The sequence below is a fragment of the Alterinioella sp. genome (genome assembly GCF_058343375.1).
This window is the reverse complement of sequence record NZ_JBTUJH010000092.1, coordinates 1-55,659: the sequence shown is the minus strand read 5'-3', so window position 1 is coordinate 55,659 and position 55,659 is coordinate 1. Positions and strand designations below refer to the sequence as shown.

Annotated in this window: 54 protein-coding genes and 3 pseudogenes; 41 read left to right on the top strand and 16 right to left on the bottom strand. The window is 62.0% G+C overall.

What is annotated here, in order from left to right; all coding sequences use genetic code 11:
* Positions 1 to 377 precede the first annotated feature (377 nt).
* From ACW8PS_RS13390 to ACW8PS_RS13350, 9 genes are all read left to right on the top strand, one after another.
* Positions 378 to 1,703 carry a short-chain fatty acyl-CoA regulator family protein gene (locus ACW8PS_RS13390; protein ID WP_491527981.1) on the top strand — a complete coding sequence of 442 codons (1,326 nt, stop codon included), beginning with the start codon at positions 378 to 380 and terminating at the stop codon, positions 1,701 to 1,703.
* A gap of 115 nt (positions 1,704 to 1,818) precedes the next feature.
* Positions 1,819 to 2,205, top strand: a complete 387-nt coding sequence (locus ACW8PS_RS13385; RefSeq protein ID WP_491527980.1) for a response regulator transcription factor — start codon at positions 1,819 to 1,821, stop codon at positions 2,203 to 2,205.
* Complete coding sequence (locus ACW8PS_RS13380; protein WP_491527979.1) at positions 2,202 to 2,474, top strand: hypothetical protein; 273 nt, start codon at positions 2,202 to 2,204, stop codon at positions 2,472 to 2,474. Before ACW8PS_RS13385 ends, ACW8PS_RS13380 begins: the two co-directional genes overlap by 4 nt.
* On the top strand, positions 2,474 to 5,152 hold the full coding sequence (locus ACW8PS_RS13375) for an ATP-binding protein (protein ID WP_491527978.1): 2,679 nt from the start codon (positions 2,474 to 2,476) through the stop codon (positions 5,150 to 5,152). Before ACW8PS_RS13380 ends, ACW8PS_RS13375 begins: the two co-directional genes overlap by 1 nt.
* Before the next feature lie 74 nt (positions 5,153 to 5,226).
* Positions 5,227 to 6,216 carry a FliM/FliN family flagellar motor switch protein gene (locus ACW8PS_RS13370; RefSeq protein WP_491527977.1) on the top strand — a complete coding sequence of 330 codons (990 nt, stop codon included), beginning with the start codon at positions 5,227 to 5,229 and terminating at the stop codon, positions 6,214 to 6,216.
* 59 nt (positions 6,217 to 6,275) lie between these two features.
* Entirely contained in the window at positions 6,276 to 7,100 is an 825-nt protein-coding gene (locus tag ACW8PS_RS13365; RefSeq protein WP_491527976.1) for a fumarylacetoacetate hydrolase family protein, read from the top strand.
* A 236-nt stretch (positions 7,101 to 7,336) separates the two neighbouring features.
* Positions 7,337 to 7,969 (top strand): DUF6778 family protein, encoded by a 633-nt coding sequence (locus ACW8PS_RS13360; RefSeq protein WP_491527975.1) that lies wholly within the window; start codon positions 7,337 to 7,339, stop codon positions 7,967 to 7,969.
* A gap of 40 nt (positions 7,970 to 8,009) precedes the next feature.
* Entirely contained in the window at positions 8,010 to 9,212 is a 1,203-nt protein-coding gene (locus ACW8PS_RS13355) for an RSP_2647 family RNA methyltransferase (protein ID WP_491527974.1), read from the top strand.
* On the top strand, positions 9,209 to 9,745 hold the full coding sequence (locus tag ACW8PS_RS13350) for an RSP_2648 family PIN domain-containing protein (protein ID WP_491527973.1): 537 nt from the start codon (positions 9,209 to 9,211) through the stop codon (positions 9,743 to 9,745). The genes ACW8PS_RS13355 and ACW8PS_RS13350 overlap by 4 nt, the downstream gene beginning before the upstream one ends.
* Before the next feature lie 140 nt (positions 9,746 to 9,885).
* Here the strand turns inward: ACW8PS_RS13350 and ACW8PS_RS13345 are convergent, their stop codons facing one another.
* The 8 genes from ACW8PS_RS13345 to ACW8PS_RS13310 all read right to left on the bottom strand — a co-directional run bounded on the left by ACW8PS_RS13345 (position 9,886) and on the right by ACW8PS_RS13310 (position 15,719).
* The gene (locus ACW8PS_RS13345) at positions 9,886 to 10,572 is read right to left on the bottom strand and encodes a M48 family metalloprotease (protein WP_491527985.1); all 687 of its coding nucleotides are present in this window, start codon (positions 10,570 to 10,572) and stop codon (positions 9,886 to 9,888) included.
* Between the two features lie 34 nt (positions 10,573 to 10,606).
* Entirely contained in the window at positions 10,607 to 11,200 is a 594-nt protein-coding gene (locus tag ACW8PS_RS13340; protein ID WP_491527972.1) for a DedA family protein, read from the bottom strand.
* On the bottom strand, positions 11,197 to 11,544 hold the full coding sequence (locus ACW8PS_RS13335) for a hypothetical protein (protein ID WP_491527971.1): 348 nt from the start codon (positions 11,542 to 11,544) through the stop codon (positions 11,197 to 11,199). Before ACW8PS_RS13335 ends, ACW8PS_RS13340 begins: the two co-directional genes overlap by 4 nt.
* Positions 11,541 to 12,725, bottom strand: coding sequence for a vWA domain-containing protein (locus tag ACW8PS_RS13330; RefSeq protein WP_491527970.1), 1,185 nt, complete (start codon positions 12,723 to 12,725; stop codon positions 11,541 to 11,543). The genes ACW8PS_RS13335 and ACW8PS_RS13330 overlap by 4 nt, the downstream gene beginning before the upstream one ends.
* Positions 12,726 to 12,730: 5 nt before the next feature.
* The gene (locus ACW8PS_RS13325) at positions 12,731 to 12,892 is read right to left on the bottom strand and encodes a hypothetical protein (protein ID WP_491527969.1); all 162 of its coding nucleotides are present in this window, start codon (positions 12,890 to 12,892) and stop codon (positions 12,731 to 12,733) included.
* Between the two features lie 22 nt (positions 12,893 to 12,914).
* On the bottom strand, positions 12,915 to 14,285 hold the full coding sequence (locus tag ACW8PS_RS13320; protein ID WP_491527968.1) for a DUF2927 domain-containing protein: 1,371 nt from the start codon (positions 14,283 to 14,285) through the stop codon (positions 12,915 to 12,917).
* A 4-nt stretch (positions 14,286 to 14,289) separates the two neighbouring features.
* The gene (locus ACW8PS_RS13315; RefSeq protein WP_491527967.1) at positions 14,290 to 14,745 is read right to left on the bottom strand and encodes a GNAT family N-acetyltransferase; all 456 of its coding nucleotides are present in this window, start codon (positions 14,743 to 14,745) and stop codon (positions 14,290 to 14,292) included.
* A gap of 134 nt (positions 14,746 to 14,879) precedes the next feature.
* The gene (locus ACW8PS_RS13310; protein ID WP_491527966.1) at positions 14,880 to 15,719 is read right to left on the bottom strand and encodes an AAA family ATPase; all 840 of its coding nucleotides are present in this window, start codon (positions 15,717 to 15,719) and stop codon (positions 14,880 to 14,882) included.
* Between the two features lie 184 nt (positions 15,720 to 15,903).
* On the opposite strand from ACW8PS_RS13310, the gene dksA reads away from it, so the two are divergent.
* On the top strand, positions 15,904 to 16,326 hold the full coding sequence (gene dksA, locus ACW8PS_RS13305) for an RNA polymerase-binding protein DksA (RefSeq protein ID WP_491527964.1): 423 nt from the start codon (positions 15,904 to 15,906) through the stop codon (positions 16,324 to 16,326).
* A gap of 113 nt (positions 16,327 to 16,439) precedes the next feature.
* The gene (locus ACW8PS_RS13300; RefSeq protein WP_491527963.1) at positions 16,440 to 17,609 is read left to right on the top strand and encodes an FAD-dependent monooxygenase; all 1,170 of its coding nucleotides are present in this window, start codon (positions 16,440 to 16,442) and stop codon (positions 17,607 to 17,609) included.
* Between the two features lie 122 nt (positions 17,610 to 17,731).
* Here ACW8PS_RS13300 and xth read toward each other — a convergent pair whose 3' ends face one another.
* Positions 17,732 to 18,514: an exodeoxyribonuclease III gene (xth, locus tag ACW8PS_RS13295; RefSeq protein WP_491527961.1), complete on the bottom strand. Its 783-nt coding sequence runs from the start codon at positions 18,512 to 18,514 to the stop codon at positions 17,732 to 17,734.
* Positions 18,515 to 18,659: 145 nt separating this feature from the next.
* Here xth and ACW8PS_RS13290 point away from each other — a divergent pair, with 145 nt between their 5' ends.
* A complete protein-coding gene (locus ACW8PS_RS13290; protein ID WP_491527960.1) occupies positions 18,660 to 18,788 on the top strand; it encodes a hypothetical protein in 129 nt (42 codons plus the stop codon).
* 20 nt (positions 18,789 to 18,808) lie between these two features.
* Entirely contained in the window at positions 18,809 to 19,837 is a 1,029-nt protein-coding gene (locus ACW8PS_RS13285) for a hypothetical protein (protein ID WP_491527959.1), read from the top strand.
* A 221-nt stretch (positions 19,838 to 20,058) separates the two neighbouring features.
* Here ACW8PS_RS13285 and ACW8PS_RS13280 read toward each other — a convergent pair whose 3' ends face one another.
* Positions 20,059 to 20,784, bottom strand: coding sequence for a FadR/GntR family transcriptional regulator (locus tag ACW8PS_RS13280; protein ID WP_491527958.1), 726 nt, complete (start codon positions 20,782 to 20,784; stop codon positions 20,059 to 20,061).
* Between the two features lie 91 nt (positions 20,785 to 20,875).
* Here ACW8PS_RS13280 and ACW8PS_RS13275 point away from each other — a divergent pair, with 91 nt between their 5' ends.
* The 9 genes from ACW8PS_RS13275 to ACW8PS_RS13235 all read left to right on the top strand — a co-directional run bounded on the left by ACW8PS_RS13275 (position 20,876) and on the right by ACW8PS_RS13235 (position 30,664).
* Positions 20,876 to 21,613, top strand: a complete 738-nt coding sequence (locus ACW8PS_RS13275) for a DUF2182 domain-containing protein (protein WP_491527984.1) — start codon at positions 20,876 to 20,878, stop codon at positions 21,611 to 21,613.
* An 18-nt stretch (positions 21,614 to 21,631) separates the two neighbouring features.
* The gene (locus ACW8PS_RS13270; RefSeq protein ID WP_491527957.1) at positions 21,632 to 22,318 is read left to right on the top strand and encodes a DUF1326 domain-containing protein; all 687 of its coding nucleotides are present in this window, start codon (positions 21,632 to 21,634) and stop codon (positions 22,316 to 22,318) included.
* Between the two features lie 62 nt (positions 22,319 to 22,380).
* The gene (gene acuI / locus ACW8PS_RS13265; RefSeq protein WP_491527956.1) at positions 22,381 to 23,370 is read left to right on the top strand and encodes an acryloyl-CoA reductase; all 990 of its coding nucleotides are present in this window, start codon (positions 22,381 to 22,383) and stop codon (positions 23,368 to 23,370) included.
* A 174-nt stretch (positions 23,371 to 23,544) separates the two neighbouring features.
* Complete coding sequence (locus ACW8PS_RS13260; RefSeq protein WP_491527955.1) at positions 23,545 to 24,768, top strand: aminotransferase class V-fold PLP-dependent enzyme; 1,224 nt, start codon at positions 23,545 to 23,547, stop codon at positions 24,766 to 24,768.
* A gap of 140 nt (positions 24,769 to 24,908) precedes the next feature.
* Positions 24,909 to 25,352, top strand: a complete 444-nt coding sequence (locus ACW8PS_RS13255; RefSeq protein ID WP_491527954.1) for a TrgA family protein — start codon at positions 24,909 to 24,911, stop codon at positions 25,350 to 25,352.
* 10 nt (positions 25,353 to 25,362) lie between these two features.
* Entirely contained in the window at positions 25,363 to 26,487 is a 1,125-nt protein-coding gene (locus tag ACW8PS_RS13250) for an NUDIX domain-containing protein (protein WP_491527953.1), read from the top strand.
* A gap of 61 nt (positions 26,488 to 26,548) precedes the next feature.
* Positions 26,549 to 27,571: a cysteine synthase A gene (locus ACW8PS_RS13245; protein ID WP_491527952.1), complete on the top strand. Its 1,023-nt coding sequence runs from the start codon at positions 26,549 to 26,551 to the stop codon at positions 27,569 to 27,571.
* Positions 27,572 to 27,635: 64 nt separating this feature from the next.
* Complete coding sequence (locus ACW8PS_RS13240) at positions 27,636 to 29,948, top strand: DUF3772 domain-containing protein (protein WP_491527951.1); 2,313 nt, start codon at positions 27,636 to 27,638, stop codon at positions 29,946 to 29,948.
* The gene (locus ACW8PS_RS13235; RefSeq protein WP_491527950.1) at positions 29,945 to 30,664 is read left to right on the top strand and encodes an alanyl-tRNA editing protein; all 720 of its coding nucleotides are present in this window, start codon (positions 29,945 to 29,947) and stop codon (positions 30,662 to 30,664) included. The genes ACW8PS_RS13240 and ACW8PS_RS13235 overlap by 4 nt, the downstream gene beginning before the upstream one ends.
* Positions 30,665 to 30,766: 102 nt before the next feature.
* Here the strand turns inward: ACW8PS_RS13235 and ACW8PS_RS13230 are convergent, their stop codons facing one another.
* On the bottom strand, positions 30,767 to 31,855 hold the full coding sequence (locus ACW8PS_RS13230; RefSeq protein ID WP_491527948.1) for a hypothetical protein: 1,089 nt from the start codon (positions 31,853 to 31,855) through the stop codon (positions 30,767 to 30,769).
* A 165-nt stretch (positions 31,856 to 32,020) separates the two neighbouring features.
* Positions 32,021 to 32,293 carry an ArsR/SmtB family transcription factor gene (locus tag ACW8PS_RS13225; RefSeq protein WP_491527983.1) on the bottom strand — a complete coding sequence of 91 codons (273 nt, stop codon included), beginning with the start codon at positions 32,291 to 32,293 and terminating at the stop codon, positions 32,021 to 32,023.
* Positions 32,294 to 32,528: 235 nt separating this feature from the next.
* Between ACW8PS_RS13225 and ACW8PS_RS13220 the strand changes: the two genes are divergently transcribed.
* From ACW8PS_RS13220 to ACW8PS_RS13175, 10 genes and pseudogenes are all read left to right on the top strand, one after another.
* A complete protein-coding gene (locus tag ACW8PS_RS13220) occupies positions 32,529 to 33,482 on the top strand; it encodes an efflux RND transporter periplasmic adaptor subunit (RefSeq protein WP_491527947.1) in 954 nt (317 codons plus the stop codon).
* Positions 33,479 to 36,727: an efflux RND transporter permease subunit gene (locus ACW8PS_RS13215; protein WP_491527946.1), complete on the top strand. Its 3,249-nt coding sequence runs from the start codon at positions 33,479 to 33,481 to the stop codon at positions 36,725 to 36,727. Before ACW8PS_RS13220 ends, ACW8PS_RS13215 begins: the two co-directional genes overlap by 4 nt.
* 223 nt (positions 36,728 to 36,950) lie before the next feature.
* Positions 36,951 to 37,103, top strand: a pseudogene (locus tag ACW8PS_RS13210) (IS3 family transposase); the annotation flags it as partial.
* A gap of 266 nt (positions 37,104 to 37,369) precedes the next feature.
* A complete protein-coding gene (locus ACW8PS_RS13205; protein ID WP_491527945.1) occupies positions 37,370 to 38,716 on the top strand; it encodes an ABC transporter substrate-binding protein in 1,347 nt (448 codons plus the stop codon).
* Between the two features lie 62 nt (positions 38,717 to 38,778).
* The gene (locus ACW8PS_RS13200) at positions 38,779 to 40,077 is read left to right on the top strand and encodes a carbohydrate ABC transporter permease (protein WP_491527944.1); all 1,299 of its coding nucleotides are present in this window, start codon (positions 38,779 to 38,781) and stop codon (positions 40,075 to 40,077) included.
* Positions 40,074 to 40,901, top strand: a complete 828-nt coding sequence (locus tag ACW8PS_RS13195) for a carbohydrate ABC transporter permease (protein ID WP_491527943.1) — start codon at positions 40,074 to 40,076, stop codon at positions 40,899 to 40,901. The genes ACW8PS_RS13200 and ACW8PS_RS13195 overlap by 4 nt, the downstream gene beginning before the upstream one ends.
* Positions 40,901 to 41,944, top strand: a complete 1,044-nt coding sequence (locus tag ACW8PS_RS13190) for an ABC transporter ATP-binding protein (RefSeq protein WP_491527942.1) — start codon at positions 40,901 to 40,903, stop codon at positions 41,942 to 41,944. The genes ACW8PS_RS13195 and ACW8PS_RS13190 overlap by 1 nt, the downstream gene beginning before the upstream one ends.
* Positions 41,944 to 43,356, top strand: a complete 1,413-nt coding sequence (locus tag ACW8PS_RS13185; RefSeq protein ID WP_491527941.1) for a glycerophosphodiester phosphodiesterase — start codon at positions 41,944 to 41,946, stop codon at positions 43,354 to 43,356. Before ACW8PS_RS13190 ends, ACW8PS_RS13185 begins: the two co-directional genes overlap by 1 nt.
* On the top strand, positions 43,353 to 44,369 hold the full coding sequence (locus tag ACW8PS_RS13180; protein WP_491527939.1) for a LacI family DNA-binding transcriptional regulator: 1,017 nt from the start codon (positions 43,353 to 43,355) through the stop codon (positions 44,367 to 44,369). The genes ACW8PS_RS13185 and ACW8PS_RS13180 overlap by 4 nt, the downstream gene beginning before the upstream one ends.
* A complete protein-coding gene (locus tag ACW8PS_RS13175; RefSeq protein ID WP_491527937.1) occupies positions 44,359 to 45,123 on the top strand; it encodes an inositol monophosphatase family protein in 765 nt (254 codons plus the stop codon). The genes ACW8PS_RS13180 and ACW8PS_RS13175 overlap by 11 nt, the downstream gene beginning before the upstream one ends.
* Before the next feature lie 15 nt (positions 45,124 to 45,138).
* Here the strand turns inward: ACW8PS_RS13175 and ACW8PS_RS13170 are convergent, their stop codons facing one another.
* Positions 45,139 to 45,462 (bottom strand): hypothetical protein, encoded by a 324-nt coding sequence (locus tag ACW8PS_RS13170; RefSeq protein ID WP_491527935.1) that lies wholly within the window; start codon positions 45,460 to 45,462, stop codon positions 45,139 to 45,141.
* Positions 45,463 to 45,670: 208 nt separating this feature from the next.
* Between ACW8PS_RS13170 and ACW8PS_RS13165 the strand changes: the two genes are divergently transcribed.
* Both ACW8PS_RS13165 and ACW8PS_RS13160 read left to right on the top strand, forming a co-directional pair.
* Positions 45,671 to 46,183, top strand: coding sequence for an RNA polymerase sigma factor (locus ACW8PS_RS13165; RefSeq protein WP_491527934.1), 513 nt, complete (start codon positions 45,671 to 45,673; stop codon positions 46,181 to 46,183).
* A 116-nt stretch (positions 46,184 to 46,299) separates the two neighbouring features.
* On the top strand, positions 46,300 to 46,908 hold the full coding sequence (locus ACW8PS_RS13160) for a hypothetical protein (protein ID WP_491527932.1): 609 nt from the start codon (positions 46,300 to 46,302) through the stop codon (positions 46,906 to 46,908).
* On the opposite strand, the gene ACW8PS_RS13155 is transcribed toward ACW8PS_RS13160, so the two are convergent.
* The 3 genes and pseudogenes from ACW8PS_RS13155 to ACW8PS_RS13145 form a co-directional block, all read right to left on the bottom strand.
* Positions 46,905 to 47,609 carry a c-type cytochrome gene (locus tag ACW8PS_RS13155; RefSeq protein ID WP_491527931.1) on the bottom strand — a complete coding sequence of 235 codons (705 nt, stop codon included), beginning with the start codon at positions 47,607 to 47,609 and terminating at the stop codon, positions 46,905 to 46,907. The genes ACW8PS_RS13160 and ACW8PS_RS13155 overlap by 4 nt on opposite strands.
* An 82-nt stretch (positions 47,610 to 47,691) precedes the next feature.
* Positions 47,692 to 48,975, bottom strand: a complete 1,284-nt coding sequence (locus ACW8PS_RS13150; protein ID WP_491527929.1) for a sulfite oxidase — start codon at positions 48,973 to 48,975, stop codon at positions 47,692 to 47,694.
* A gap of 131 nt (positions 48,976 to 49,106) precedes the next feature.
* Positions 49,107 to 49,304, bottom strand: a pseudogene (locus ACW8PS_RS13145) (ATPase); the annotation flags it as partial.
* A 254-nt stretch (positions 49,305 to 49,558) separates the two neighbouring features.
* Between ACW8PS_RS13145 and ACW8PS_RS13140 the strand changes: the two are divergent.
* The 7 genes and pseudogenes from ACW8PS_RS13140 to ACW8PS_RS13110 form a co-directional block, all read left to right on the top strand.
* The gene (locus ACW8PS_RS13140) at positions 49,559 to 50,437 is read left to right on the top strand and encodes a LysR family transcriptional regulator (RefSeq protein ID WP_491527927.1); all 879 of its coding nucleotides are present in this window, start codon (positions 49,559 to 49,561) and stop codon (positions 50,435 to 50,437) included.
* Positions 50,438 to 50,551: 114 nt separating this feature from the next.
* Positions 50,552 to 51,379, top strand: coding sequence for a putative hydro-lyase (locus tag ACW8PS_RS13135; protein WP_491527982.1), 828 nt, complete (start codon positions 50,552 to 50,554; stop codon positions 51,377 to 51,379).
* Between the two features lie 2 nt (positions 51,380 to 51,381).
* On the top strand, positions 51,382 to 52,413 hold the full coding sequence (locus ACW8PS_RS13130; RefSeq protein WP_491527925.1) for a TRAP transporter substrate-binding protein: 1,032 nt from the start codon (positions 51,382 to 51,384) through the stop codon (positions 52,411 to 52,413).
* 26 nt (positions 52,414 to 52,439) lie between these two features.
* Positions 52,440 to 52,988: a TRAP transporter small permease subunit gene (locus tag ACW8PS_RS13125; protein ID WP_491527924.1), complete on the top strand. Its 549-nt coding sequence runs from the start codon at positions 52,440 to 52,442 to the stop codon at positions 52,986 to 52,988.
* A complete protein-coding gene (locus tag ACW8PS_RS13120) occupies positions 52,985 to 54,268 on the top strand; it encodes a TRAP transporter large permease (RefSeq protein ID WP_491527923.1) in 1,284 nt (427 codons plus the stop codon). The genes ACW8PS_RS13125 and ACW8PS_RS13120 overlap by 4 nt, the downstream gene beginning before the upstream one ends.
* A 233-nt stretch (positions 54,269 to 54,501) precedes the next feature.
* A complete protein-coding gene (locus tag ACW8PS_RS13115; RefSeq protein ID WP_491527922.1) occupies positions 54,502 to 55,155 on the top strand; it encodes a DUF2848 domain-containing protein in 654 nt (217 codons plus the stop codon).
* A gap of 273 nt (positions 55,156 to 55,428) precedes the next feature.
* Positions 55,429 to 55,659, top strand: a pseudogene (locus ACW8PS_RS13110) (IS481 family transposase); the annotation flags it as partial.

Below are 55,659 nucleotides of genomic sequence, written 5' to 3'. Positions count from 1 at the left end.
GGTGTTGTGCTGTGCGGGCCCCCCCCCCCCCCCCCCCCCCCCCCCCGCCGCTTTTTTGCTGATTGGCACCCGGTGGCCGGGGGCGGGCCAGATGTTCCCAGGGGCGGCGGGCGTTACATCTGTCGGAGCCTCCGGCGGGGATATTTACCAGCGCAAAGAAGCGGGCAGGGGGGAAGTGGTTTGCCGGTTTTTCATGTCGCAGGAGGCAGGGTTGTGGCGCTGGTCCATCTTGCAATGGTCGTGGTGGCGGGCGTGATTTTGGCAGGGCCTGATTTTCTGACTTTGGTTGGCTTGTAAAGATCGGCCCAAGGTTTTGACTGGGTTGGGATTTGTTGTTAATCTGGGGCGGTTGAACTGACGTCTGGAAGGCTGCTTTCATGCCACCAAAGACATCTGCACCGCGTCGTCATGCGCTGACCGGGAGCCGGATCCGGGAGCGGCGCAGTGCGCTTGGGCTGCGCCAAAGCGATCTGGCCAAGGCGGCGGGAATCTCGGCGAGTTATCTCAACCTTATCGAGCATAACAAGCGCCGCATTGGCGGCAAGCTGCTGCTGGATCTGGCGGGGGCGCTGGAGGTCGAGCCCGCGCGGCTTTCCGAAGGCATGGATGCCAGCCTGAGCGATATGGTGCGCGCTGCGGCCAAGGCTCCGCTGGCGCAGCTTGGACCGCCGGCCGAGCTGGACCGGATGGATGAGTTTGCCGGCCGTTTTCCGGGTTGGACCGGGGTGGTGGCGGCGCAGCAGAAGCGGATCGCTGATCTGGAGGCCGCGGTCGAGGGGCTGCGGGACCGGCTGGCGCATGACCCGGTTCTGGCCGGCTCGATGCATGAGGTTTTGTCGACCGTGGCGGCGGTGCGCGCAACTTCGGATATTCTGGTGCGTGAACCCGATCTGGATGCAAGCTGGCGGGCCCGGTTCCATCGCAATCTGCATGAGGAGGCAGAGCGGCTATCGGCCAGTGCCACCGCGCTGTTGCGCCATTTCGAGCGCACGGAAGCGCAGACCGGGCTGGTGGCGACTCCGCAGGAGATGGTGGAGGCGGCATTTGACGCGGCGGGGCATCATTTTGCGGCGCTGGAGACCGGCGGGGTCGCGGCCATCGGCGATGTGGTGGCGGCAATGGAGGGGTTGGGAGAGAAGGCGCGGGCCCTGGCCGAGCGGCGCCTGCGGCGCTATGCCGAGGATGCGGCCCGGCTGCCGCTGGCCCCTTTTCTGGAGGCCGCGTCGGCGGCGGATTTCGACCCCGGCGCGCTGCTTGATCTTGCCGGCGGCGATGTGGCTTTGGTGCTGCGGCGTCTGGCGAGCCTGCCCGAGGGCGGACCGGCGGCGGTGCCCGGGTTCGGCCTGGCGATCTGCGACGGGGCCGGGGCGCTGGTGTTTCGCCGCCGTATCCCGGCCTTTTCGATCCCGCGCTACGGGGCGGGCTGTGCGCTGTGGCCGCTCTATTCGGCACTGGCGCGCCCGATGGTGCCGGAGGTTGCGCTGCTGGAGCAGCCCGACGGGTCGCGGTTTCGGGCCTGGGCGGTGGCCTATCCGGTCGGGGTGGCGGCATTTGGCGTCCAACCGGTGATGCAGGCGACGATGTTGCTCTGCGCGATTTCGGACACCGAGGAGGAACAGGCGGCGCGCGCTGTCGGGCCGGGTTGCGAGCTGTGCCCGCGCGACAATTGCGCGGCGCGGCGGGTCGATGCCAGCCCGCACTGAACCGCGCGGTGACCAGCGCGCCCATTCCCGTCGACATTTCAAACAACCATTTGACAACGGCCGGGGCATCGGCAAGCTGGCCGGACACCAATATCAACTTCGGGGAGGGGCTTGATTGGGCGGCCGGGTTTTGCTTATCGAGGATGAGGTCAACATCTTCGAAGCCATCAGTTTCATCCTGTCGCGCGACGGTTGGGAGGTGCGCGGCCATGGCAATGGCGCGACCGCCCTGGATGAGATTGCCCGCACCAAACCCGATGTGCTGGTGCTGGATGTGATGCTGCCGGGGCGGTCTGGCCTGGATATTCTGCGCGATCTGCGCGGCGCGCCCGAGACCGCCGATTTGCCGGTGCTGATGCTGACCGCCAAGGGCCAGACCAAGGATCGCGACCTGGCGCTGGCGCTTGGGGCCGATGCCTATCTGACGAAGCCATTCTCGAACGCCGAAATGGTGGCGACGCTGCGTGATGTGGCCAAGGGTGGCCGCAGGCCCGCATCATGAACCGGCGGCTGTTTCTGGAGCGCCGCACCTATCGGCGGAACCGGTTGCAGGATGCGGCGCGTCTGGCCCCGGTTCTGGGGGCGTTCCTGTTCTTTGGTCCGGTGTTCATCCTGACATCCAATACCGGCGTCGGCGGTGGCACCGGCGGTTGGCTGGTCTATTTTCTTCTGGTCTGGGCCGGGCTGGTGGTTCTGTCGGCGGTGTTGTCGGCAGCGCTTGGGCAGGCCTCCCCTCAGGATCAGCCGTCGGATGAGGCGGAGGATAACTGATGCTCTCGCTGGACGGGTTGGTCGCCATCAGCGTGCTCTATGTTGTGGGTTTGTTCGCGGTGGCGTTTCTGGCCGAAAAACGCGCCGCAGACGGGCGCGCGCGCTGGCTGAACTCGCCCTTTGTCTACACCCTGTCCCTGTCGATCTACACCACCGCCTGGACATTTTATGGCGCGGTCGGGTCGGCGGCGCGGTCGGGGCTGGAGTTCATGACCATCTATCTAGGGCCGACGCTGGTTTTTGTCGGCTGGTTCTGGTTGCTGAGAAAACTGGTGCGGATCGGTCGGGCGCAAAGGATCACGTCGATTGCTGACATGATTTCAAGCCGCTACGGAAAATCTGGCGGGTTGGCGGCACTGGTCACGGTGCTGGCGGTGGTTGGCACCACGCCCTATCTGGCGTTGCAATTGCAATCGGTGACGCTGTCATTTTCGGTCTTTGCGCAACCGGGTGCCTTTGGCGAATTGGGCAGCGATGCAACCGCGGTCTGGGTGGCCGCGGGGCTGGCGCTCTTTACCATCATTTTCGGCACCCGGTCGCTGGATGTGAATGAACGCCACCCCGGTCTGGTCTCGGCCATCGCGCTGGAGGCGATCGTGAAACTGGCCGCCCTGGTCGCGGTGGGGCTGTTCGTGGTCTGGGGGGTGGCTGACGGGCCATCCGACATCCTGGCGCGGATCGAGGCCAGCCCGATATCGGAATGGACATCGAACGGGGCGCGTTGGGTCGGGCTGACCATGCTGTCGGCGGCCGCCATCTTGTGTCTGCCGCGCATGTTTCAGGTCATGGTGGTGGAAAATTCCGATGAACGCCACCTGGCGACGGCGGCCTGGGCCTTTCCGCTTTATCTGCTGTTGATGAGCCTCTTTGTTCTGCCCATTGCCGTGGTCGGGCTGGAGGTGTTGCCCGATGCCAACCCCGATCTTTATGTGCTGACGCTGCCGCTGGCCTTCAACCAGGATTGGCTGGCGCTGTTGGTGTTTCTGGGCGGGTTTTCCTCGGCCACATCCATGGTGATCATCGCGGCGCTGGCACTCAGCACGATGCTGTCGAACCATATCATCGTGCCGATCTGGCTGCGCGTTGCGGCCCGCGATGACCCGATGTCGGGCGATATGCGGCGCGTGGTTCTGATGGCGCGCCGCCTCAGCATTGCCGGCGTGCTGACATTGGGGCTGATCTATTACCGCGCCTCTGGCGGCACCGAGGCGCTGGCCTCGATCGGGTTGATTGCCTTTCTGGGGGTGGCGCAGGTGCTGCCGGCGCTTTTGGGGGGCATTTTCTGGCGCGGCGCGACCCGGGTGGGGGCGGGGGCGGGGATTTCCACCGGCTTTGCCATCTGGGCCTGGGTGCTGCTCTTGCCCAATGCCGCCACATCGGGGCTGATGCAGGGATTGTTGAGCGAGGGGCCATTCGGTATCGACTGGCTCAGGCCCGAGACGCCGCTGGGAATTACCGGGGCCGATCCGCTGTTGACGGCGATGGTGCTGTCGCTTGGGGCCAATCTGTTTATCTTCACGCTGGTCTCACTGGTGACGTTTCCGTCTCCGATGGAACGGTTGCAGGGCGCGCAATTTGTCAATGTGTTTGACCATTCGACACCCGCGCTTGGCTGGCAGGCCGGGGCGGCGGCGGCAGATGATCTTTTGATCATGGCGCAGCGGATCCTTGGCTCGGGCCGGGCCGGGCGGCTGTTTCAGGAGGCCGCGCGCGCGCAGGGCAGGGCCGCCAGCCTGCCCGAACCCAACCCCGATTTTCTGAAGATGCTGGAACGCGAGCTGACCGGGTCTGTGGGGGCTGCCACGGCACATGCGATGGTGTATCAGATCACCGGCGGGGCCAGCGTATCGGTAAGCGACCTGCTGGCCGTGGCCGATGAAACCGCGCAGATGATGGAATATTCCAGTCGGTTGGAACTGCAATCGAAGGAATTGACCCGGTCTGCCCGGCGCCTGCGCGAGGCCAATGAAAAGCTGACCGAACTGGGCGAACAAAAAGACGCTTTCCTGAGTCAGATCAGCCATGAATTGCGCACGCCGATGACCTCGATCCGGGCCTTTTCCGAGCTATTGATGCGCGATGAGGCCCTCGATGCCAAGACCCGGGCCCGGTTTTCCACCATCATCAATGCCGAGAGCATGCGCCTGACCCGGCTGTTGGATGATCTGCTGGATCTCAGCGTGCTGGAACATGGCCGGGTCACCCTGAATGAAAGCAGCGCCAGCCTGGCCGATGTGCTGGACCGGGCCGAACATGCCACCGGTGTGATGGAGGCGGGCGGGCGCATTGCAATCATCCGCGACAGAGCCGCCGAGGAGATCGCGCTGTGGACCGATCCCGACCGGCTGGCGCAGGTCTTTATCAATCTGATCTCCAATGCGCAGAAATACTGCGATGCGCAGGCCCCTGAACTGCGCATCTCGGTGCTGCGAAGCGGCCCCCATGTCGATGTGGAGTTTGCCGATAACGGGTCGGGCATTCCACAGCATCAGCGCCGCCTGATCTTCGAGAAATTCACCCGGCTGGAGACAACCCGCGACGCGCAGGGGGCCGGGCTTGGCCTGGCCATCAGCCGCGAGGTCATGGCCCGTCTGGGTGGTGGTTTGACCTATGTGCCGGGCCGGGGTGGCGCTGCGTTTCGGGTCCGGCTGCCGGCGCGTGCCCTGAGCGCCGCTTGACGAATTCTTAACCTTGCCCTTGGCATAACCATATGAAAGCGGCCCAAAGCGCGGCCCTTTGGGAAAGGTGAACCATGGCGCAAAGCGGCTTTAATGCAGCGCTGGTCCGAAAATTGCAGATATCGGGCGCAGGGCCTGCGCGCAATCTGCTGCGGCCCGCCGATCTGGGCGGTGCGCTGCTGCGCGCGTTGCGCCAGGCGGGGGCCCCTTATGACGGCCTGAATGCAGAGGTGGACCCGCAAGACCCGCATTGGGATATCGGCCTGGCCGAGGTCAAGGCAGCCCTGCCGGAGCGCCGGTTGATGGCCGTGCTGGAAGGCCCCGGAGATATCCGCGCGCTATGCGTGCTGGAAAGCGGTGTTGTCGATGCGCTGGTCGAGGTGCAAACCACCGGCAAGGTAGATACCAGCCCGGCATTGCTGCGTGAAACCACCCGGATCGACGCCGCCCTGACGCGTGATTTCATCGGTCTCTTTCTCAGCGCGTTTGCCGCTGAAATGACCGGCCAGCCCGGCGTCAACTGGCCGCTTGGCCTGACCTATGGCACCTGCCTGAGTGATGAGCGCCAGCTTGACCTGTTGTTTCCTGATCGGCCCTATCACCTGATCGGTGCCGGCCTGACGCTTGGCGGCGGGGCCAAGACGGGCCAGGTGATGCTATGTGTCCCGGTCACGCAGGATGGCGTCCTGCAGGTCGATGACGGGTCCGGCGACCGGCTGGCCTGGGCCCGGATCTGGCCCGCGATTGCGGCAGAAGCCCCGGTGGCGCTGGAGGCTGTCTTGATGCGCCAGACCATGCCACTGGCGCGGCTTCAGGCCCTTGAGGTCGGCGATATTTTGGAATTTGATCGCGCCGATCTGACGGATATGCGCGTTTCGGATGTGACGGGAAAACCCATCTTGCACGCCCGGTTGGGGTGCAAATCGGGCAAGCGCGCGATCTGCCTGATGCCGGGTGCGGGCCTGCCGCCGGCACGAAAACCGCCGCCCGCGCCGGTTGCTGACGCGGCTGAAAAAACCCCGGCTGAGGCGTTGATTGACGCAGCCATGCCCGGACCGGCTTGACCCTCCTGGTGGCTTGGGTCTTTCTGGTCTGACTATCAGCCATAATGGGGAAATGTGTCATGAAGTTTCTGCGATACGGGGAAATCGGTCAGGAAAAACCGGGCGTTCTGGACGATGATGGCGTGTTGCACGACCTTTCGGATCAGGTTGACGATCTGTCGGGCGCGGTCCTCGGACGGCTTTCGGAGCTGACCGCCGACGGCCCCGTTGTGACCGGCAATCCCCGGTTTGGCACGCCGGTGGCGGGGACTGCCAAGATGATCTGTATCGGGCTCAACTATTCCGATCACGCGGCTGAAACCGGATCGACCCTGCCAAAGGAACCGATGATTTTCATGAAGGCCACATCGGCGATTTGCGGGCCGAATGACACCATCGAATTGCCACGCGGATCGACCCATACCGATTGGGAGGTGGAGCTTGGCATCGTCATTGGAAAGCCCGCGAAATACATCACCGAAGATCAGGTAATGGATCATATCGCAGGCTTTGTGGCGGTCAATGACGTCTCTGAGCGCGACTATCAGAAACGGCGTGCGGGTCAGTTCACCAAGGGCAAAAGCTGTGACACCTTTGGCCCGGTCGGCCCCTGGCTGGTCACCCCCGATGAGATCGCCGACCCCCAGAACATGAGCCTGCGCCTGAGTGTGAATGGCCAGATCATGCAAGACGGAAACACGCGCGACATGATCTTTGGCGTGGCCCATTCGGTCGCCTATCTGAGCCAGTTTTTCACCCTTCACCCCGGCGATATCATCGCCACCGGCACGCCAGCCGGCGTTGGTGCGGGCATGAACCCGCCCAGGTTTCTGGCTGCCGGTGACGAGGTGATGCTGGAGATCGAGGGGCTTGGCCAGCAGCGCATGAATGTGGCGCAAGGTTGACGCATTTGCGCCAGGCCATTGTTGCGGAAAGATGCTTAATTCGGTGAAAACAAGCGTATTGCGCGGCGATGATCTTGCCATAATTTGCGCAGCCCTTGCCTCGAATTTGCACAAAATGGCCCCGGCAATGCACCGGGGGTTTCGTTATTCCGCCCGATTTCAGAGCCATTCTAGGGGTATCGAAAAACCAGATAGCTCGTGAAACCAATAACAATCTGCGGGCAGGAGAGATGAGCATGAAACGTTTTACAATCGCATTTCTGGGCCTCGCCGCATTGGGCGTTTCGGCCTGTGCCAGCCTTCCCCAGATCGACGTGACCCAGGATCTTCCCGCCATGGGCGCGCTGCCGACCAGTGTTGTCAGCGCCAATTGGCAGATCCAGGAGATCGTGATCGACGTCCCCGAAACCCTGACCGTGTCCGAGTCGAACCGCATCAAGCCGCGGTCCGATATCGTATGGCGCGAAGACCCGATCGGCGACCGCTACGCACAGGTTCAGGCGCTTATGGCTGAGGCCATGGAATTTGCCCTGCGCCCGATGGACGGCACCACGCCGGTGATTGTCGAGCTTGAAGTGACCCGCTTTCACGCGCTGACCGAACGCGCCCGATATACCATTGGCGGCGAACATGAGATCGAGTTCCTGTTCACCGTGCGCGATGCCGTAACCGGCCAGGCCCTGACCGGGCCGCGCAATATCGACCTGACCTTCCGCGCCTTGGGTGGCCAGCGCGCAATCGAATCGGAACGCAACGGCGTCTATCAGCGTGACCGGATCCAAAGCCAGATCATCGGATGGGCGCGCCAGGAATTCGGGCTTACCCCTCCGGCCGCACCGGCCGCACCGGGTGGACAATTCCTGTCCTGACCCGTTTGCAAGGTCACTGAAACCCGGTAAGGGGGGTGCCATGACAGCACCCCCCTTACCCGTTTTGCGGCTGAAACCCAAAGCCGATGCCCGCCGAATCCGCCATGGCCACCCCTGGGCCTGGGGCGATGAACTTGTCCTCGACCGCCGCTCCAAGGCGGTGCCGCCGGGGGCTCTGGCCGTTCTGGAAGATGGCGAACGGGTGCCGATTGCGATCGGCGTGGCAACCGTGGCTGGCAAGATCGCGTTCCGGGTGCTCGACCGCACCCCCGATGCCGTGATCGATGCCACCTGGCTGCGCGCCCGCCTGGGCGCCGCCCTGGCCCTGCGCGACCGGCTTTTTGATGCGCCGTTTTACCGGCTTGTCCATGCCGAAGGCGACGCGCTGCCGGGGCTTGTCATCGACCGGTTTGACGCCACGTTGGTGATTCAGCCCAATGCAATCTGGCTGGAGGACCGGCTGGACCAGATCGCCGATATCCTGACCGATCTGACCGGGGCCAGCTGCCTGATCAAGAACGGGCAAAGCCGGGCCCGCGCGCTGGAAGGCCTGCCTGAGGATATGGCCATCCTGCGCGGCACCGCGCCCGCAGCCCCGATCCCGGTTGTGATGAACGGGGCCACTTATCTGGCCGATGTCACGGGCGGGCAGAAAACCGGCATTTTCTACGATCAACGACCCAATCAGGCCTTTGTGGCCCAGATGGCGCGCGGGGCATCCGTGCTTGATATCTTCGCCCATGTCGGCGGCTTTGGTCTGGCGGCCCTTGCGGGCGGGGCGGTAGAGGTGCTGGCGGTCGATGCCTCGGATGCGGCCTTGGAGCTTGCCACCAGGGGCGCGGCCGGCATGGGCGTGTCGGATCGGTTTTCCACCCGCGCCGGTGATGCGTTCAAGGTGATGGAAGGGTTGGTGACTGACAAGCGCCGCTTTGACATCGTCATCGCCGATCCGCCCGCTTTTGCGCCGGCAAAGCCTGCGCTGACGGCGGGGTTGCGCGCCTATGAACGGGTCGCCCGGCTGGCGGCGCAACTTGTCGAACCGGGCGGCACGCTGATGCTGTGTTCATGCTCGCACGCTGCCGATCTGGGCAAGTTTCGCGCCGCCTGCCTGCGCGGCATCGGGCGGGCGGGGCGTGATCCGCGCCTGATCCATACCGGCTTTGCCGGGCCCGATCATCCGCAGCACCCGGGCCTGACGGAAACCGGATATCTCAAGGTGCTGGGTTTCCGTCTCTTGCCATGATCGCGGTTCTGGATACTTGCGTGCTCTACCCGACGGTGTTGCGCCAGATCCTGTTGGGCGCGGCGCGGGCCGGGTTGATCCAGCCCTTATGGTCGGCGCGCATTTTTGAAGAATGGCGGCGCACCGCCGAACGTCTGGTGCCCGGTGACGGCATCTTTGCCAGTGGTGAAATGGCGCGGATGCGGGCCACCTGGCCAGAGGCGGAAATCGCCGCCGACCCAGAAACGGAGGCCGCGCTCTGGTTGCCTGATCCCGGTGATATCCATGTGCTGGCAACCGCGATCAAGGGCGGTGCCGCGACCATCATCACCCTGAATCTCAGAGATTTCCCGCCGCGCGAACTGGTCGGCCATGGCATCACGGCGCGCCATCCAGATGCCATTCTCTACGCGCTGTGGCAAAGCCATCCCGCCGCAATCACCGAAATCGTCGACAAAGCCTATGAGGCAGCCCGCCCGCATACCGATCTTTCGTTGCGCGCCCTTCTCAAACGCGCCCGCCTGCCGCGCCTCGGCAAGGCCCTGACGCGCTGATCCCGGCTTCTTTGCGCTTCAAATATCCATTCCGAAACTGGACTTCACAGAACTGCCGTGGCCTTTGGAACTGCCGCCGCGCGCCCGCAGGGCGCGCGGCCCGGATCGCCCGCACCAGCGGGCGACACCGGCTTTCACGCTCATGCCTCGGCCCATCTGGCTTCCAGCGCCTCGATCGCCGCGATCCGGTCAGCGGTTTTCGGGTGGCTCATCAACCAGGCCGGGGCACCGCGCCCGCCCATGCCGGTCAGCCGCTCCAGCTTGGTAAAGAGCGACTTTTGCGGCCCCGTCCCGATCCCGGATTTCATCAACAGCGCGGCGGCATAGGCATCGGCCTCATATTCATCCTTCCGGCTCAGCCGGGCGGCCAGAATGGAGGTCAGAACCCCGGCAATCCACGGCCCGATCCAGGGAATGAACCGGCCCAGGATGGTGGCCAACACGGTGCGAATGGCATTCTGCCCTGAAAAATCAATCATCCGGCGGCGCGAATGGCCCAGGGCTACATGACCCAATTCATGCGCAATGACGCTGGCCATTTCTTCGCCCGTCACGTCGCCTTTGCGGTATTTCTCATAAAAGCCGCGGGTCAGAAAGATCCGGCCATCGGGGGCGGCCAGACCATTGACCGGATCGACCTCGTAAAGATAGACCCGGATACGGCTGACTTCCAACGCCGCCGCCATGCGCGCACAAAGCGCGCGCAGGGCGGGGTCGGCCAGTTCGCTCGACTTTTCATCCAATTCGCGCCGGGTGCGCCAGGCTGAGAAGTGATACATGCCAAGCCCGTAGAGGATGGCCAGCAGAATTGGGGTCAGACGCAGGATCATAGTTCAGATATGGGGCGCGGGCCGTGGGTTCTCAAGCGTTTTTACGGCCGCGCCGCGCCAAAGCGGATTTCAGGTAGACCGCCATCGCCACCAGCACCGCCAGCGCCGCCAGAAAGCCCGAGGCATTGCCCAGAATATCGGCCAGCGCCACCAGATCATCGGCGAAACGCATGCCCAGACCAACATATAAGACCACCCACACGACTTCTCCGGCGGCCCCCGCAATCACGAACATCCGCCAGTTCTGCGCGGTCAGGCCGGCGGCGAAGTTCATGTAGGGCCCAAGCGGAGCAAACAGCCAGCGGCTGAGAAAGACGGCAACAAATCCGCGTCTGGCAAGAAACGCGCTGGCCCGTGCCATGGCGGGGTTGGCGGCAATCCGGGTCGGCAAGCCGCGTCGCCCGGCGCGTGCCAGGGCGTATCCGGCCTGATCGCCCAGAACCGCCCCGCCAAAGGCCCCTGCCATCACCTGCCAGGCGACCAGATCGCCCACAGCCACGAACCCGCCCGCGGTCAGCATGAAAATCGAGGCCGGAACCGGCAGCGCCAGACAGGACAGAAAGGTTGTGAGCGCCAGCAGCCAGACGCCATATTGCGGCACCAGTGCCAGCGCGGCCTCCATCATTGGCCCCCGGCCCTTGCGGCTGCTATTGCAGCCTCGATTGCGGCGACCAGATCGGCGCGGTCTTGCCCCGACGCCCGTGCAATCTCATCAAGTGGCATCCAGTGCGGGCTGGAATCGTCCAGACCCAGTGCCGCCCGGATGACATCCATATCCACCCCGTAGGATTGCGCGATATAGCCCGGCGTCATCCAGCCCGCGATGGGTTGATCCTGATGCGCGGGGTCGCTCCAGTAGACCCACCGCATCGTCATTCTGGTGCCAAAAAACGCAACCGCGACCAGGGCCAGCATGAACACCAAAAGGGCGGCGCGGTGCTGGCGCCAGAGAAACCGCAGGGCTTTCATCGGCTCAGCACCCGCATGCCCGCATCAATGCCCGCCAGCGTCATAGGCACCATTGCGCCCTGAAAGATCTCGGCGATCATGGTGATGGACTGGGTATGGCACCAATGGTCGCGCGGGGTCGGGTTGATCCACAGGTGGTCGGGCCATTGCGCGCGGGCGCGTTCCAGCCAGACCTGGCCCGGCTCGGCGTTCCAATGTTCATTGGCACCGCCGGGAAAGGCGACCTCATAGGGTGACATCGACGCGTCTCCGACGAATATGCATTTGTAATCAGGCCCATAGGTATTGAACACATCAAGGGTCGGGATCTGTTCACTCCAGCGCCGCCGGTTGTCGCGCCAGACCCCTTCATACAGGCAATTGTGGAAATAGTAATGTTCCAGATGCTTGAATTCGGACCGCGCGGCGCTGAACAGCTCCTCGACCACCTGGACATGGGCATCCATCGAGCCGCCAACATCGAGAAACAGCACCAGTTTCACCGCATTATGCCGCTCGGGCCGGGTTTTCACGTCGAGATAGCCCTGTTCGGCGGTGGCCCGGATGGTGCCGTCAAGGTCCAGTTCCTCATGCGCGCCGGAGCGGGCCCATTGGCGCAGGCGTTTCAGCGCCACCTTGATATTGCGGGTGCCCAGTTCGACGCTGTCATCGAGATTTCTGAATTCGCGCTTGTCCCAGACCTTGACCGCGCGCTGATGGCGGCTTGTCTGCTGGCCGATACGCACGCCTTCGGGATTGTAGCCATAGGCCCCAAAGGGCGAGCTGCCCGCGGTGCCGATCCATTTTCCGCCGCCCTGATGGCGCCCCTGCTGATCCTTGAGCCGCTCGCGCAATGTCTCCATCAGCTTGTCGAAGCCGCCAAGCGCCTCGATCTCGGCGCGTTCTTCCGCGCTCAGGTGTTTTTCGGCCAGTTTCTTCAGCCATTCGGCGGGGATGTCGGCGGCCTCCAGCACCTGATCGGGGGTGATCGCCTCCAAGCCCTCGAAAGCATGGGCAAAGGCCCGGTCGAAGCGGTCAAGGTGGCGTTCATCCTTTACCATCGCGGCGCGCGCGAGGTAGTAGAACCCGTCAATGTCATAGGTCACCAACCCGGCGCTGACGCCCTCCAGAAAAACCAGATATTCGCGCAGGCTGACCGGGATGCGGGCTGCGCGAAGGGTTTGGTAGAAGGGCAGGAACATCAGGCTCAGCCGCGCAGAATAAAGATGCCGATAAAGGTGCCGATGATCAGGCCGATCAGCCCGAAAACGCCGGCAAAATGCAGCAGATCCATGCGATTTCCGCCGCGACGGCGCGCAATCACGGCCCCAAGGCCCGCGCCGATCAATAGCCCAAGAATATTTACCATATCGTCCTTTTCCGGTCGGTTGTCAGCTTTGCGGGGGCAGGGCGGCCACTTCTGTCAACCGGTCGCGCACCGCCTGATCCGCGCCAAAGCCATAGCGCGCCCAACCCAGACTGTCGAGCCGGACGACAGCAGCCTCTGACACGCGGCCCTGCATCTCCAGCGCCTCGGCGCGCATCATCAAAAGTGTGGCTAGAAGCGAGGCGTTTTCTGCCCGCGTGGCCGCAGGCAGAGCGTCGCCCACCAGCGCCAGAACCTGATTTGAATCGCCTGCTGACAGGGCAAAAGCCGCCAGTTGCATATTGACATGGGCAACCTGAATGCTGTTCGGGTCGATGCGGCGAAAATAGGTGCCAGCGGTGACAAAGGCGCGCACCGACCGGTTTGGATCGCGCGCCAGCGTCAGGCGGCCAAGCGCGAAATGACTGAACCCGATGCGCACATCGCTCCAGCCCTGGCTGACAGCGATCTGGACCGCGCGTTCGGCGGCCGCAATGCGCCCCTGAGGCGACAGGCGCGAGCCGAGCGCATCCTCGATGGCCGCAATCCATTGCCGGTTCGGCATGTCCGGCCCGCCCGAGGGCGCGCGGTTGCCGGCCGGGTTGAGCCGTGAAAGGATTGTCGGCAGGCGGGCCGAAACCTCGTTCCGCGTCATCCCCGAGGCCAGCGCATCATCATTATAGGCGCGCAGGATCAGCATATCGAACCCGGTCAGCACGGCATGGAAATTATCGTCGTTGAAGACCGAATCCGACAACCGATACAGGTCATTGAGCGGCCCCAGGGCCTGGCCGATTTCCTCGTGCAGACAATCGCGCACCTCCTGCGGGCTGACATCGGAGGGGATGAAAACGGCCACCTCGTCGCGGGTCTGCAAAGTGGTCCAGTCGAGCGTGGGGGCGCTGCGGCGGGCCTGGCGAAACTCGGCCCAGGATGACACGCGCGGCACCACGAAACAGGCGGCTTGCGGCACGGCGCGCTGCATCCGGGCGCGCGGCAGCGTCTCGATCGTGATCGAAGCGGTCTCGCTGCCATAGGGGATCTGGCGAATGTCGATCCGGGCCTCGTTTTGCAACCGGGCGATCAGGCGTTCAAGATCCCGGTTCAGCGTCGGCGGTGCCCCCGGTGCGACAGCGATGGTAACGGGCCCCTCGAACCGTGACAGCACGGGGATGGCGCGGCCGCTTTCCATCTCGAAGCTGAGGCGCAGGAAATCGCGCGCGATATCGGTATTGGAGCGGGTTGTGTTTTCCGGCCGGGGGGTGCCGAACATCGCCATCGGCGGCAGGGCGCGCGGCAAGCTTGCTTCGCGGCGTTCCGGCAGATCGGTGACAGCGGCGGGGGCGCAGGCGCTCAGCAGCGCGGTTGTCAGCAGGGCAATGGTGGATTTGCGCAAATCATCAGTCCAGTTTACGGCGGTAAATCATGAAATCTGTCGGCTGTGCGATCTTGTCATAGAGCGCGCGGGCGGTCGAATTCCCGGTCTGGGTCACCCAATAGACCGATGCTCGCCCGGCCGCATCAGCATCTGCATAGACAGTGTCGATCAGGGCGCGGGCAACGCCTTTGCCACGGGCCGCGGGGGTGGTGAACAGGTCTTGCAGATAGGTCGTCGGCTCAGATTTCCAACCGTGCAGATGGGCGATGGAATGGGCCAGGCCAAGGGCGGTGTCGCCGTCCCATGCCATCCAGCCGCGCATATCCGTGAAATCGGGGTCGGCATAGCGGTCGAAAGTGGTCTCATAGATGTCCGCCCCGACATCGGTGTCGTAGAATGCCAGATAGGCCCGCCACAGCACTTGCCACCGGTCACGGTCCTGGCCCCGGATCGGGCGAATGTTCAGCTCTGCGGTCATTTTTTGGGCCTTCGTCGGGGTCTGCTTGGTCTGGGGGCAGGCTAGGGGGCGATTGTGGCACAAATTGGGGGTCATGCAAGCAGACCCATGGCACTGCACGGGTTCAGGTCATCCGGGGCCGGGCGGGCGCAATTTCAGCGCCCGGAGCGCGCCAGAAAGGCCAACCGCTCGAACAGCGCCACATCCTGTTCGTTCTTCAGCAGCGCACCATGCAGTTTCGGCAAGGCATTGGCCCCGTCGCGCTTCAGATCCTCGGGCGTCAGATCTTCGGCCAGCAACAGCTTGAGCCAATCCAGCACCTCTGAGGTCGAGGGTTTTTTCTTCAGCCCCGCCTGATCGCGGATCTCGTAGAACTGCGTCAGCGCGGTGGTCAGCAGCGCCGGTTTGATGCCGGGGTGATGGACCTCGACGATCGCTTTCAGCACGTCCATCTCGGGAAACCGGATGTAGTGGAAGAAACAGCGCCGCAGGAAGGCGTCGGGCAGTTCCTTTTCATTGTTCGAGGTGATGATGACAATCGGCCGGTTGATCGCCTTGATGGTCTCGGCGGTCTCGTAGACGAAGAACTCCATCCGGTCCAGTTCCTGCAGAAGGTCGTTGGGAAATTCGATATCGGCCTTGTCGATCTCATCAATCAGCAACACCACCCGATCAGGGGCCTCGAAGGCCTGCCACAGCTTGCCCTTGCGGATGTAATTGGCCACGTCATTGACCCGGCCCTCGCCCAGTTGGCTGTCGCGCAACCGGCTGATGGCGTCATATTCATAAAGCCCCTGTTGCGCCCGGGTGGTGGATTTCACATGCCATTCGATGATCGGCAGATCCAGGGCCCTTGCCACCTGCCTGGCCAGCTCGGTCTTGCCGGTGCCGGGTTCGCCCTTGACCAGCAGCGGGCGCTGCAGGGTGACGGCGGCATTGACCGCCACTTTCAGGTCTTCGGTGGCCACGTAATCGGGCGTTCCGTCAAATTTCATGCCATCCCTCAATACCTTGTAAGCGGTTGCGCGGGCGCGACCATAGCACGCCCTTCTTTGGTCACAAGCCGGCAATAGATGGGTGACAAGGAGGGCGCGTTGGAGTAATCGGGCGGCAATGAGGCCACATGAGGATGAGATGACTGAGTCGCATTCTGAGACAGGCCCCAACAAGGGGAACACAATGAAAGCCGAAGTCTTTCTGCCTGAAGATTACCGTCCTGCCGAGGACGAACCGTTCATGAATGCCCGTCAGGTTGAATATTTCCGTCGCAAGCTGTTCGCATGGCGCAATGAGTTGCTGGATGAAAGCCGCGGCACCGTTGCGGTGTTGCAGGGCGATACCCGCAATATCCCTGATGTGGCCGATCGCGCGTCCGAGGAAACCGACCGCGCGCTGGAACTTCGCACCCGGGATCGCCAGCGCAAGCTGATCTCCAAGATCGACAGCGCGCTGCGCCGGATCGAACAGGGCGAATATGGTTACTGCGAAAAAACCGGTGATCCGATCTCGTTGAAGCGGCTGGACGCGCGGCCGATCGCCACCATGAGCCTTGAGGCACAGGAACGCCATGAGCGGCGCGAGAAAGTGCATCGCGACGATTGATGCCTGCCGGGGGCTGCGGCCCCGCGCGCACTGGAACTTCCCGCAAGTCCGGGACAGATTGCACCGGGGGCAGGATCTGCGCCCGGTGTTTTTCATCTGATAGGGGTGTCGCCATGCTGAAGGGCCAGGAAATCACCGTTCTTGGGGCGGGTATTGGGGGGCTGGCCGTGGCCTGCGCGCTGGCCGGACGCGGTGCTGTGGTGCGGGTGCTGGAACAGGCCGATGCGATCCGCGAGGTCGGGGCCGGGCTCCAGGTCACGCCCAATGGCGCGGTTGTGCTGCGGGCCTTGGGTCTGGGGGCTGAACTTGCCGCTGCGGCCCCGCGCGCCCAGGCCGTAAACTTGCGCGATTTTCGTCGTGGCGACCCGGTCTTCCGGCTGGATCTGACGCGCGCCGACCGGCCCTATCACCTGATGCATCGCGCCGATCTGATCGCGCTTTTGCGCAAGGGCGCGCTGGATGCGGGCGTGTCGATCGAGCTTGGCCAGAAGATCACCACCGTCACCGCCTCCGATACCGGTGCCACCTTGCTTTTTCAGGGCGGCCACACAGAAACCGTGCCGCTTCTGATCGGGGCCGATGGCCTGCATTCGCCGACCCGCGCCGCGCTGAACAAATCCGGACAGCCCTTCTTTACCGGCCAGGTCGCTTGGCGCGCCACCATCCCCTGGGATGATCCGACCACCCCTGCGGAAGCCAATGTTTACATGGGGCCGGGGCGCCATCTGGTGACCTATCCGCTGCGCGGTGGGGCGCTGATGAATGTGGTTGCGGTGGAAGAACGCGACGAATGGGCCGCCGAGGACTGGCATCACCGCGATGACGCGCAGGCCCCCTATCGCGCCTTTGCCGATTTCTGCCCCGAGGTTCGCGATCTGCTGTTCCGCGCCGAAGAGGTCTTTCTCTGGGGCCTTTTCCGTCATCCTGTCGCGCGCCATTGGTGGCAGGGTCGGGCGGTCATTTTGGGCGATGCCGCCCATCCGACGCTGCCATTTCTGGCCCAAGGTGCCAATATGGCGCTGGAAGATGCCTGGGTGCTGGCCGCCAGCCTCGATGACACCGAGACGCCCGAGGCCGGGTTCGCAAGCTATCAGGCGCGCCGACGGGTGCGGGTGTCGCGGGTGGTCGATGCGGCCTCAAGAAACGCCGAAAACTATCACCTGCGCCCGGGCCCCTACCGCGCCATGGCGCATCTGGCACTGAAACTGGGCACCAGGTTGGTCCCCAAAATGGTGACGCGGAAATTCGACTGGCTCTACGGTCACGACGTCACCCGATATTAAGGTTAACGCAGCCCCCGCCTTCTTTGCGCATCAAATATCCTGGGGGGAGGCGCCGCAAGGCGACGGGGGGCAACGCCCCCAAAGATGAAGGGCCCAAGGCGGGCCCGGTCGCATCCCGGTTGTCACGCCGCCAGCTCTATCCAAACCGGCACGTGATCGGATGGCCGCTCACGCCCGCGCATCTCAGCCTCGATCCGGCACGCGATCAGCAGATCGGCGGCCTGCGGGCTCAACAGCAGATGATCAATGCGGATGCCGTCATTCCTTTGCCAGGCTCCGGCCTGATAATCCCAAAAGGAATAATGCCCCGGGCCCCGAACCCGGGCCCGAAAGGCCTCGGTAAATCCCAGGTTCAGGATCCGGCGAAAGGCGGCGCGGCTTTCGGGGCGGGCCAGCGCGTCTTCTTTCCAGGCCTCTGGCCGGGCGGCATCCTCATCTTGCGGGATGATGTTGTAATCGCCCGCCATCACCACCGCCATCTCGCTGGCCAGCAGCGCCCGGGCGCGGGCCTCCATCCGTGCCATCCAGGCCAGTTTGTAATCGTATTTCGGGCCGGGGCAGGGGTTGCCATTGGGCAGATAGAGCCCGCAAACCCGCACCGCACCCCGATCCCCCACCACCGTGGCCTCGATCCAGCGGGCCTGTTCGTCATCGTCGTCACCCGGCAGGCCGCGCACCACATCCTCCAGCGGAAATTTCGATGCGATCGCCACCCCGTTGAAACTTTTCTGGCCATGGGTTTCGATATTGTAGCCGCGATCCTCGAACATCTCGCGCGGGAAGTTTGCATCCACCGATTTGATCTCCTGCAACAGCGCGATATCGGGCGACGATTCGTCCAGCCAGTCCCCGAGCGCCTGAAACCGGGCCTTGATTCCATTGATGTTGAAGGTCGCGATCTTCATTTTGCCCGCCTGTTCATGTGCATATTACAGATATTGAAGGTATTTTTGCTGTCCGAGCCAGGTTTGCCAAGGGGGGTTGCCATTTAAGTGTAGATATGACACTTTTAAGAAAGGCGACGTGAAACTGCAAAGCGGAGGGTAAACGATGCGCAATTTCCTGACAGCACTGTTCTTTCTTTTCCTTCTCTTGCCGGCGCGGGTGATGGCGCAATCAACCCCGACCGGTGGTGGGTTTGGCCCGGCTTTGCAAAGCCTCAGTTCGGCGCTGTTCTGAGAACGAGGAAAGGGGGGGCAATGATACGAATTTTTGCCCTGATCGGGCTTTTGTTGCTCGCCCTGCCTTTGCAGGTGCGGGCCCAAACTGCTGATCGGATCGTTGAATATCGCGCCGCTCTGGCAGATGCCGAAGATGCGCGGAATGAAGAGTTCGCCCTGGCACGCACCCGTGGCCTGCTGCAAACCGCCTTCAGCGACGCAGGTATCGGGTTTTCGCAGCGCTATCTCGACCGCTGGAGCGCGACGGTCTTTCAGCGCTGGGCGCGGATGCGGCTGTTTTTCGGGGCCCACGACACCAGGCTGGCCAATTGGCAGGCGGCGGTGGCGGCCGGTGAGGTGTCTGCCGCTGCGGCCGAGGCGGCGCTGGCGGCCCCCATGGCCCAGGTTCTGGATCTGGCGGACCGGATCCCGATGTGGCTGTCGGATGATGTCGCCCGGCTGACCGAACGCGCCTTCTGGACCGATCTGGCACAATCCGTCGGCTGCTGTGATGCGCTTTATTATCAGGCACTGGAGGAGGCCGATCAGGTCTGGGCGTCGTCGCAAAGCCCATCGGCGGCCACCATTGCGGGGCTGGAACTGCTGCCGCCCGTGGGCATGCCCGATTTCGACGCTGCCGCGCAGGCCTATGCCGGGCTGGCCCTGCGGTCCGAGGCTCTGGCGCTGGAAGGCGGCGATACGCCCGCGGCGCGCCGCAGGTTGCTGAATGATGCAGCCCTTTTTGCCGATCTGTTCGCGGATCGCCCGGTCGCCGATCTGGCTGATCTGGCCGCCCGGGAAGGCTTTGCCGCGGCACCGGTTGCGCCGCTGCTGGCGCTGGCCCGGATCACCGAACCCGGCCCCCTGCGCACCACGCTGATCGAACAGGCCCGGATCCGACTGGAGGCGCGCGCCGCCTATCTGGACAACGCCGACCCGGCCATCGCCATCGCCCTCGCGGCGCTGCAAGATGACAGCCAGACGGGGCTGGCCGCCGCCGCCGCCGCCGCACGTGTCGTCGATGACATGCTGGTTCCCGGCGATGTCATGGCAGGTCTGGCGCGCTGAGCCCTGCGCTGATCCTTGTGCTGAGCCCGGTGCCTGCGACGCCATACCGCCCTGGTCCCCGCCCCCCCCGATCAGTTTCGCGATGAAGCGCTGCTGCCGCCCGCGCCAGAAGGCATTGCGGCACAAGCCGCCAATAGCATTTCTCAGAAAACCTGCATCAATATCGCAAACGCAATGCTGGCCAGAAATACACCGTGGAGGCCCGCGTGAAGATACTGTTGCTAATCCCGCGCCCGTTTGGCCAGAACCGAACGGGCGAGGGTGACCGTGTAGCGTTCCAGCGCTTCCAGCTGGCGGCAGGTTTCCGACCCGTCGCCATTTTCCATCGCATCGGCAATGGCCCCGTGAAGGGCAATAATTTCTTCGCGCGACCGGGCGGTGAAGGTGATCATGTTCATCAACGGCTGCATCGCCTCGACCGCGCCGGCCAGCTGATAGGACAGCACCGGATTGCCGGCAGCGTCGACCAGTGCCCGGTGAAAGGCGACGTCAGAGGCGCAGAACGCCTCATCGGTCAGGCCCGGCTGGTTCTGGCGAAAGATCTCGGCGCGCATCGTGGCCAGATGATCGGCGCTGCGGCGCATGGCCGACAAGGGCGCACAGGCGCGTTCCAGCGCAAACCGCGCCTCGCAGGCGACATCGAAACTGACCGCATTCATGCTGAGCAGCAGGGTCGAGGTGGTGATCTGCTGACCGTAAGCCTCCTCATAGGACAGCCGGTTCACGAACGCCCCGCCAAAGGCCCCGCGTTGGGTGCGGATCAGCGATTGCGCCGCCAGACGCTTCAGCGCCTCGCGCACTGTGGGGCGGGACACCTTGAACTGTTCGGACATTTCCGTCTCTGACGGCAGGCGCTCATCGACGATCAGGTCGCCCGAAACAATGGCATCGCGGATTGCCTTGGCGATCTGGGCGGACAGATCGGGGCTTTGCGGATCAATTTTCATTTGTCAGACATTTAAAAGTCTGACATTTAAAAAGCAAGCACCGAGTCGCAGCCAGAAGGGGAAAAGCGTGATCGCAGGACGGATCAGATCCATGGCGGCACCGCATTGGCTGTTGCTGTTCGGGGTAATTCTGGGGGCCTGGGTGTTGCTCTACCTCATGGCAATCCCTGCCGATATGGGCGCGGGCGGCCATATGGATGGGGCACAATCCTGGATCAGCCACGGCGCGCTCACGCCCGACATGGCGGGATATGTCCGGGTTGTCACCATGTGGGCCCTGATGAGCGCGGCCATGATGGCCCCCACGGCGCTGCCCGCCTTTGCCACCTATGAAGATCTTGGCCATAGCGGCGCAAAAATCCGGTTCTGGCCGCTGGTGGCGGGCTATCTGGCCATCTGGCTCGGCTTTTCACTGGTCGCGGGCGCGGCGCAGGTGATGCTGGTTGCCGGTGATCTGCTCAGCGCCTCTGGCGACAGCCGGTCGCCGATCCTGTCGGCCTCCTTGCTGGCGGTTGCGGGGCTTTATCAGTTTTCGCCCGCAAAAGCGGCCTGCCTGTCCAAATGCCGCACACCGCTGACGTTCTTCATGCAGCATTTTGACGAAGGCCCGTGGCGCAACGGGCTGCGGCTTGGCCTTGTCTGTCTGGGATGCTGTTGGGCGCTGATGGCGCTGGCCTTTGTTGGCGGCGTGATGAATCTGGGTTTCATGGGGCTGGCGACACTGATCATGGTGTTGGAAAAACTGCCCGAAATCGGACGTTGGTTGACCCGTCCGCTCGGGGCATTGTTGATCGCGGGTGCCGTAGGGGTGGCCGTTTATGGGTTATGAGACAAGGGAGTAAACATCATGGCAAGTGACCGTATCGAGGCCCCGGCCCGGATCGACAACCGCCACCCCGAGGCCCCGAAATCGGGGCAGGGGACGGTCGAATGGGCCATCAAGGGCGAATTGATCCTGAACTGCAATTGCACCGTCTTTTGCCCCTGCGTGGTATCCTTGGGAAAACACCCGCCGACCGAGGGCCACTGCCAGACCTGGGGCGGCGTGCGCATCGATAGCGGCCATTACGGCGATATCGACCTGTCGGGCCTCAATATCGGCCTGATGATCGAGATCCCCGGCATGATGGGCCGCGGCAACTGGAAAGTGGCGCTGTTCATCGATGAGCGCGCCAGCCATGACGCCTATCATGGGCTGATCGACATCTTCTCGGGCAAGGCCAGGGGCACCACCGGCCTGTTCAAGGTGCTGGTCGGCGAGATCATCGGGGTGGAGCGCCAACCGGTCAGCTATGAGACCGAGGGCAAGACCCGTCACATCACGGTGGGCCGAAAGATCGAGGGCGTGGTTTTCCCGGTTGCCGGCAAGGATGCCGACACCGATATCGTGATCAGCAACACCAAATACTGGATGGGGCCCGACATCACGGTGGCCACGGCCTCAAAGGGCAAGCTGCGCGCCTTTGGCCGGGTCTGGGATTTCGACGGCCGCTCGGCCGAGATCTGCCAGATCGACTGGCACGGGCCGAAGTAATCCGCGGGCGGTAGACCCCGCGCCTTTCGCGGCGCGGGACATTCTGGAAATGAAGGAGAGGGATGATGAAAGCTCTGATCGTGCGCAAAGAGGGCGATGCGACGCCTGTCGCGGGGGTCGAAGAGATTTCCGAGGATATGCTGCCCGAAGCGGAAGTGACCGTCGCGGTGGAATATTCCACGCTGAATTACAAGGATGGGCTCTGCATCGGGCCGGGTGGCGGTCTGGTGCGCAAATACCCGCATATTCCGGGCATCGATTTTGCCGGCACTGTCGAGGCCTCCTCGGATGATCGCTACAATCCCGGCGACAAGGTGGTGCTGACCGGCTGGCGTGTCGGTGAGGCGCATTGGGGCGGCTATGCCCAAAAGGCACGGGTGCGGGCCGATTGGCTGGTGCCGCTGCCCGAGGGCCTGACCACCCGGCAGGCGATGGCCGTGGGCACGGCCGGTTTTACCGCGATGCTGGCGGTGATGGCCCTTGAAGATCACGGGCTGACCCCCGGACATGGCGAAGTTCTGGTAACCGGTGCGGCGGGCGGTGTCGGATCGGTCGCCACCGCGATCCTGGCGGCGCGCGGCTATGATGTGGCGGGCGTGACCGGGCGCCCGGAACAGGCGGACTACCTCAAATCGCTTGGTGCCAAGCGGATCGTGCCGCGCGAAGAGATCAATGAGACAGTCAAGCGCCCGCTTGAAGCTGAGACCTGGGCGGGCTGTGTCGATGCCGTGGGTGGTGCGATGCTGGCGCGGGTCTTGGGGCAGATGAAATACGGTGCCTCGGTCGCGGCTGTGGGGCTTGCGGGCGGGGCTGGTCTGCCTGCGACGGTGATTCCGTTCCTGTTGCGCGGCATCAATCTTCTGGGCATCGACAGCGTCATGCAGCCCTATGCCAACCGCCTGCGCGCCTGGGATCGCATCGCCGCTGATCTGCCGATGGACAGGCTGGAGGCGATGGTGACCCAAGCCACGCTGGCCGATCTGCCCGATCTTGGCCGCGCCATCCTGAAAGGCCAGGTCAAAGGCCGCGTCGTGGTGGATGTGAACGCCTGAGAGGGCCTGATCTTGACCCGGCCTCAAGCTTCGCTTAGGCCGGGTTTGTCCGTGCAGACGGGCTGCCGTTGAACCCTGTCGCGTTCGCCGGCTCGGCTGGAAGACCTGCCAGGTTGGGGAAACCCGTCCTGCGGGCACCCCGTTCGAGATGGCAATGATGAAAGGTTCACAACCATGACCAAACTCGACATTGATTACGTTCGCGCGCAGTTTCCGGCCTTTGCCGAGCCGTCGCTGCAAGGCCAGGCCTTTTTTGAGAATGCCGGCGGTTCTTATACCTGCGCGCCGGTGATCGACCGGCTGACCCGTTTTTACCATCAGCGCAAGGTGCAGCCCTATGCGCCCTATGAGGCCAGCCGTCTGGCGGGGGCCGAAATGGATGAGGCGCGGGCCCGTCTGGCCGCGATGATGGGGGTGGAAACCGATGAGTTGAGCTTTGGCCCATCGACCACACAGAACACCTATGTTCTGGCCCAGGCCTTTCGCCAGCACCTGCAGCCGGGCGATGCGATTGTCGTGACAAATCAGGATCATGAGGCAAATTCCGGCCCCTGGCGCCGATTGGCCGATGATGGTATCGAGATCCGCGAATGGCAGATCGAGCCTGAGACCGGCCATCTGGACCCTGCCGCGCTGGATGACCTGCTGGATGACAAGGTGCGGCTGGTCTGTTTCCCGCATTGCTCGAATGTGGTGGGAGAGATCAATGATGTGGCCGCGATCTGCGCCAAGGCCCGCGCGGCGGGGGCCTGGACCTGCGTTGACGGCGTTTCCTATGCGCCGCACGGGTTTGCCGATGTCGCCGCCCTGGGGGCCGATATCTATCTGTTTTCTGCCTACAAGACCTATGGGCCGCATCAGGGCATCATGGTGATCCGCCGCGCACTTGGCATGGCGCTGCCCAATCAGGGGCATTATTTCAATGCCGATTGCCTCTATAAACGCTTTACCCCGGCCGGGCCGGATCACGCCCAGATTGCCGCCTGCGCCGGGATGGCCGATTATGTCGAGGCGCTGTCGGCCCATCATGGCGGCCCTGCCACCGGCGCGGGTGCGGCGCGATTTGCCCATGATCTGATGCGTGCGGCCGAGGTGGCTCTGCTGAAACCGCTGCTGGAGTTTCTGTCGTCGAAGAACTCGGTGCGGCTGGTTGGTGGGGCCATGGCTGAAAACCGCGCGCCCACGGTTGCGATGGCGCTGAAGGATCCGGGCGAGGAGGTGGCCGCAAAGCTTGCCCCGCTTGGCATCATGGCCGGTGGCGGTGATTTCTATGCCCTGCGCGCCCTGCGTGCCGTTGGCGTTGATCCCGGTCATGGCGCGCTGCGGGTCAGCTTTACCCATTACACACATGCAGATGAGGTCGAAAAACTGATGCGCGCGCTGGATCAGGTGCTGTAGGGGGGGGCGGGACGTCCCCCCGGACCCGGGCCAACGCCGTCCCCCCTTTGCAGAAAATCCATCTCGGCCCTTGCGTAATGCGGCGTCTTTTCGGACAGTCGGATGTGACGCAGATCCCGATGAAAAGGCCGCGCAGACCCATGCCCACCGCTGCAAAACTGGTTTCGGCCATTCTGTTCGCCCTTATCGGCTGGTTCGCCGGGCTTGCCTATCTCGCCATCTTGCCCGAGGGCCAGACCGCCGCGATGGTGGCCCCGGTTGCTGCCGGGGTCGGTCTTTTTCAGGGCTGGTTCACGATGGGCCCGAATGCGACCGGGCGGGTGATCATGGATCTGGGCACCGGGCTGCGCACCTCGGTGCAGATCGTGTTTTTCATGGTGCTGATATTCGGCCTGCTGGAGATGTTCGACCGTTCGATCAGGCTGCGCTATGACGGGCCCGGCGAAGCCACGATTGCCGCGATGGAGCTGTTTCTGGAATATGGCATATCGGTCGTTCTGGCCACGGGTGCCCTTGCCATCCTGACCATCGGCGGAATGGCTGCGGGCATCCTTGCCGGTCTGGTGGCGCGCAGGTGGAGTTGACCCTGACCCGATGACAAATCTGTTTTTCTACGGAACGCTGCGCTACCCGGATTTGCTGCGCTGCGTGCTTGGCCGCGACATCGCGCTGTTGCCCGCCGAATTGCCGGGTTATCGCGCGGTCTGGGCTGAAGGCGAAAGTTTTCCGATGCTGATCGCTGACAGGCGCGCGCGGGCCGCAGGCGTATTGGCACAAGGGTTGGGCGAAGAAGATGTGGCGCGGCTCAACTTCTATGAAGGGGCCTTTGCCTATGATCTGCGCGATCTGAGCGTCGAGACGGGCACCGGCCCGGCCCCGGCGCAGGTGTATTTTCCATCCGATGCGCCCTGGCAACCGGGGGCGGATTGGGATCTGGAGGATTGGGCCCAGACCTGGGGGGCGCTGACGCTGCTGGCCGCGGCCGAGGTCATGCGCGCCTATGGCCGCGAAACTGCTGCTGCGGTGGCGCAGCGTTTTGGCATCATCCGGGCCCGGGCGCAGTCCTTTGTGCGGGCGCAGGCGCGGGTGCGCCCCGCAACGCTGTCCAGCCCGCTGACGCGCGCCGATATCCGGGTTGACCGGCTGGACCGGCCCTATGAGAAATTCTTTGGCATCGAGGAATATCAGACCGCGTTTCGCCGCTTTGACGGCACCTGGTCCAGGCCCGGCCTGCGCGCCATATTTCGTGCCGCTGACGCGGTGACCGTGCTGCCCTATGATCCGCTGCGCGACCTTGTGATGCTGATCGAACAGGTGCGTATGGGGCCTTATGCGCATGGCGACCCGCAGCCCTGGTTGCTGGAGCCGATCGCGGGCATTGTCGATGCCGGCGAAACCTATGAGCAAACCGCCCGGCGCGAGGCCCGCGAGGAGGCGCATATCGACCTGACCGGGCTGCACCATATCGCGGGCTACTACCCGTCGCCCGGCGGCGTGGCGCAATTTCTGGTGTCCTATCTGGGCCTCGCCGATCTGGATGCGGACGGTCGGCGCTCTGGCGGGCTGGATCACGAAGGCGAGGATATCCGCAACATTCTGGTGCCCTTCGAGACGCTTTTGTCGATGCTCGATAGCGGCGAGCTGGCCAATGCGCCGCTGATCTTGTCGGTGCAATGGCTGGCCCGTCACCGCGACGCGTTGCGCGCGCATTCGGCTTGAGTTTGCGCCCTCGCGGGCCTATTCGTGCGGGGCAATGGATTTACCAGCGGAGCACCCGGCCATGGATATCAAGACAGACCTTGCCGCAACGGTGGGCAACACACCGCTGATCCGGCTCAACCGGCTCAGCGACGCGACCGGCTGCGAGATCCTGGGCAAGGCCGAATTCATGAACCCGGGTCAGTCGGTCAAGGATCGCGCAGCGCTTTATATCATCAATGACGCGGTGGCGCGCGGCGCGTTGAAACCGGGCGGCACGATCGTCGAGGGCACGGCAGGCAATACCGGTATCGGGCTGTCGCTGGTCGGGGCCTCGATGGGGTTCAAGACGGTGATCGTGATCCCCGAAACCCAAAGCCAGGAGAAAAAGGACATGATCCGCCTGGCCGGTGCGGAACTGGTGCAGGTGCCGGCCTGCCCCTACAAGAACCCCAATAATTACGTGCATTATTCGCAGCGGCTGGCGGCGGAACTGGCTAAATCCGAACCCAATGGCGCGGTCTGGGCCAACCAGTTCGACAATGTGGCCAACCGGCAGGCGCATATCGAGGGCACCGGGCCCGAGATCTGGGCACAGACCGAAGGCAAGGTCGATGGCTTTACCTGTTCGGTGGGGTCGGGTGGGACTTTGGCAGGTGTCGCTGTGGCCCTGCAGCCCAAGGGCGTGAAAATGGCGCTGGCCGATCCCGAAGGCTCCGGCCTTTACAAGCTCTATACCGGGCGTGAGGCGGGCGGCGATTCAATCACCGAGGGCATCGGGCAGGGGCGCATTACCGCAAATCTCGAAGGCTTCACCCCCGATATGGCCTATAAGATCCCGGATGCCGAAGCGCTGCCGCTGGTCTTTGACCTGCTGCGCGAAGAGGGGCTGTGCCTGGGTGGGTCCTCGGCCATCAACATGGCGGGTGCCGTCCGCATGGCGCGGGAAATGGGGCCGGGCCACACCATCGTGACGGTGCTGTGCGATTACGGCACGCGCTATCAATCCAAGCTTTTCAACGCGGAATTCCTGCGCGAAAAAGACCTGCCGGTGCCGACGTGGCTGACCGCGACGCCGCGTGATCTGCCCTCAGTTTTCGAGTAACCCCTTGTCGTTTCGCCAGACCCTAGCCGCGTTTGCGATTTTGCTGTCAGGCGCGTTTGCGGCCTTGGCGCAGGATATATCGGCCCCCGATTACGACGCCTGGATGGGGACCGCCAACCGGGCCGAACTGGTGATCGACGCGGAACGCGCCTCGGACCCGGCCTTTGAGACCCTGCGCCAGCAACTGGTCGAATGGCGGGGCCGGTTTCAGGATGCCACGGGGCTGAATGCCGCGCGGATCGAAACCCTGCGCGCACAGATCGAGGCGCTTGGCCCGCCCCCTGAGGACGGGGCCAGCGAACCCGTCGAAATTTCGCTCCAACGCGCCGACCTGACCCAACGCCTGGCCGAGGCCGAGGCACCGGGGCGCCGTGCCGAGGCGGAATTGCAGCGCGCGCGCGGGCTGATCGGTGAGATTGACACGCTGTTGTCGCAACGTCAGGCGGGCGCGCTTTTGACGCTGGAACCTGCGCCGCTCAACCCGGCCAACTGGCCCGGTGCCGCCGAGGCCGTCTATGGTTGGGCGCAAGCGGTGATCAATGAGAACGCCCGGCTCTGGGCGTCACCGATCTATCGCGCCGAATTTGGCCAGAACCTTCCCATTGTGCTGATCTACCTGATCCTCGGGCTGGTGCTGCTATTGCGCGGCTGGCACTGGGTCGGGCGGCTGATGGCGGGCTTTGTCGCGGTCGAGGCGACATCGCCCAAGGCGCATCTTTCGGTGTTTTTCCTGTCGCTGATACAGCATCTGGCCCCGATCCTGGGGGTGTTTGCCCTGGTCGAGGCGCTGCTGAGCAGCAGCTTTGTCGGACCGCGTGGAACGATCGTTCTGGACGCCATTGCGCGCATGGCGATGTTCTATTTTGCCGCAATGTGGGTGGGGCGTCAGGTGTTTCCGGCCCGCGAAACCGCACCGCAGCCGCTGAACCTTGCGCCGCTTCTTTTGCGCCGTGGCCGGGTGACGGCCGGCGGTCTGGGCCTGTTATTGGGGTTGACCCATTTCGTCGATCAGATTGCCAATACCGAGGCTTTCGAGACCTCGGAGCGGCTGGTAGTGCTGTTTCCCATCGTCATTCTGACCGGGTTCTTGCTGGCCCGGATCGGTTGGTTCCTGCTGATCCATATCCGCAATCAGATGGCCGCCGGAACAATGGTGCCGATGCGCGCGCGGGTGTTCGGCTTTCTGGGGCGCGCGGTTATCGGTCTGGGGCTGGCGGGGCCGGTGCTGGTCGGGGTGGGATATTTCACCGCCGGTTCCAGTTTTCTGTTCCCGACCGCGCTGACGCTGGCGCTTCTGGCCGTTCTGGGCGTTTTGCAACGTCTGGTGACCAGTTTCTACGGTATCCTGACCGGGCGCGACCAGACCCAGGAGGAATCGCTGACGCCGATGCTGATCGGCTTTGTTCTGTCGTTGTTCTCGATTCCGGTCTTTGCGCTGATCTGGGGCATGCGTCAGGCGCAGCTTCTGGATCTGTGGCGGCAGCTGTTTGATGGGTTTGATATCGGCGGTATTACCATCAGCCCGCGCAATTTTCTGGCCTTCGCGCTGGTCTTTGCCATCGGGTATACGATCACGCGGCTGGTGCAGAACACGTTGCGCAACTCGGTGCTGCCCAAGACCCGGCTGGATGCCGGCGGGCGCACTGCTGTGGTCACGGGCACCGGCTATGTCGGCATATTTCTGGCCGCGCTGATTGCCATCACCATGGTGGGCATCGATCTCAGCTCGATCGCGATTGTCGCCGGTGCGCTATCGGTCGGCATCGGTTTCGGCCTGCAAACCGTGGTGTCGAATTTTGTGTCGGGCATCATCTTGCTGATCGAGCGCCCGATCAAGGAAGGCGACTGGATCCAGGTCGGCACCACGGCCGGGTATGTGCGCGAAATCTCGGTGCGCTCGACCCGGATCGAGACCTTCGACCGCTCGGATGTGATCGTGCCGAATGCCGATCTGATCTCGGGCGTGGTCACCAACATGACGCATCACAACGCCACCGGCCGCGTGATCGTGCCGGTGGGCGTGGCCTATGGCAGCGACACCAGACAGGTCGAGGCGATCCTGCTCGAGATTGCCGAAAGCCATCCCATGGTGCTGCTGACACCGCCGCCCAGCATCGTGTTTCAGGGCTTTGGGGCCGACAGCCTCGATTTCGAGATCCGGGCCATCCTGCGCGATGTGAACTGGGTTTTATCGGTAAAAAGCGACATGAACCACGAGATCGCGCGCCGGTTTGGCGAGGCCGGGATCGAGATACCCTTTGCGCAGCGCGATATCTGGTTCCGCAATCCCGAGGCGCTGTCGGGCATTGGTGCTGCGGGGGCTGTGGCCCGCGACAGCGCCACCGGCGGGCCAACAAGTGATGGAGAGAATGAGTGACAGAGCAGTTGTTTTTGCACGATGCCTATCGCAAGACCGCGCCGGGAACGGTTACCCAGGTCACCGAGGAGGGCGGTATCGTGCTGGATGGCACGCTGTTCTATGCCCAGGGCGGTGGCCAACCGGGCGATAGCGGAACGCTCGATTGGGCCGGCGGGCGTATTCGCGTGGCAACCACGGTCAAGGGGCAGGGCGGGAGCGTCGTTCTGGTGCCGGCCGAGGCCGAAAAACTGCCGCCCGTCGGCACCCGTGTGGAACAGCGTCTGGATTGGGATCGCCGCCATGGACATATGAAAATCCACACCGCGCTGCATCTGCTATCGGTTGTGATCCCGCTGCCAGTGACGGGCGGTGCGATTTCGGCCGAAAAAGGCCGGCTGGATTTCGACATGCCCGACGCGCCCGAGGACAAGCTGATCATTCAGGGCCGGATCAATGCGCTGATCGACCGGGATCTGCCAGTGACGGATAGCTGGATCAGCGACGCCGAACTGGCCGCCAATCCCGGTCTGGTCAAGACGATGTCGGTCAAGCCGCCGACCGGCGCGGGGCGGGTTCGGCTGGTTCAGATCGGTGCGGCAAAGGCCATGATCGACCTGCAACCCTGCGGCGGCACCCATGTCGCGCGGACCGGCGAGATCGGCAAGATCACGATCGGCAAGATCGAAAAGAAAGGCCGCCGGAACCGGCGTGTGAGCGTGGTTCTGGCGGGGTAGTTTGTCGGCCTTTAAGGCGGCCTTGAAGGGGGCGTTGCCCCCCGTCGCCTTGCGGCGCCTCCCCCCAGGATATTTGACGCGCAAAGAAGGCCGGGCGGGCGATCAGATTATCCAGGGAATGAACGGGAAAAGCACCGCGATGCCTATTGGTCCGAGCGGCAACAGCCACGCGATGATCACGGCGCGCGCGGGCAGCGGATCAAGGTCAAGGCCACGGGCGCGACCAAGCGACGGCGCGGCGGCGATGATCAGAAGCACCGAAAAGAACAGGATTTGCGACCAGCGCCCGTAATCGACCCCGAGTGCGAACAGGGCGAGGGTTGCCAGCGGCGCAAGGAACAGCAGATCATGCGTGGCCCGGTTCAGCCGGTAATGGCTGTGCAGCAGGAAGATCGGGATGGCCACGAAATAGGCGACAATCAGGTAATGCAGCGGTGGAAACCCGCGCGCGGGCTCCAGCAGGTCACGGCTCCAGACCGAGGCGGCAAGGGCCACATCGGGGGGCAGGGCGGCGCTGAGATCAACCTCGACCCCGCCCCAAACAAGCAACGCGACGGCGCCGGCCAGCGCAGGCAGGGCCGTCAGGATCAGATCGGCGGCGCGCGAACGGCGCATCCAGGCCTGTGCGGCCACGACCGGAACGGCGTAAAACAGCGCCGCCTCATGGATCAGAACAGTGGCCAGCAGCACCGCACCGGCAGGCAGAAGCCAGCCGCGTGCCACGGCCGCCATGGCCGCCGCTGCCAGCACGAAATTCACATGATCGAGCCGGGCCGCGTCAAACCCCAGTTGCACAAAGCCCACAGGCGACAGGATCAGGGCGGCCAGAATCCAGCCCTGGCCGGGGGTGGCGGTGTCTGTTCCCGATCGCAGGAACAGCTTTGCTGCCCACAGGATCAAGACCAGCACCAGCCCGGCATCGAGCCCCAACATGATGGCATATTCCGCATTGCCGCCATCGACAAACGGGGCCAGCACAGGGGCCATCACAGTTCCCATCAGGGCGCGCCGCATGAAGCCGAAATCGGCATAGCTGACATGGTAATGCGTCATGTTCCAGACCAGCGCATCGGGCGGCGCACCGGTGGTAAACCAGGCCAGAAGATGTGGCGACAGGCCGAACAGATAGGCCGCCGCGCAGAGCAGGACAAACAGCAGCCGACCACTGCGGCCCTGAAACAGATTATCCATGTCTCGGCCTTTCTCTGGTTGTCTCTTGATTGCAGGAAACAACAGGAAAACGGCAATTTTAGGGAAAGGGGGCCGGGGTCTTTCCTGGGCGGGTGACCGACCACGCGACGACGAAACATATCGCTATCGGGCTGTCGGGGCCGGCAAACGGTCTGATTGCGCCCTTTACCTATGGCGCATATGACCGGCCGCGGCATCACCGCGACCACTCGGCTGATTCAGCCGCTCCAGACATTGCGGATCAATGATCGAATAGTGGATCTGAGGGCCGCCTTTCTCATCCTTGACCAGCCCGTCATTGCGCATTTTCGCAAGATGCTGCGAGACCTCGGATTGCGACAGGCCTGCGACCGCGCACAGCTCTGATACGGTGGCCTTGCCGGCGGCAAGCCGACACAGGATCAGCAACCGGCGCGTGTTGGCCATCTGCTTGAGCAGCGCTGTGACCTTTGCGGCACGTTTCCAGGGTCAGGACCCATTATTCCTGCATCACCGGTTTGACATTGCGGAACCATGGGTCTGCGACGTAGAATTACATCAATTCGGTTGACACTAATTCAGTAGTTGCTAAATTAGTGTTTCCTAATTCATACGTCACTAACGCATCCCCATGCGTCCCGCCCATGCGACCTGTCAGTCAGATGTCGAAAGCCACGCCATGTATAAGATATTTTTGCTCTCCCTCCTTCTCGCCGGACCGGCCCTGGCCCAGACTGCGCCCACATTCGAGGTGACCACCAGCCTCATTGCCGACCGCAAGGCGGTTTTTGCCACGGTCGAAAGCGTCGATACGCTGACGGCGCGAACCCGGGTCGGCGGCACGGTCGCCGAACTGCTGGTCGATGAGGGCGATATGGTTGCGGCGGGCGATGTGCTGGCGCTGGTGGTCAATGAACAGATCGCGCCGCAAATCGCCTCGGCCGGATCGCAGGCCGAGGCGCTGGCGGCCGAGCTGTCGCAGGCGCGCGAGGATCTGGTGCGCGCCCTTGACCTGTTCGAGCGCGGCATCATCGCCCAGGCGCGTCTGGATCAGGCCCAAACAGGGGTCGCGGTTCTGGAAGGCCGTCTGGCCTCGGCGGTTCAGGCCCGCGACGTGCTGGTGCAGCAGCAACGCGAAGGCCAGGTGCTTGCCCCGGCAGCCGGGCGGGTGCTGGAGGTGCTCAGCCCGCAGGGCAGCGTCATGCTGCCCGGTGAACCTGTCGCGGTCATTGCGTCCGATCAATACATGCTGCGGCTGAACCTGCCTGAACGCCATGCCCGAACCATATCGGTGGGCGACCAGATCGAATTGGGCGGCGCCGCTCTGGGCGGCGATGTCGCCGCGATCGGCCAGATCCGCCAGGTCTATCCGCGCATTGTCAATGGCCGCGTCATCGCCGATGCCGAGGTCGACGGGCTGGGCAGTTTCTTTGTCGGCGAACGGGTGCGGGTCTATGTGACGGTCGATACGCGCGAGGTTCTGCTTGTCCCGCCGGATTATATCACCACCCGGTTCGGCAATGATTTCGTGATTCTGATCACCGATCACGGACCCAGTGAGATCGTCGTCTTGCTGGGCGAAGAGACGGCTGAGGGCATCGAGATTCTGGCCGGGCTTTCGGCTGGCGACATGTTGGTGCTGCCATGAAGCTCGGTATTTCCGGGCATCTGACCCGCAGTTTCATCCACTCCGCACTGACACCGCTGCTGCTGCTTGCATCGCTGGCCGTGGGCTTGATCGCGCTGGCCGTCATCCCGCGTGAGGAAGAACCGCAGATCTCGGTGCCGATGGTCGATGTGATGCTGCGCACCGACGGGTTGCGCGCGGCCGATGCGATCGAACTGGTGACCGAGCCGCTGGAGACCATCCTGCGCTCGATCGACGCTGTCGATCAGGTCTATTCCCAGACCGAAGATGATCGTGTGATGCTGACGGCGCGATTTGACGTCGGCACCGATCCCGATGATGCCATCCTGCGCGTGAATGAACGGATCATGGCCAATATGGACCGCATCCCGCAGGGGATCTCGCCGCCCCTGATCGTCGGGCGCGGCATCAATGATGTGGCCATTCTGGCACTGACGCTGTCACCGACAGCTGAGGCGGGCGAACATTGGGACGACCGCGCGCTTTATTCGCTGGCCGAGGAATTGCGCGCTACGCTGATGTCGGTCGAGGATGTCGGGCTGACCTATATCGTGGGCGGGCGAACCGACCAGATCCGGATCGAGCCCGATCCCGAACGGCTGGCGCTTTATGGCGTGACCCTGCAACAATTGGCCGAGCGCGTCTCTGCGGCGAACCAGTCATTCCCGGCCGGCAGCGTGACCGCTCTGGACCGCACGCTTTCGGTGATTGCCGGCCAGACCCTGCGTGGCACCGCCGATATTGGCCTGCTGCAACTGACGACCCGCGATGGCCGCCCGGTCTATGTCCGTGATGTTGCCGATATCGTGATTGGTGGCGCGCCGGTCGAGGCGCGCACCTGGACCCTGACCCGCGAGGAAGGCGAGACCGAGTGGACCCGGCTTCCGGCCGTCACCCTGGCCATCGCCAAGCGTGAAGGTGCCAATGCCGTTTTGGTTGCGGAACACGTGCTGGAGCGGCTGGAACTGCTGCGCGGCGATCTGATCCCCGAGGATATTTCGGTCGAAATCACCCGCAATTATGGCGAATCCGCCGATGAAAAGGCCAATGAACTGCTCTTTCATCTCGGCCTTGCGACGGTGTCGATCGTTCTTTTGATCACCTTTGTAATCGGCTGGCGCGAGGGCATCGTGGTGGCCATCGTCATCCCCACCACCATCCTGCTGACGCTTTTCGCCTCCAATCTGATGGGCTATACCATCAACCGGGTTTCGCTGTTCGCCTTGATCTTTTCGATCGGGATATTGGTGGATGACGCGATCGTGGTGATCGAAAACATTGCCCGGCACTGGGCCATGGATGACGGGCGCAGCCGCAGCCAGGCGGTGATCGAGGCCGTGGCTGAGGTCGGCAACCCCACCATCGTGGCCACCCTGACCGTGGTGGCCGCCTTGCTGCCGATGCTGTTCGTATCGGGATTGATGGGCCCCTATATGGCCCCGATCCCGGTCAATGCCTCGGCGGCCATGATCTTTTCCTTTTTCGTCGCGGTGATCCTGACCCCTTGGCTGATGCTGCGCATTGCCGGGCGTGGCGGCAAGGCCAAGGCCGGCAATGGCCACTCCCATGACAGCGAAGGCATACTGGGCCGGATGTTTCGCCGCGTGGCCACGCCGATCATCGTCAGCCGCTGGCGCGCCGGGCTTTTTCTGGTGGTTGTGCTGGCGATGACTGTGGTGTCCATGACCTTCTTTTTCGACCGCACCGTGACAGTAAAGCTGCTGCCATTTGATAATAAATCTGAATTCCAGGTGATCCTCGATATGCCCGAGGGCACCAGCCTGGAACGCACCGAGCGGGTTTTGGTAGCGGCCAGCGCACGTCTGTCCGCCCTGCCCGAGGCGGTCTCGATCCAGCTCAATGCCGGCACCGCCGCCCCGTTCAACTTCAACGGGCTGGTGCGCCATTACTATCTGCGCAACCGCCCTGAGCTGGGTGATCTTCAGGTGAACCTGTTGCCAAGGGACGAGCGCGAGCGCAGCTCTCACGAGATTGCGCTTGAGGCGCGCGAACTTCTGGCCGGTATCGACCTGCCCGAAGGCGGCTCCATCCGGATCGCAGAGGTTCCGCCCGGTCCCCCGGTGCTGGCCACGCTGCTGGCCGAAATTTACGGCCCCGACGCCGAAACCCGGCGCGCCGTCGCCCGCGAAGTGCGCGAAGCCTTCGCCACGGTGCCCTTCATCGTCGATATCGAGGACAGTTTCGGCGTGCCACGCCCGCGCCTGCGGCTGGCCATCGACCAGGACAGCCTGGAGTTTTTCCGGGTCCGCCAGCGCGATGTCTATGACACGATCCGGGTTCTTTTCGACGGCATCCCGGTGGGCTATTCGCAACGCGGGCAGGGCCGTGACCCGACCGAGATCCGCGTCGCCCTGCCGCGTGCGGATCTCAACTGGTCGGAACGGCTGGCTTCCACGCCGGTGCCTGCCAACCTGCTGCCGGGCGATCGTGGTGTGGTGGAGCTGGGGGATGTGATTTCCGTCAGCGAAGAGGATGGCAGCTATCCCATCTTCCGCCGCAATGGTCGCTTTGCCGAGATGGTGATGGCCGAGCTGGCGGGCGAATTCGAGGCCCCGATTTACGGCATGATCGCCGTGCAGGAGGCGCTGGATGACCGGCCCTGGACAGCGGATGTTCCGCGCCCGGAGATCAGCTACTATGGCCAACCCGAAAGCGACGCCGCCCCGACGCTGCTCTGGGATGGGGAATGGGAGGTTACCTATGTCACCTTCCGCGACATGGGGGCCGCCTTTGCTGTGGCCATCCTGGCGATCTATGTGCTGGTCGTGGCGCAGTTCGGATCCTTCCGGGTGCCGCTCGTCATCCTGACGCCAATACCGCTGACCTTCATCGGCATCGTCTTTGGCCATTGGCTGTTCAACGCCGCCTTTACCGCAACCTCAATGATCGGCTTTATCGCGCTGGCGGGCATCATCGTGCGAAACTCCATCCTGCTGGTCGATTTCATCCGCCATGGCGCAGTCGAAGGCGAGCCGTTGCGCGAAACGCTGCTGCGCGCGGGCGCAATCCGGTTCAAGCCGATTCTGTTGACCGCGATTGCCGCGATGATCGGTGCTTCGGTGATCCTGACCGATCCGATCTTTCAGGGGCTGGCGATATCGCTGCTGTTCGGTCTGGTCTCGTCGACCTTGCTGACGGTGCTGGTGATCCCGGCCATCTATGTGTTGTTCAAGAACGCAGATGCGCCCTACCAACCCGCCGGCCCTGAGCCAGAGAAGATGTGATCGGCGGTGGCTGACGGGGGCAGGCGGGCAGGCGGGGTGACCAGCGCCGGCATGTTTCACATGATGATCAAACCTGACCAGCGCGCCGAAAAAAGCCGGTGATGGGTGCGCGGGTTCATGCATCTCGCAGAGGTCATGGATGGAACTGTATTCATCAATGCCATCAAATATAACAAACCAGATCAGATCATCAGCGAAACAGCAGAATTGATCATGTCTCGACTGTGCTTTGGCCGGGATTGATCCACGGGGTTACCGGCGCAAGTCCAGGAGGCCCCTGGACAGGAAATTGTGCCAGCGGTTTCGGAAACTGCCCGCTGAACGGCCCCGGGGCGGCTTCCGGCGGCTGCATATAGTGCTGAGAAGGGACGGATGGGGGGGCTGTCTCCACGGCCGGAACGAATCGAGCATATGCACCCGAAACCAGGTTTCGGCGCGGGGCGGAAAATGTTTTTTTGGAATTTCTATTCTGTCAATAAATGAATTAAATCAGATAGTTATGGCGTTCAATTTGGGTGCTCTGTCATTTGTCATGAAAATATCACTCAACAAATCCATCAAGATGATACAAGAATCCAGAAGCACCGCACACGTGTGCGGTGTTCGCCAACAACTCGTCTCAACCGCTCTTTGGAGATTTCGATGACCTTTCTCAAACGAAGCACAGCCATCGCCACCACGCTTGCCTTAATGGCTGGTCCGGCGCTTGCCCAGGAATACACCATTACTGTTTGGGCCGGGGGCACAAACGACAGCGACAGTTACCGGATCGAGGCCATCGAGATGGCCGCCGACATCCTGGAACGCGAGGCCGCAATCATGGGTGAGGAGCTGTCCATCACCGTTGAAGGGCGCCGCGATTTTGCCGGCTGGGATGAATTCAAACAGGCGGTGACACTGAGCGCCGAGGCGGGCACTGCGCCCAGTATCGTGGTGACGTCGCATCTTGATATCGCCCCCTGGAGCCAGGCCGGCTACATCGTTCCGATCGAAGACTATGTCGATCTTGACGCATGGCCGCTGAACAACGTTTACCCGAACCTGATGGAAATCGCGTCTTATGGCGGTATCCAATGGGGCGTGCCGCAAGATTCCGAATCGCGCCCGTTCTTCTTCTGGCGCGAAGTGCTGGTCGAACTTGGCTATAGCGAAGATCAGATTGACGATTTGCCGAATATGGTGGCCAGCGGCGAATACACGCTGCGCAACGTGCTTGCCGATGCGACGCGCGCCGTCGAAATGGGCATTGTCGAGGAAGGCTACGGCTTTTATCCGCGCCCATCCAACGGGCCGGACTATGCCCAGTTCTATCAATCCTTTGGTGGCGAATTGATGGATCCGGATACCGGCCAACTGGTGCTGGATGTCACCGCGATGACCGAGTTTTACCAGTTCTTCGTTGATGCGGTGGCCGCAGGCGTGACCCGTCAGAACCATCTCGGCACCGATTGGGGGCAATGGTATAATGAGGTTGCAAATGGCCGGGCCGCGTTCTGGCATGGTGGCACCTGGCACTTCGGTCGCTACGCAGCCGAAGGCAACGATGATTTCTGGGGCACGATCCAGTTCTCCTTGATCCCTGCCGGCAATGATGAAGGCCGCGCAAACACCATCACGCATCCGCTGGTGTATCTGATCCCGGATCAAGAGGATGACCGCGCAGAAGAGATTGCAGCACAGCTGATCTCGATCGCAACCGAGCCCCGGATCAACTCCTTGCACGCGATTCAGTCGAACCATCTGGCGGTAACGCGCGCCCAGGAAGGCGTCGAACTTTATTCCAGCAACCGTTGGGCCGCCGAGGCCACCGAGGTTCTGCTTCCTTATGCGAATGCGCAGCCGAACCACGTGCAATACGGTGCCTTCGCAGAAGCAATGTTCCGCGGTCTGGAAGCTTCCTGGACCGGTGTTCAGACCCCTGAAGAGGCCGTTGCCGAGCTTCAGGCACAGCTGACTGCAACCTTGGGCGATGATCTTATCATTCGCTGACGAGATCACTGGCGGGGCGTCAATTCAACGCCCCGCCACACCGCTTCCGGAGGACCCCGAATATGAGAGCCCGCCTTCTAGGCATCGGATTTCTGGTGCCTGCGCTTGTCGCTGTAACCTTGTTTTTTCTGCTGCCTGTCCTGATTACCGTCATGTTTTCCTTTACCAATATGTCCACTTCGACGGGCATTCTTGGCGGCGAATACATGATCTCGCAAACCCAATTGCGCGATCTTGCATCGGCGGGGGTCGGTGACGAGACGGTGGAACAACTGGAATCGGCCGGATATGAGATTACCGAAGCCGGGCTGGTCCTGATGGCCGAGCAATTCGGCCAGGATCGCGCCGATGAACTGCGCGAGGATTATTTTGGCGAAACCTTCACCAGACAGCGCGACCTCGAACGGGTCTTGCGCAATCTTGACAGCGAACCGATGCGGCGCACCCGCGAACGCAAGGCAGCGGCCGATCTTTTTGCTGTGACCATCGTGGGGGAACGCTTTGCCACCGAGGAAGAGTTTCGCGCCGCAATCACCGCCACCGGAATCGACCCGGTTGATCATGATGCGCTGACCACGGCGGCCTATACCGGCTGGACCTGGACCACCGACAATTTTTCGCTGCTGTTCGAACTGCCCTCGACCCTGCGCTACGCCCTGAACACGGGGTTTTATGTGGTCTGCACATTGGCCTTCAATGTCCTCTTTGGGTTGTTTCTGGCCATCTCGACCTTCTATCTGCCGCAAAAACTGGCCAATACATTTCGCGCCATCTGGTTCCTGCCGCGGATTTTGCCGCCGGTGATGTATGTGTTGATGTGGAACTGGTTCACCTGGGATAACGGCTTTATTGCCACAGTTACCGGTTGGTTCGGCGTGGCTCAGCAAAACTGGATGATGCAGACGCCGACCCATGCCTGGACGGTTGTCATTCTGATCAATGGTTTTGTCGGCGCGTCGTTGGGAATGATCCTGTTTTCATCGGCGATCAAGGCGATCCCTACTGAAATGCTCTATGCGTCCGAGGTCGATGGTGCAAATCGCTGGCAACAGGTGCGCCATATCATCCTGCCGCAAATGCGCTGGCCGATCCTGTTCATCACCTCCTATCAGACGCTCAGCCTGCTGACCTCGTTTGAATATATCTTGCTGGCCACCGATGGCGGGCCGGGACGGAGCACCGAGGTTTGGGCGCTGGCTGCCTATCACACCGCGCTGAACAATTACGGCGGCAATCTGGAATACGGATTTGGCGCGGCCTATGCGCTGGTTCTGGTGATCATCGGCATCATCCTGAGCGCGCTGTATCTGAGGTTTTTCAACTTCAAGGAGCTTGTCTCCAAGCCGAGGATCGAACAATGACCGGACATTCCCGTATCTGGCATCTGGTGGCGATCCTGACGCTGTTTTCGCTGCCGCTGCTCATAATGTATATCTTCCAGGTGGTCGAAAGCGTTGCGCAACCCGAGCCCGGTTCGCTGATTCCCGGCGAGTTCAACCTGCAAAACTGGCGCTTCTTGTGGGAGAGCATTGACGCCGGGCGCCCCTCGATCTGGCGGGTGACTTTCAACACCTTCGTGTTCGCCTCCTCGACGGCGGTGGCGGTCTGTTCCTTGTCGGTGACGGCAGGCTATGCGCTGTCGCGGCTCAACCTGCCGGCGCGGCCTGTTTTTCTGGGCGGGCTGATCATGCTGCACGCCTTTCCCACCATCACGCTGATCATCGCGATCTTTATCACGCTCCAGTTCATGGGCCTGTATGACACGCTGACCGGCATCATCCTGGTCAAGGCGGCGCTGGAACTGCCTTTTGGCATCTGGATCATGAAAGGGTTCTACGACACCGTCCCCTGGGAAATCGAGATGGCGGGGGTGCAGGACGGGGCCAGCCGGTTCCGGGTGTGGTGGGAACTGGTCCTGCCACAGGTAAAGCCGGGCCTGGCGGCGCTTTTGATCATCTCGTTCCTGTCTGGCTGGTCGGAATTCGTGCTGCCGCTTGTTCTGGCCCCCGGGTCGGGTGCGCAGGTGCTGGCCACCTATATGAACGCGGTCATCTCGGATGACACGACACTTGATTTCGGCCTCTTCAAGGCCATCGGCATGTTCTATTCGATGCCGGTAATTCTGGTCTACCTGCTGTTCCAGAAACAGCTGATGAACATTTATGGCGGAGGCACTAAGGGCTGATGGAACTGAAGCTTACCAAATTCACCAAACGGTTCGGCGGACTTGCGGTGATCGACCAGTTGGACCTGACGATCAACAGCGGCGAGATGATGGCGTTGCTCGGTCCCTCGGGTTGCGGCAAGTCGACGACGCTGTTCGCGATTTGCGGGATCCACAAGATGGATGGTGGCACGCTGCATTTTGGCGATGAGGACGTCACCCGCCTGCCGGCGCAGCAAAGACCGGTCGGGGTGGTCTTTCAGAACTATGCGCTCTACCCGCATATGACCGTGGCCGAAAATATTGCCTTCCCGCTCAAGGTGCAGCGCAAATCGAAATCCGTGATCAAGGACGAAGTTGGCCGTATGGCCGAGCTCGTGCATATCTCCAACCTGCTGGACCGGCGCCCGGCGCAGCTTTCGGGTGGTCAGCAGCAACGTGTGGCCCTGGCGCGCGCGATGGTGCGCAAACCTGATATCCTGTTGCTGGATGAACCGCTGGCCAATCTCGACGCCAAGCTGCGCCTCGAGATGCGATCGGAGATCCGCCGGATTCAGCGTGAAACAGGCATCACCGCCATCCTGGTGACCCATGATCAGGTCGAAGCCATGTCAATGTGTGACCGCATTGCCTTGATGAAAGAGGGCAAGATCGTCCAGCTCGACACGCCGATGGGCATGTATACCAACCCGGCTGACCAGTTTGTTGCGGGCTTTCTTGGCAATCCACCGATCTCGTTCATAGCGGCCAAAGCCGGTGCGACCCTTGACCTTGGGCATGGTTTGCAGATTGCCCGCCCTGCCGGTTTCAGCGCGCAGGGCCAGGTGACACTTGGCATTCGGCCGGAACATTTCGGGCCGCAATTCGGAACCGGGATCGAGGGGGAAATTGTCTTCCTTGAGCCGCAGGGGCGCGAGGAGCTTGTTGATATCCGGCTTGCCTCCGGGGCCACGTTGCGCGCGATTTTGCCTTCGGGCGAAGGCTATAGCCTTGGGCAAACCGTGAATTGGGGCATTCAGCTCGACAGTATCCTTGCGTTTTCCGCAAGTGGCGAGCGCCTTTGATGGATCAACCGCTGCCACCACGCCCCTATTCCATCGCGCATCGCGGTGCCTCGGCCTATGCGCCCGAAAATACGCTGGCGGCCTTTCGCAAGGCAGCGGCCCTTGGTGCCGATATGTGGGAGGTTGATATCCGCATGAGCGGTGACGGTGCGGTCGTGGTCTTCCATGATGCAGCCCTTGCGGATGGTCGCCTGGTTGTGGATTTGTCCGTGGCAGAGCTGCTGGCCGCCAGGCCAGACATGCCGCATCTTGAGGAAGTTCTGGCGCTGGCCGCCGAACTCGGGGCCGGAATATATGCCGATATCAAGGATCTGGACGCCTGTTTGCCAACCCTGGATGGTCTGAAATCCCATGGTATCGAATTGGCCATCATCGGCGCGTTTCACACCGATGTGGTTGCGATCCTGAGGGCGGCAAACTGCCCCTATCCGATATCGGCGCTGGTCCCGATCGGGGCTGACCCGCATCAATATGCCCCGCATGCAGATGTGATCCATCTGTGTTGGGAACATATGGACCGCCCCCAGGACGCCTTGACGCCAGCCCTGTTTCAGCGCGCATTCGCCAATGGCCAGCGCGTGGCGCTTTGGCATGAAGAAGATCCGGCACGCATGGCGGCAATCCGCGCCAAACCGGTGACCGGCATCTGCTCGGACAGGCCCGAGCTGGTGAACCCGTTTCAGCCCCCAAGCGCATGGCCTGTCGGCGTGGTATGCCACCGGGGCGCGAACAAGATCGCGCCTGAAAACACGCTGCCAGCATTGGAATGCGCACTGGCGGCAGGGTTCAGCCATATCGAGGTAGACCTGCATATCACCGCCGATGGCGAAATTGTGGTGATGCATGACCCGACGCTGGAACGCACCACCAATGGCACCGGCCCAATCACCAAAAAAACCATGGCCGAATTACGGGCGCTGGATGCCGGAAGCTGGTTTGAGCCGTTTTTTGCAGGCATCCAATTGCCCACGCTTGACGAAGTTCTGAGCCTTGTCGCGCGCTATGACGGCCAGATTTACCTGGAGCTCAAATCCGCCCCCGGTGCCCCGGTCTGGTCACGTGTCGTGGCGGCTGGCCTGCAGAAACGCTGCTTCTTCTGGTCGTTCAATCGCGATCTCCTGACCGAATTGCGCGCCCTGACGGATGCGGCCACGATCATGGCGCGGCGCCAGGATTACCCGAGCCTTCAGGATGCGATCCAGGATTACGATGCCAGCCTGATCGAATTCTTGCCGCAGGACGACCCGTTCGAGATGGCGGCGCTGCGGGGCAGCCCGATCACCTCGATGGTGGCCTATGGGGGGCAAGAACCGGATATCTTTGCCCGGCTGGTTAAGCTGCGCCCGGATCTGGTCAATCTTGATCAACCATTCGCCTTCGGGCGGTATCTTGCGGGTCAATATTCGGCATGACAAATGGCCCCAAGCGCAAACCAACCTCATTTGACGTGGCCCGCCTTGTTGGTGTGTCGCGCTCGGCGGTGTCGCGTGCCTACACGCCCGGAGCGGATATTGCCGAAGAGACCCGTGAAAAGATTCTGAAGGCGGGGGCCGAGTTGGGATATCGGGTGAATTCGCTGGCGCGCGGGCTGCAGGGTCGGCATTCGGGAATTGTTGGTCTGGTGGCGTCGCGCCTTGACACCCCATTGCGGGCCCGACAGGTCCGTCTGCTGGCGCAGGCGCTGATCCGCGAGGGGTTCCGGCCGATGTTGCTGACGGCAGAAAAACCCGACGAGGTCGGCGGGCTGATCGATTCTCTGCTCGGGTATTCGGTGGCCGGGATGATCGTCACCTCAGGCACGCCGCCGCGCGCCCTGATCGAGGATTGTGGCCGTCTTGGTCTGCCTGTGGTGCTGATCAACCGCGCCGGTGTGACCAGTTGGGGGGACAGGATCATCGCGGATGTCGACAAGGCCGGTCAGATTGCCTTTGAGATGTTGCAGAAATCCGGGGCGACCCGAATGGGCTGCTTGCTGCCACGAATTGAAACATTCTCGGTCTCGGGTCGGATCAAGGCCTTTGTTGAACGGGCCAAAGCATCCGGTTTGCCTTGTGAAATGCTGAGCGCCGCCGATCAGGGATATGCGGATGCCCGCAGCGCAATTGCTGAACAAGGCGGCGCTGTGGCCCGGATTGACGGGCTGTTTTGCGCCACGGACCTGATGGCGATGGGCACGCTTGACGCCTTGCGGCTGGATCTGGGCCTGCGGGTGCCGGATGACATTCAGGTGGTTGGGTTCGACGATATCGAACAGGCCTCCTGGGGGGCCTATGACCTGTCGACCATTCGTCAGGATCTGAACGAGCAATGCGATCACGCCATGACGCTTCTTCTTGAGCGAATGCGCGATATCAACATGCCGATCCGCACATTGAATCAAACGCTTGCAGCAGTTTACCGGAGTACCACAAAAAATGCCCGCTGATCGCCTGTCCTTTGCAATAACCATCGCTGAAGAGGCTGGCAGGCTGGCGCGTGACCTGCGCGCGGACCCATCCCGCCTTGAGGTCAGCATCAAGGGTCCGATGGATCTGGTGACAGCTGCGGATCACAAAGTCGAGGCGCTTTTGCGCAAACGCATCACGGATGCCTATCCCGGTGCGGCCATATTGGGAGAGGAGCAAGGGCGACAGGGGGACGGGCACGCCTGCTGGATCGTTGATCCGATTGACGGCACGGTGAATTTTGCCCGGGGAATGCCGGAATGGGCCATATCGATTGCCTATTTTGACGGCGAGGCGCTGACGCATGGCGTCATCCACGCGCCGGATCTGGGATTGACCGCCAGCGCATGGATTGGCGGCGAGGCCCGGCTGAATGGGACGGTGATCGACCTGCATCAGCGCGAAGTTCCGCTTAGCCCGATGGTCGCACTTGGGTATTCGTCGCATGGCCAGCTTTCAGACTATCTGGACCGGATCGAGAAATTGCTGGCCGAGGGGATCGAGCATCGCCGCCATGGTGCCGCGACGATCGGGTTTCTGGGCGTTCTTGCCGGTTGGTTTGACGCCTATCACGAGCAGGTGCTCAATATCTGGGATGCGGCTGCGGGGCTGGTTCTGATCGAGGCCGCAGGCGGTGTATCGCGCCATGATCCGCTGGACAGTTTTCTTGTTCGGCCTTCAAAAGTTTTTGCCGAAACGGGTAAAGTCATTGGTTTGTCAGACATATTGGGCTAGAACCCGGGCGCTCGATCAGACTTGGGTGCGATCCGAGATGAAGAGAGCCCCAAAAGTGAGCGAACCGATCTGATCCTGTGTCTGCTTGACATCGCTTGTGTCGCTGCCTTGCTGATCTGGGCCGTCAGGCTGCTGCACACAGGCGTTGAACGCGGCTTTTCCAGGCATCTGCGCCAGTGGCATCGGCATTTGGCCTTGATCGGGCTGCGGGCCTGGTATCCTGTCCGACGCCTCCAGAATGCCCGGCCATGCTTCGGGGTGGCGCGCCGCCATGGCCGCGAGATGAAACCGTGATAGAGTTTGCCACCCTGCGAATTGTCGCCCCAAGATGTGACGCATTCATGGGCACCCCCGTTCTCTAGAGCGCGTCGCGCCTGATCGGATTCGAGCATTCATCACCCGGACCGAGGCAGCGTTCGCGCAATCGAATGTGTTCGGGTCGGCCGGTGAATTCGATTTGGCGCGACGCGCTCTAAAAAACTGAGATTTCACGCCTCCCGATGAGACAATGCTTTGACCGCCGGTTCGTTTCACAGCAATATCACGCATGGCATTGGAGACGACACTTACCAAACTGATACCCGAACTTCGGGCTTACGCAACTTCGCTCGCTGCTGATCGGACGGCGGCCGAGGATGTGGTTCAGGATGCCTTGGAACGCGCATTGAAATCGCGAAACTGCCCAAAGCAGATCAATGATCTGCGGCCCTGGATGTTCCGGACGATCCGCAACCTGTATTATGATGAATTACGAAAACTTCGGGTCCGTCGGGAATATGCAGAGCGGGAGGGACGTTTTTCTACTGAGGGCAATGCAGTAAAGGATCCTGCCCAGGATGTTTTGGTCCGAATGGCATTTGATCGCCTGCCGGCCGAGAAAAAAGAGGTTTTGGTTCTTGTGGATGTAATGGGGTTGAAATATGCCGAGGCCGCCGATGTCATGGGCGTTGCTATTGGGACAGTCATGAGCCGTGTCAGCCGTGCCCGTCGGGCCCTTCTCATGGTCGTCGATGATGGTCGTGTCGAACCCGTAAAGCGTGTTGGATCAACAAAAAAATGAGACTCTCTGATCGAGAATTCGAGCTGCTCAGCGCGTTTCATGACGGTGAGCTTCCCCCCCAGGCCGCCAAAGCCCTGGCTGCTCGGTTGGCGGTTGAACCGGCGCTGAGGGATGCGTTGGATGATATCCGCTCAGTGTCAGCGGCGCTGCGGCCCCTGCGGCCCGAGCTGGATATCGGCCCGGAAAAAACGGACATGCGGGCGTGGCGCAGCTTGTCCATCGCCGCATCGCTGGCGTTTTTCCTGCTGGCCGCCGCCAGCGTGTTCTGGGCGTTTTCTGAACCTGCCGTTACTCCCTTGTCCCAGCATCGCGAGTTTCTGTCCCGGTCATACCCGGCCAGTTCGGTTTCCGAATTACAGCCTGTATCGTGGCTGGTGAATGGCACACCTGACCTGTCTGCCGCAAACCTGCGCCTGGTCGATATTGCCGCCTTCGAAGATAGCGGAATGTATTTTCACTATACCGGCGTCAACGGCTGCCGACTAACGGTGGGCGTCCATGGGCAAACACCACCCGTCACGCCAGTCAGCGCAACAGCGATGATCCATATCTGGACGATGAACGAAATCTACTACTCGATGATTGCTGATCGAATGGATGTTGGGAAATTCGAAGCGATCCGCGTCCTCCTGGAGCTTTGGGCGACGCCCGCAGGGCCGGATGAAACCACCATCCTTGCCCTGCGGGACGCGACCAGTTCGGCACAGGCCTGCGGCCAGGCTTAACGGCTCGGGAAGTTGGGCCGGTCGATATTGTAGTTCTCGGCCAGGTAATCGAGGATGATATTCCGCTCATCGGGTTCGATTTCATACATGCCCTGTTCTTCGATCATCCAATCCAGCATATAATCCCAATCTTCGCGGGAATTGCCTTGCTGGACGACGAGCATTTCGGAATGGCATGCCGTGCAGGCGTAGAAGGTTGCCTCGACCCCTTCGGCCAGGACCATCAGCCCGAAATCACCCTGAACAGCGGCGCTGTCTTCTGGCTCGCTCGCCGAGCCGTTGCCAAAATCCTGCGGCGCGTCGCTCTGTGCGTTCAGATAGGCAATGATTGCGGCCCGATCTTCCGGCTCATCGAGACCGCGAAAGCTCATTCGGGTGCCGGGCGCGAAATCGCGCGGATTTTCCAAAAAGGCGCTGAGGCGTTCGGTAGTCCAGCTGTCATCCAGCTCCTGCAAGGCGCTGGAATAGCGGAAACCATCGACGCTGGCGATAGGGCTGCCCAGGACGCCATACAGGTTCGGGCCGACGCGGTTCGCCCCGCCATTGTCGACAGTGTGGCAGGCGCTGCATTGCCGGAAGATGTTCTCGCCCGTCTCGACGCTGGCCGCAGCGAGAAGCTCCTCGATACTTTGTGCCTCACCACTATCTGCAGTTAATGTGGCGAAAAACAGGGCAGCGCTGCCCCACAAAATGGACCGCATTCGGACCTCCTGATTGTGTTGGAATACCTTTTTGGCAGCGGCCGCTCAAAGAACGAGGCCGCTGCCCTTGGATTGGGTGTGATCAGCTTACCATCAGCCCGACGCGGTGCATCGTGTTGTTCAGATACCCTTTGGGGTTCCAGTCTATGGCAAAGGGCTGCATATCGCCGCCGCTATCGGTGGCGCGTGCCCAGACTTCGTAATAGCCGGCCACCGGGAAGGTCACGTTTGTGCGCCAGTTCTGCCAGGCCCCGTCATTGACCGGAGCGTCAAGCTCGGCCTCCTGCCAGGTGGCTCCGAAATCGATCGATATATCCATCCGATCAATCGTGCGGTCGCCCGACCAGGCGTGCCCCCGCACTTCGGTCTGCATGCCCGATGCCGCACCATTGGCCGGGTAGGTGACAAGCGATTTCACCGGCATCTGCTCGATGATCACGAAATCCTCTTCCGGCACATCCGTGCCCGGTGCCACCGGATAGGCTGGCACGCGATAGGATCTGCCGGTCATCTTGGCACCGTCATGCACGACATCGCGCAGCTCAATCCGGTTCAACCACTTTTGCGAACACGAGCCCGGCCAACCCGGCACCACCAGGCGAAGCGGGGCCCCGTTCATCGGGTGAAGATCGGCACCGTTCATCCCGAATGCAATCAGGATATTGTCGGTCATTGCCTTGGCGATCGGCACACCGCGCGAGAGCGGGGTCCGATCTGGGTCACCCGAGAGATGCGTGTCTGTGCCATAATGGGCGGTATAGATCACGTTCGACTGCACGCCGGCACGTTCCAGAACATCCTTGAGCCGCACGCCTGTCCACTCCGAACACGCCACCGCACCATAGGTCCACTGGTTGCCGCTGGCCGGAGGATCGAAGAACGCCCGACCGTTTCCGCCGCATTCGATGGCCAGCGCCGCGGTGACGACCTCGAATTCGTTCTGCAGGTCCGCGATGCTCAACTCCAACGGGTTGTCGACGAAGCCATCGATCGTCAAAGTCCAGCCTTCAGCATCCATGTCGTCGGGCAGAAGGCCATTGTTGCGAATGAAATGGCGCGCGGTCGGCGTGATCGCGTCGTCCAGATATTCGGGCAGAGTTTCGGCATTGACCGGGCGATCATTGAGCAGGGCCAGCCCGTCCTTGCCATCCAGCGGAGCCCCCTGCGCATAGGCCGCCGGAACAAAGCCGAGCGGAATGTTGGCATGAAATGGCACGGCGAGGCCAAACACCGTCAATCCTGCGCCTTTCAAAAAACGCCTGCGTCCACCGCCGACATCTTCTGCTTCGCTGGTCAAACTTTCCTGACTGACCTCTCCGCTGAGTTCCTCGTGAATGCCGGTTCCGTCATGATCTTCCGCTGACATAGACTGTCCTCCCTTGTTCGCGTCCGTGACTGTGTGACATATCAACGCGCCGGGTGGCCGGTTTATTCCATCTGCAAAAGACGTCGCCTCCAATATCGCACAGGAGCCACCTCAAGCATGAGACAAGAGGGCAGTTCCCCGGCCAATGGCAGCCTGGCGATTGTCATCTGGTATTTGACAGAGCGCGCCGGCTTCTCCGATATTTCTGCTGTCTGCCAGGTCACCGATGATCTGTTGCGGCTCGTGCTGTCCTTTGACAGCGCTGGGGATGATCTCATGCCCTGGAGCTTCAGTTTCCCCACCGCGTCGAGCAGGTCTGGGTGCTCCATCTGCTTGTCTCCTTATAGCGCGTCGCGCCTGATCGGATTCGAGTATTCACCGGCCGGACCGAGGCAGCGTTCGCGCAATCGAATGCGTTCGGGTCGGCCGGTGAATTCGATTTGGCGCGACGCGCTCTGAAAATGGGGTATTACCGGTCAAGGTTGCTCTTTTGCTGTTTGCGACCTTGAATCACAAATCACCCCGTTTGTGAATCCTGAACGTCAACAGGCCCTGGACTGTTGATCAAATATTTGGACTGTCCATGACCTTCGACCAAATTCGTACCTTCCTGTGGGTCGCCCGTCTGGGCGGGTTTCGCAAAGCGGCGGATCGGCTGTTTCTCTCACAGCCTGCCGTCTCGACCCGGATAGCAAACCTGGAACGGGAATTGCGAGTGTCGCTGTTTGAGCGCGGCGCAGGGAGCCTGGTGCTGACAAAACACGGAATGCTTCTGCTGACTTATGCCGAACAGATGCTGTTCGTCGAGGAAGAGATAATGCAACGCGTGGCCAACCCGGCAGAGACCGAAGGGTTGTTCAGAGTCGGTGCCTCCGAGACGATAGCCCAATCCTGGCTGCCGCAGTTTCTCAAGGCCTTCAGTGAACATTATCCGCGCGTCAATTTTGACCTGACTGTCGATATTTCCCTCAATCTGCGGGCCGCTATTCTGGAGCGCCGGATCGACCTTGCCTTTCTGATGGGTCCGGTTTCGGAATTCTCGGTCGAGAACATTGATCTGCCTCCCTTCGACCTGCATTGGTACCGATCCTCTGGCAACGAACAGACCGATCTGGCGAAAATCCCGGTCATCTCTTATTCAAGCCAGACCCGACCCTACCGCGAATTGATGTCGGAATTGTCGCATAGGGTTGGCCCCAAAATGCGCGTGTTCTCATCGGCCTCGCTATCGGCCAGCCTCAAGATGATCGCTGCGGGAATAGCGGTTGGCCCATACCCGCGCGCATTGGCCCATGACCTTCTTGCGGCGGGCCAGATCGTCGAGTTTGACCCGGGTATCTGCCTGCAGCCGCTCCAGTTCACAGCTTCTTATCTTTCGGAACCGCGCAGTTTTCTTGTTGAAACCGGAGCTGAAATCGCTCGGGACACAGCCCTGAAATGGGATCGGGCCCATAGCACATAGTTTCAATAATTCTATCACTTCCGATGTATAATGATAATTTGCGTGGATGATACCTGATATGTGAAGCTTGCTCTGGACAAGAGAAGGCTATTCAAGTTGCAATTGGGTCAGATCATGCATGCCGAATTGCGGGGCAAATCCGTGGCCGATGCCCGCGCCGCCATCAGGGCCGGCATCTTTACCGGACATACCGCAGGGCTGGCCAAGGGCAAGCTTCAGTGCAACTTCGCGATCCTGCCCGAACGTTATGCGCTCGATTTCCTGCGGTTCTGCCAGCGCAACCCCAAGCCCTGTCCGCTGGTGGGCGTCAGTGACACTGGCGATCCTTTCCTGCCAACCCTCGGAGCAGACATCGACATCCGAACCGACGCCCCGAAATACCGGGTCTTTCTGGACGGCGAGCTTAGCGATGAGGTCACCGATATTTCAGATCTCTGGACGGATGACCTGGTTACCGTCGCTCTTGGGTGCTCATTTACCTTCGAAAACGCGCTGATTCGTCACGGCATTGCTGTGCGTCACGTCGAATTGGGTCGCAACGTGCCCATGTTCAGGTCGTCCATCCCACTGGTGCCCGCCGGTCCTTTTGGCGGCCGGATGGTTGTCACGATGCGCCCGATCGAGGCGGCCAAGGTCGATCAGGCCGCCGAGATCAGCGGCCGCTATCCTCAGGCGCATGGCGCGCCGATCGCAAAGGGCGACCCGGCCCGGATCGGCATCGCTGACCTGTCCAAACCCGACTGGGGTGAGGCGGTCGATATGCGTGATGGCGAAGTGCCGGTCTACTGGGCCTGCGGCGTTACCCCCCAGAATGTTCTGCAGGCGGCACAGCTGCCGTTCTGCATCACGCATTCCCCCGGCCACATGCTCTTGTCCGATGTGGCAGAAGACGCTGAAACCACGATCCTAGATACCCAACAATCTGTTTCAACAAGGAGATGAACATGCGTAACTCACTCGCCATTCTTGCTGCGACCACCGTGCTGGCCGCTCCGGCCATGGCCGACACCCTTTCGGTGGTCGGCAGCTGGTCCAGCCTGCCGCTCTACAACCAGTACGAAGCGCCGTTCTGGTCCACCATCCTGCCCGAGGCCTCGGGCGGCGAAATCACGGTCGAGCTTACCACCCACAACCAGATGGGTCTCGGCCTGGGAGATATCTACCCGCTTCTGGGGCAGGGCGTTTATGACGTCGCCATGACCGTGGCCGACTATGCCGTCTCCGATGCGCCCGAACTCGAAGGTCTCGACGTTCCGCTGGTCGCCCTTACGGCGGACGAAGCGCGCGCAATGGTCGACGCGGCGCGCCCCATGGTCGAGGAAATTTTCCGCGACCGGTTCAACGCGCAGGTCCTGGCTGTCGCGCCCTATCCGCCGCAGGTCGTGTTCTGTAACCGCGAGATAAGCGGCCTTGACGACCTGGCCGGGCTAACGGTTCGGGCATCTGGCCGAATGACCGCCAAATTGCTCGAAGCACTGGGTGCCGAAGGCGTAAACATCTCTTTTTCCGAAGTCCCCGGAGCGCTGCAGAACGGCGTCGTGGATTGCGCCGTGACGGGTGCCGGTTCGGGCTACAGCGCTGGCTGGTGGGAGGTCTCGACCCATCTGCTGCCGATTCCGTTGGGCGGCTGGGACCCGGTCGTCACCGCGATGAATCTTGACCGCTGGAACGGGCTGAGCGCCGAAACACAAGCGTTGATCCAAGAGCAGATCGTTACGAATTTTGAAGACCCGGCATGGGCCAGCGCCCAAGGTGCGCTCGACAATGACATCGCCTGCCTGACCGGCACTGGCGAATGCAGTTCGGGAGATGCGCGCTCGATGACCCTGGTCGAGGTCTCGGACGCAGATTTCGCCCGGGCGCGCGACGTTCTGACAACTGTCGTTCTGCCGGAATGGGCAGAGCGCGCGGGTGGAGACTGGGCACAGCGTTGGAACGACAGTGTCGGTGCGATCGTCGGCGTTACGATTGAATAATCCACCAGCCTGAGGGGCGTGCCGACATGGAGCTGAAACTGATAGAGAGCCTGCGGGCCCTGAACAGAGGGGTGGCGATCCTCGTCGGCCTTGGGTTGCTGGGCAGCGCCGGGTTTGTCCTGCTCGATATCATTCTCAGGCAAGTCAGCACGTCCCTCGGCGGAACCGAAGAAATCGCAGGCTACGCAATGGCGCTTGCGACCTCATGGGGGATGTCGTTCACATTGATGGAACTCGGACATGTTCGGATCGATCTTTTGCGCAGCCGGTCAAACAGCTTTGTCCGGTCGCTTTTCGATATTTTCTCTATGATCGTCATGTCTGCGACCGTGGTCTTCATTGCGGTCAAGGCATGGCCAGTGGTCGCGCGATCACTGGCCAATGGCAGCCGCGCCAACACGCCGCTTGAGACCCCGCTTGCCTGGGTGCAGTTGCCGTGGTTTGCGGGCTGGGTCTGGTTCGCGATCGTGTCCTGCCTGGTCACGCTTGCAGCCCTCAGCCTGATCTTGAAGCGCCGCCACGCTGAGACCGAAGGTTTCATCGGTGCCTTTGGCGAACAGGATATGCTGCAATGATCGGCTCCATCGCTGTTGGCCTTCTGGGCCTTCTCACCGTGTCGATTCCAGTTGGTATTGTTCTGTTCCTTCTGGGCTTCGGTGTGGATCAGTTCTATTCAAACTTCCCGCTCAGCCGGGGTTTGGGAAACCTTGTCTGGTCATCCTCCAACTCGGCCACGCTGATTGCCATCCCGTTCTTCGTGCTCCTGGGCGAGATCCTTGTGCGCAGCGGCGTGGCCACACGAACCTATGCCGCGCTCGACCGCTGGGTGTCCTGGCTTCCGGGCGGGCTGGTGCATGCCAATATTGCGACCGCCACGATGTTTTCGGCCACTTCCGGGTCGTCTGTTGCGACCGCGGCAACCGTGGCCACCGTCGCCATGCCGCAGGCAGAGAAGCTCGGCTATGACCCCAAGCTTTTCTCCGGTGCAATCGCCGCGGGCGGCACTTTGGGCATCATGATCCCGCCCTCGATCAACCTGATCGTCTATGGCTTTCTCACCCAATCCTCGATCCCACAGCTTTTTCTTGCCGGTCTCATCCCCGGCCTGGCTTTGGCACTGATGTTCATGGGGATCACTGTGTTGATCTGTCTGATCCGCCCCGAACTGGGCGGCCTGCGTCGCACCTTTCCGATGGTTGTGATGATGCGGGCGCTGCTCGACCTTGTGCCGATCATCCTCCTCTTTGGCCTGATCGTCGGCTCGATCTATCGCGGCTGGGCCACGCCCACTGAGGCGGCGGCAGTCGGCGTGGCCGGAGCGCTGCTGATCGCGCTGGCCTTCGGGGGTGTCTCGATGTCGATGATGACGAAAAGTATCCTCGGAACGGTCAAGATCACTTCGATGATCATGCTGATCGTCGTCGGTGCATCCTTCCTGAACTTCACCCTCGCCTCTGCCGGTCTCGGCCGCGAACTCACGGCATTCATGACCGGCCTCGGCCTGACGCCGCTCAAGACGATCCTGGTGGTGGTCGCGCTCTACATCGTGCTGGGCTTTTTCATCGAAACACTTTCGCTCATGGTGGTCACGATCCCGATCATCGTGCCTCTGGTGGTCGAGCAGGGCTTTGACACGATTTGGTTCGGCATCCTGATGATCGTCCTGATCGAGATGGCGCTGATCACGCCACCGGTGGGGCTCAACCTCTATGTTGTCCAGGGCGCACGGAAATCCGGCACCTTGAGCGAAGTCATGTTGGGATCCATACCCTATGTCTGCATGATGCTTCTGATGGTGGCCCTGCTGATTGCCTTTCCCAATATAGCTCTATTCCTGCCGAACGCCCTGAACTGAACGAAATCAACCGAAACCGTGACAATGCTGGCGGAACTGCGCCCGCCTACAGGGGAGACAGGTCCGATGCGGCAATTCCGGGCAGAGCGCGGTGCCACCTTCACCGACATCGCATCCAGGGATCCCAACGGCGCGCTTCGGACCCACAAGCAATTGTCCGAGCCCCCCAGGCGGCGGTGGTTTTGGCCAAGACCGATTGACAGATTGGCGGAATGCAAAGGAGGAATCAGTTCATGAAATTCAAACTTGGTGAGGGCGAGTGTGACGTTTCGATCGACCAGCTGACCATCGCCGGGTGGACGGGCCGCGACACTGCGGCCATTGCCCATCACATCCAGGAACTGCAAGATATCGGCGTTACACCGCCCTCGGCGACCCCACTGTTCTACCGGGTGTCGCGCTCGCTGCTGGTCCAATCCGCAGATATCCAGGTCATCGGCACCGAGACCTCCGGCGAAGCCGAGCCGTTCCTGCTGCGCCATGGCGGCAGCCTCTGGCTCGGCCTCGCGTCCGACCACACCGACCGCCGGATGGAGGCTGCATCCGTTGCCGCGTCGAAACAGGCCTGCCCCAAGGTCTGCAGCGCTGATCTCTGGCCCTTTGCCGAGGTTGAAAGCCATCTGGACGAATTGCAGCTTCGCGCGTGGATCAGGGAAGATGGCGGTTGGCAACTTTACCAGGACGGCACGCTTGAGATGATCCTGCCCTTAGGGGTGCTGCTCGACCAGTCCCCGCTTGGCGAAAACGCCGCCATGCTCTGCGGCACTCTGCCCGCCATCGGCGCTATCCGCAGCGCAGAAGCGTTTCGCGCCATACTTCGGGATCCCGTGCTTGAGAGATCAATCACGATGGAATACAAAACGACATCGCTTCCAGAAGTAAAATAGAGGCGCTTGACCCTGACCTGCCCCCCAATGGACCTGTCGCGTTTTTGTTTTGTTCCGAGTGCTCATTCAGGCGGCCTTTCGTTCGAATACCAAGGGGTTTTTCCAGCCTATGTGTTCCATCCCGGACGATCACATATACCCTCGCCGTTCTGCATTTTTCATGGCACGTTTTGTTCTGAGGGACATTCGGGAGGGCGTGCAATGCTGATCCATCTTCATAGCCAGGCGACGTACCACTGACCGACAGGCGATTGCGTAGCAATCAGCCGAGAGGTGACACCAAAGATACGCGCGGAAATCCAAGCGAGCGATGAGCCTGCCTGGGTTCTGGCGGAGCGGTACGGCACGACCGAGCAGACGGTGTGGAAGTGGCGTAAGCGCGACGGCGTGCATGATCGCAGCCACACAGCGCATCGACTACAAACGACACTGACCCCTGCACAGGAGGCCGTCGCGGTTGCCCTGCGCAAGACGCTGCTTGTGTCGTTGGATGATCTGCTGGCC

What these genes read in the sequence shown, in the direction of transcription:
- ACW8PS_RS13330 (WP_491527970.1), bottom strand. Translation starts at nt 12,725, where the DNA reads ATGTTCCTGCCCTTCTACCAAACCCTTCGCGCAGCCCGCATCCCGGTC.
- ACW8PS_RS13245 (WP_491527952.1), top strand. Translation starts at nt 26,549, where the DNA reads ATGGATATCAAGACAGACCTTGCCGCAACGGTGGGCAACACACCGCTG.
- ACW8PS_RS13180 (WP_491527939.1), top strand. Translation starts at nt 43,353, where the DNA reads ATGACAAATGGCCCCAAGCGCAAACCAACCTCATTTGACGTGGCCCGC.
- ACW8PS_RS13360 (WP_491527975.1), top strand. Translation starts at nt 7,337, where the DNA reads ATGAAACGTTTTACAATCGCATTTCTGGGCCTCGCCGCATTGGGCGTT.
- ACW8PS_RS13115 (WP_491527922.1), top strand. Translation starts at nt 54,502, where the DNA reads ATGAAATTCAAACTTGGTGAGGGCGAGTGTGACGTTTCGATCGACCAG.
- ACW8PS_RS13365 (WP_491527976.1), top strand. Translation starts at nt 6,276, where the DNA reads ATGAAGTTTCTGCGATACGGGGAAATCGGTCAGGAAAAACCGGGCGTT.
- ACW8PS_RS13380 (WP_491527979.1), top strand. Translation starts at nt 2,202, where the DNA reads ATGAACCGGCGGCTGTTTCTGGAGCGCCGCACCTATCGGCGGAACCGG.
- ACW8PS_RS13390 (WP_491527981.1), top strand. Translation starts at nt 378, where the DNA reads ATGCCACCAAAGACATCTGCACCGCGTCGTCATGCGCTGACCGGGAGC.
- ACW8PS_RS13195 (WP_491527943.1), top strand. Translation starts at nt 40,074, where the DNA reads ATGACCGGACATTCCCGTATCTGGCATCTGGTGGCGATCCTGACGCTG.
- ACW8PS_RS13370 (WP_491527977.1), top strand. Translation starts at nt 5,227, where the DNA reads ATGGCGCAAAGCGGCTTTAATGCAGCGCTGGTCCGAAAATTGCAGATA.
- ACW8PS_RS13205 (WP_491527945.1), top strand. Translation starts at nt 37,370, where the DNA reads ATGACCTTTCTCAAACGAAGCACAGCCATCGCCACCACGCTTGCCTTA.
- ACW8PS_RS13140 (WP_491527927.1), top strand. Translation starts at nt 49,559, where the DNA reads ATGACCTTCGACCAAATTCGTACCTTCCTGTGGGTCGCCCGTCTGGGC.
- ACW8PS_RS13280 (WP_491527958.1), bottom strand. Translation starts at nt 20,784, where the DNA reads ATGAAAATTGATCCGCAAAGCCCCGATCTGTCCGCCCAGATCGCCAAG.
- ACW8PS_RS13275 (WP_491527984.1), top strand. Translation starts at nt 20,876, where the DNA reads ATGGCGGCACCGCATTGGCTGTTGCTGTTCGGGGTAATTCTGGGGGCC.
- dksA (WP_491527964.1), top strand. Translation starts at nt 15,904, where the DNA reads ATGAAAGCCGAAGTCTTTCTGCCTGAAGATTACCGTCCTGCCGAGGAC.
- ACW8PS_RS13335 (WP_491527971.1), bottom strand. Translation starts at nt 11,544, where the DNA reads ATGAAAGCCCTGCGGTTTCTCTGGCGCCAGCACCGCGCCGCCCTTTTG.
- ACW8PS_RS13170 (WP_491527935.1), bottom strand. Translation starts at nt 45,462, where the DNA reads ATGCGTCACATCTTGGGGCGACAATTCGCAGGGTGGCAAACTCTATCA.
- ACW8PS_RS13215 (WP_491527946.1), top strand. Translation starts at nt 33,479, where the DNA reads ATGAAGCTCGGTATTTCCGGGCATCTGACCCGCAGTTTCATCCACTCC.
- ACW8PS_RS13185 (WP_491527941.1), top strand. Translation starts at nt 41,944, where the DNA reads ATGGATCAACCGCTGCCACCACGCCCCTATTCCATCGCGCATCGCGGT.
- ACW8PS_RS13325 (WP_491527969.1), bottom strand. Translation starts at nt 12,892, where the DNA reads ATGGTAAATATTCTTGGGCTATTGATCGGCGCGGGCCTTGGGGCCGTG.
- ACW8PS_RS13200 (WP_491527944.1), top strand. Translation starts at nt 38,779, where the DNA reads ATGAGAGCCCGCCTTCTAGGCATCGGATTTCTGGTGCCTGCGCTTGTC.
- ACW8PS_RS13300 (WP_491527963.1), top strand. Translation starts at nt 16,440, where the DNA reads ATGCTGAAGGGCCAGGAAATCACCGTTCTTGGGGCGGGTATTGGGGGG.
- ACW8PS_RS13120 (WP_491527923.1), top strand. Translation starts at nt 52,985, where the DNA reads ATGATCGGCTCCATCGCTGTTGGCCTTCTGGGCCTTCTCACCGTGTCG.
- ACW8PS_RS13285 (WP_491527959.1), top strand. Translation starts at nt 18,809, where the DNA reads ATGATACGAATTTTTGCCCTGATCGGGCTTTTGTTGCTCGCCCTGCCT.
- ACW8PS_RS13260 (WP_491527955.1), top strand. Translation starts at nt 23,545, where the DNA reads ATGACCAAACTCGACATTGATTACGTTCGCGCGCAGTTTCCGGCCTTT.
- ACW8PS_RS13310 (WP_491527966.1), bottom strand. Translation starts at nt 15,719, where the DNA reads ATGAAATTTGACGGAACGCCCGATTACGTGGCCACCGAAGACCTGAAA.
- ACW8PS_RS13150 (WP_491527929.1), bottom strand. Translation starts at nt 48,975, where the DNA reads ATGTCAGCGGAAGATCATGACGGAACCGGCATTCACGAGGAACTCAGC.
- ACW8PS_RS13125 (WP_491527924.1), top strand. Translation starts at nt 52,440, where the DNA reads ATGGAGCTGAAACTGATAGAGAGCCTGCGGGCCCTGAACAGAGGGGTG.
- ACW8PS_RS13190 (WP_491527942.1), top strand. Translation starts at nt 40,901, where the DNA reads ATGGAACTGAAGCTTACCAAATTCACCAAACGGTTCGGCGGACTTGCG.
- xth (WP_491527961.1), bottom strand. Translation starts at nt 18,514, where the DNA reads ATGAAGATCGCGACCTTCAACATCAATGGAATCAAGGCCCGGTTTCAG.
- ACW8PS_RS13355 (WP_491527974.1), top strand. Translation starts at nt 8,010, where the DNA reads ATGACAGCACCCCCCTTACCCGTTTTGCGGCTGAAACCCAAAGCCGAT.
- acuI (WP_491527956.1), top strand. Translation starts at nt 22,381, where the DNA reads ATGATGAAAGCTCTGATCGTGCGCAAAGAGGGCGATGCGACGCCTGTC.
- ACW8PS_RS13230 (WP_491527948.1), bottom strand. Translation starts at nt 31,855, where the DNA reads ATGGATAATCTGTTTCAGGGCCGCAGTGGTCGGCTGCTGTTTGTCCTG.
- ACW8PS_RS13340 (WP_491527972.1), bottom strand. Translation starts at nt 11,200, where the DNA reads ATGATGGAGGCCGCGCTGGCACTGGTGCCGCAATATGGCGTCTGGCTG.
- ACW8PS_RS13315 (WP_491527967.1), bottom strand. Translation starts at nt 14,745, where the DNA reads ATGACCGCAGAGCTGAACATTCGCCCGATCCGGGGCCAGGACCGTGAC.
- ACW8PS_RS13135 (WP_491527982.1), top strand. Translation starts at nt 50,552, where the DNA reads ATGCATGCCGAATTGCGGGGCAAATCCGTGGCCGATGCCCGCGCCGCC.
- ACW8PS_RS13175 (WP_491527937.1), top strand. Translation starts at nt 44,359, where the DNA reads ATGCCCGCTGATCGCCTGTCCTTTGCAATAACCATCGCTGAAGAGGCT.
- ACW8PS_RS13130 (WP_491527925.1), top strand. Translation starts at nt 51,382, where the DNA reads ATGCGTAACTCACTCGCCATTCTTGCTGCGACCACCGTGCTGGCCGCT.
- ACW8PS_RS13255 (WP_491527954.1), top strand. Translation starts at nt 24,909, where the DNA reads ATGCCCACCGCTGCAAAACTGGTTTCGGCCATTCTGTTCGCCCTTATC.
- ACW8PS_RS13375 (WP_491527978.1), top strand. Translation starts at nt 2,474, where the DNA reads ATGCTCTCGCTGGACGGGTTGGTCGCCATCAGCGTGCTCTATGTTGTG.
- ACW8PS_RS13350 (WP_491527973.1), top strand. Translation starts at nt 9,209, where the DNA reads ATGATCGCGGTTCTGGATACTTGCGTGCTCTACCCGACGGTGTTGCGC.
- ACW8PS_RS13270 (WP_491527957.1), top strand. Translation starts at nt 21,632, where the DNA reads ATGGCAAGTGACCGTATCGAGGCCCCGGCCCGGATCGACAACCGCCAC.
- ACW8PS_RS13290 (WP_491527960.1), top strand. Translation starts at nt 18,660, where the DNA reads ATGCGCAATTTCCTGACAGCACTGTTCTTTCTTTTCCTTCTCTTGCCG.
- ACW8PS_RS13155 (WP_491527931.1), bottom strand. Translation starts at nt 47,609, where the DNA reads ATGCGGTCCATTTTGTGGGGCAGCGCTGCCCTGTTTTTCGCCACATTA.
- ACW8PS_RS13165 (WP_491527934.1), top strand. Translation starts at nt 45,671, where the DNA reads ATGGCATTGGAGACGACACTTACCAAACTGATACCCGAACTTCGGGCT.
- ACW8PS_RS13250 (WP_491527953.1), top strand. Translation starts at nt 25,363, where the DNA reads ATGACAAATCTGTTTTTCTACGGAACGCTGCGCTACCCGGATTTGCTG.